The 56,867-nt window shown below is 65.6% G+C and carries 58 protein-coding genes (2 of these 58 running past the window's edge); 32 read left to right on the top strand and 26 right to left on the bottom strand.

The window, feature by feature from the left end; genetic code table 11:
* Both ACWEFV_RS07110 and ACWEFV_RS07115 read right to left on the bottom strand, forming a co-directional pair.
* Positions 1 to 272 carry the 5' end (the start) of an enoyl-CoA hydratase/isomerase family protein gene (locus tag ACWEFV_RS07110; RefSeq protein WP_450069618.1) on the bottom strand. Its footprint begins 592 nt before the window's first position, so 272 of the gene's 864 nt are visible here — the first part of the coding sequence; the start codon lies at positions 270 to 272; the stop codon falls past the left edge of the window.
* A complete protein-coding gene (locus ACWEFV_RS07115) occupies positions 269 to 1,501 on the bottom strand; it encodes an LLM class flavin-dependent oxidoreductase (protein ID WP_450069756.1) in 1,233 nt (410 codons plus the stop codon). The genes ACWEFV_RS07110 and ACWEFV_RS07115 overlap by 4 nt, the downstream gene beginning before the upstream one ends.
* 295 nt (positions 1,502 to 1,796) lie before the next feature.
* Here ACWEFV_RS07115 and ACWEFV_RS07120 point away from each other — a divergent pair, with 295 nt between their 5' ends.
* Positions 1,797 to 2,396: a TetR/AcrR family transcriptional regulator gene (locus ACWEFV_RS07120; RefSeq protein ID WP_450069619.1), complete on the top strand. Its 600-nt coding sequence runs from the start codon at positions 1,797 to 1,799 to the stop codon at positions 2,394 to 2,396.
* A gap of 91 nt (positions 2,397 to 2,487) precedes the next feature.
* Here ACWEFV_RS07120 and ACWEFV_RS07125 read toward each other — a convergent pair whose 3' ends face one another.
* Complete coding sequence (locus ACWEFV_RS07125) at positions 2,488 to 3,258, bottom strand: TSUP family transporter (RefSeq protein ID WP_450069620.1); 771 nt, start codon at positions 3,256 to 3,258, stop codon at positions 2,488 to 2,490.
* Positions 3,259 to 3,456: 198 nt separating this feature from the next.
* On the opposite strand from ACWEFV_RS07125, the gene lysE reads away from it, so the two are divergent.
* The 3 genes from lysE to ACWEFV_RS07140 all read left to right on the top strand — a co-directional run bounded on the left by lysE (position 3,457) and on the right by ACWEFV_RS07140 (position 5,484).
* Complete coding sequence (gene lysE / locus ACWEFV_RS07130; protein ID WP_450069621.1) at positions 3,457 to 4,056, top strand: L-lysine exporter; 600 nt, start codon at positions 3,457 to 3,459, stop codon at positions 4,054 to 4,056.
* A gap of 56 nt (positions 4,057 to 4,112) precedes the next feature.
* The gene (locus ACWEFV_RS07135) at positions 4,113 to 5,066 is read left to right on the top strand and encodes an alpha/beta fold hydrolase (protein WP_450069757.1); all 954 of its coding nucleotides are present in this window, start codon (positions 4,113 to 4,115) and stop codon (positions 5,064 to 5,066) included.
* 91 nt (positions 5,067 to 5,157) lie between these two features.
* Positions 5,158 to 5,484, top strand: coding sequence for an MmcQ/YjbR family DNA-binding protein (locus ACWEFV_RS07140; RefSeq protein ID WP_135451676.1), 327 nt, complete (start codon positions 5,158 to 5,160; stop codon positions 5,482 to 5,484).
* Between the two features lie 24 nt (positions 5,485 to 5,508).
* Here the strand turns inward: ACWEFV_RS07140 and ACWEFV_RS07145 are convergent, their stop codons facing one another.
* Entirely contained in the window at positions 5,509 to 6,978 is a 1,470-nt protein-coding gene (locus tag ACWEFV_RS07145) for an amidase (protein ID WP_450069622.1), read from the bottom strand.
* 140 nt (positions 6,979 to 7,118) lie between these two features.
* Between ACWEFV_RS07145 and ACWEFV_RS07150 the strand changes: the two genes are divergently transcribed.
* The 4 genes from ACWEFV_RS07150 (at position 7,119) to ACWEFV_RS07165 (ending at position 10,817) form a co-directional block, all read left to right on the top strand.
* Complete coding sequence (locus ACWEFV_RS07150; protein WP_450069623.1) at positions 7,119 to 8,009, top strand: crotonase/enoyl-CoA hydratase family protein; 891 nt, start codon at positions 7,119 to 7,121, stop codon at positions 8,007 to 8,009.
* Positions 8,010 to 8,065: 56 nt separating this feature from the next.
* The gene (locus ACWEFV_RS07155; protein ID WP_450069624.1) at positions 8,066 to 8,365 is read left to right on the top strand and encodes a type VII secretion target; all 300 of its coding nucleotides are present in this window, start codon (positions 8,066 to 8,068) and stop codon (positions 8,363 to 8,365) included.
* Positions 8,366 to 8,414: 49 nt separating this feature from the next.
* Entirely contained in the window at positions 8,415 to 10,247 is a 1,833-nt protein-coding gene (locus tag ACWEFV_RS07160) for an alpha/beta hydrolase (RefSeq protein ID WP_450069625.1), read from the top strand.
* A 114-nt stretch (positions 10,248 to 10,361) separates the two neighbouring features.
* Positions 10,362 to 10,817, top strand: a complete 456-nt coding sequence (locus ACWEFV_RS07165; protein WP_450069626.1) for a hypothetical protein — start codon at positions 10,362 to 10,364, stop codon at positions 10,815 to 10,817.
* Between the two features lie 10 nt (positions 10,818 to 10,827).
* On the opposite strand, the gene ACWEFV_RS07170 is transcribed toward ACWEFV_RS07165, so the two are convergent.
* The 8 genes from ACWEFV_RS07170 to ACWEFV_RS07205 all read right to left on the bottom strand — a co-directional run bounded on the left by ACWEFV_RS07170 (position 10,828) and on the right by ACWEFV_RS07205 (position 19,391).
* Positions 10,828 to 11,793, bottom strand: a complete 966-nt coding sequence (locus ACWEFV_RS07170; protein WP_450069627.1) for a hypothetical protein — start codon at positions 11,791 to 11,793, stop codon at positions 10,828 to 10,830.
* Complete coding sequence (locus ACWEFV_RS07175) at positions 11,790 to 13,205, bottom strand: glutamine synthetase family protein (RefSeq protein ID WP_450069628.1); 1,416 nt, start codon at positions 13,203 to 13,205, stop codon at positions 11,790 to 11,792. The genes ACWEFV_RS07170 and ACWEFV_RS07175 overlap by 4 nt, the downstream gene beginning before the upstream one ends.
* A 114-nt stretch (positions 13,206 to 13,319) precedes the next feature.
* A complete protein-coding gene (locus ACWEFV_RS07180; RefSeq protein WP_286174570.1) occupies positions 13,320 to 14,768 on the bottom strand; it encodes a flavin-containing monooxygenase in 1,449 nt (482 codons plus the stop codon).
* Positions 14,769 to 14,918: 150 nt separating this feature from the next.
* Entirely contained in the window at positions 14,919 to 15,659 is a 741-nt protein-coding gene (locus ACWEFV_RS07185; RefSeq protein ID WP_450069629.1) for an SDR family NAD(P)-dependent oxidoreductase, read from the bottom strand.
* Entirely contained in the window at positions 15,656 to 16,609 is a 954-nt protein-coding gene (locus ACWEFV_RS07190) for an alpha/beta hydrolase (protein ID WP_450069630.1), read from the bottom strand. The genes ACWEFV_RS07185 and ACWEFV_RS07190 overlap by 4 nt, the downstream gene beginning before the upstream one ends.
* A 39-nt stretch (positions 16,610 to 16,648) precedes the next feature.
* Positions 16,649 to 17,407, bottom strand: a complete 759-nt coding sequence (locus tag ACWEFV_RS07195; protein WP_450069631.1) for an SDR family NAD(P)-dependent oxidoreductase — start codon at positions 17,405 to 17,407, stop codon at positions 16,649 to 16,651.
* Complete coding sequence (locus ACWEFV_RS07200) at positions 17,404 to 18,672, bottom strand: DUF1116 domain-containing protein (RefSeq protein WP_450069632.1); 1,269 nt, start codon at positions 18,670 to 18,672, stop codon at positions 17,404 to 17,406. The genes ACWEFV_RS07195 and ACWEFV_RS07200 overlap by 4 nt, the downstream gene beginning before the upstream one ends.
* Positions 18,669 to 19,391 (bottom strand): SDR family NAD(P)-dependent oxidoreductase, encoded by a 723-nt coding sequence (locus ACWEFV_RS07205; protein ID WP_450069633.1) that lies wholly within the window; start codon positions 19,389 to 19,391, stop codon positions 18,669 to 18,671. Before ACWEFV_RS07205 ends, ACWEFV_RS07200 begins: the two co-directional genes overlap by 4 nt.
* A gap of 200 nt (positions 19,392 to 19,591) precedes the next feature.
* Between ACWEFV_RS07205 and ACWEFV_RS07210 the strand changes: the two genes are divergently transcribed.
* On the top strand, positions 19,592 to 20,335 hold the full coding sequence (locus ACWEFV_RS07210) for a FadR/GntR family transcriptional regulator (RefSeq protein ID WP_135451665.1): 744 nt from the start codon (positions 19,592 to 19,594) through the stop codon (positions 20,333 to 20,335).
* 15 nt (positions 20,336 to 20,350) lie between these two features.
* Here the strand turns inward: ACWEFV_RS07210 and ACWEFV_RS07215 are convergent, their stop codons facing one another.
* Positions 20,351 to 21,913, bottom strand: coding sequence for an APC family permease (locus tag ACWEFV_RS07215; protein WP_450069634.1), 1,563 nt, complete (start codon positions 21,911 to 21,913; stop codon positions 20,351 to 20,353).
* A gap of 226 nt (positions 21,914 to 22,139) precedes the next feature.
* Between ACWEFV_RS07215 and ACWEFV_RS07220 the strand changes: the two genes are divergently transcribed.
* From ACWEFV_RS07220 to ACWEFV_RS07235, 4 genes are all read left to right on the top strand, one after another.
* Positions 22,140 to 22,886, top strand: coding sequence for a gamma-glutamyl-gamma-aminobutyrate hydrolase family protein (locus ACWEFV_RS07220; RefSeq protein ID WP_450069635.1), 747 nt, complete (start codon positions 22,140 to 22,142; stop codon positions 22,884 to 22,886).
* Between the two features lie 26 nt (positions 22,887 to 22,912).
* Complete coding sequence (locus ACWEFV_RS07225; RefSeq protein WP_450069636.1) at positions 22,913 to 24,535, top strand: AMP-binding protein; 1,623 nt, start codon at positions 22,913 to 22,915, stop codon at positions 24,533 to 24,535.
* A 32-nt stretch (positions 24,536 to 24,567) separates the two neighbouring features.
* Positions 24,568 to 25,653, top strand: coding sequence for an NADP-dependent oxidoreductase (locus tag ACWEFV_RS07230; protein WP_450069637.1), 1,086 nt, complete (start codon positions 24,568 to 24,570; stop codon positions 25,651 to 25,653).
* A gap of 65 nt (positions 25,654 to 25,718) precedes the next feature.
* A complete protein-coding gene (locus ACWEFV_RS07235) occupies positions 25,719 to 26,057 on the top strand; it encodes a WhiB family transcriptional regulator (RefSeq protein WP_450069638.1) in 339 nt (112 codons plus the stop codon).
* 62 nt (positions 26,058 to 26,119) lie between these two features.
* On the opposite strand, the gene ACWEFV_RS07240 is transcribed toward ACWEFV_RS07235, so the two are convergent.
* The gene (locus ACWEFV_RS07240) at positions 26,120 to 26,827 is read right to left on the bottom strand and encodes a GNAT family N-acetyltransferase (protein WP_450069639.1); all 708 of its coding nucleotides are present in this window, start codon (positions 26,825 to 26,827) and stop codon (positions 26,120 to 26,122) included.
* A gap of 85 nt (positions 26,828 to 26,912) precedes the next feature.
* Positions 26,913 to 27,659 carry a helix-turn-helix domain-containing protein gene (locus ACWEFV_RS07245; RefSeq protein ID WP_450069640.1) on the bottom strand — a complete coding sequence of 249 codons (747 nt, stop codon included), beginning with the start codon at positions 27,657 to 27,659 and terminating at the stop codon, positions 26,913 to 26,915.
* A 64-nt stretch (positions 27,660 to 27,723) separates the two neighbouring features.
* On the opposite strand from ACWEFV_RS07245, the gene ACWEFV_RS07250 reads away from it, so the two are divergent.
* From ACWEFV_RS07250 to ACWEFV_RS07265, 4 genes are all read left to right on the top strand, one after another.
* Positions 27,724 to 29,619: an alpha/beta fold hydrolase gene (locus ACWEFV_RS07250; protein ID WP_450069641.1), complete on the top strand. Its 1,896-nt coding sequence runs from the start codon at positions 27,724 to 27,726 to the stop codon at positions 29,617 to 29,619.
* On the top strand, positions 29,616 to 30,302 hold the full coding sequence (locus ACWEFV_RS07255) for a DUF3159 domain-containing protein (RefSeq protein ID WP_450069642.1): 687 nt from the start codon (positions 29,616 to 29,618) through the stop codon (positions 30,300 to 30,302). The genes ACWEFV_RS07250 and ACWEFV_RS07255 overlap by 4 nt, the downstream gene beginning before the upstream one ends.
* Positions 30,303 to 30,402: 100 nt before the next feature.
* Positions 30,403 to 32,319: a flavin-containing monooxygenase gene (locus tag ACWEFV_RS07260; RefSeq protein ID WP_450069643.1), complete on the top strand. Its 1,917-nt coding sequence runs from the start codon at positions 30,403 to 30,405 to the stop codon at positions 32,317 to 32,319.
* A gap of 2 nt (positions 32,320 to 32,321) precedes the next feature.
* Complete coding sequence (locus ACWEFV_RS07265) at positions 32,322 to 33,347, top strand: alcohol dehydrogenase catalytic domain-containing protein (protein ID WP_450069758.1); 1,026 nt, start codon at positions 32,322 to 32,324, stop codon at positions 33,345 to 33,347.
* A 169-nt stretch (positions 33,348 to 33,516) separates the two neighbouring features.
* On the opposite strand, the gene ACWEFV_RS07270 is transcribed toward ACWEFV_RS07265, so the two are convergent.
* Positions 33,517 to 33,960, bottom strand: coding sequence for a MarR family winged helix-turn-helix transcriptional regulator (locus tag ACWEFV_RS07270; RefSeq protein WP_450069644.1), 444 nt, complete (start codon positions 33,958 to 33,960; stop codon positions 33,517 to 33,519).
* Between the two features lie 113 nt (positions 33,961 to 34,073).
* Here ACWEFV_RS07270 and ACWEFV_RS07275 point away from each other — a divergent pair, with 113 nt between their 5' ends.
* Positions 34,074 to 34,493: an organic hydroperoxide resistance protein gene (locus tag ACWEFV_RS07275; protein ID WP_135451656.1), complete on the top strand. Its 420-nt coding sequence runs from the start codon at positions 34,074 to 34,076 to the stop codon at positions 34,491 to 34,493.
* A gap of 89 nt (positions 34,494 to 34,582) precedes the next feature.
* On the opposite strand, the gene ACWEFV_RS07280 is transcribed toward ACWEFV_RS07275, so the two are convergent.
* The 3 genes from ACWEFV_RS07280 to ACWEFV_RS07290 are packed head-to-tail and all read right to left on the bottom strand — an operon-like array spanning position 34,583 to position 37,775.
* Positions 34,583 to 35,926, bottom strand: coding sequence for an APC family permease (locus ACWEFV_RS07280; RefSeq protein WP_450069645.1), 1,344 nt, complete (start codon positions 35,924 to 35,926; stop codon positions 34,583 to 34,585).
* 14 nt (positions 35,927 to 35,940) lie between these two features.
* Positions 35,941 to 37,566 carry an amidohydrolase gene (locus ACWEFV_RS07285; protein WP_450069646.1) on the bottom strand — a complete coding sequence of 542 codons (1,626 nt, stop codon included), beginning with the start codon at positions 37,564 to 37,566 and terminating at the stop codon, positions 35,941 to 35,943.
* A 23-nt stretch (positions 37,567 to 37,589) separates the two neighbouring features.
* The gene (locus ACWEFV_RS07290; protein ID WP_450069647.1) at positions 37,590 to 37,775 is read right to left on the bottom strand and encodes a hypothetical protein; all 186 of its coding nucleotides are present in this window, start codon (positions 37,773 to 37,775) and stop codon (positions 37,590 to 37,592) included.
* Between the two features lie 89 nt (positions 37,776 to 37,864).
* Here ACWEFV_RS07290 and ACWEFV_RS07295 point away from each other — a divergent pair, with 89 nt between their 5' ends.
* Positions 37,865 to 38,467, top strand: coding sequence for a TetR/AcrR family transcriptional regulator (locus tag ACWEFV_RS07295; RefSeq protein WP_450069648.1), 603 nt, complete (start codon positions 37,865 to 37,867; stop codon positions 38,465 to 38,467).
* A gap of 27 nt (positions 38,468 to 38,494) precedes the next feature.
* Here the strand turns inward: ACWEFV_RS07295 and ACWEFV_RS07300 are convergent, their stop codons facing one another.
* Together ACWEFV_RS07300 and ACWEFV_RS07305 are read right to left on the bottom strand one after the other, a co-directional pair.
* A complete protein-coding gene (locus ACWEFV_RS07300) occupies positions 38,495 to 38,809 on the bottom strand; it encodes a heme-binding protein (protein WP_450069649.1) in 315 nt (104 codons plus the stop codon).
* Between the two features lie 38 nt (positions 38,810 to 38,847).
* Complete coding sequence (locus ACWEFV_RS07305; protein ID WP_450069650.1) at positions 38,848 to 39,147, bottom strand: hypothetical protein; 300 nt, start codon at positions 39,145 to 39,147, stop codon at positions 38,848 to 38,850.
* Between the two features lie 257 nt (positions 39,148 to 39,404).
* Between ACWEFV_RS07305 and ACWEFV_RS07310 the strand changes: the two genes are divergently transcribed.
* From ACWEFV_RS07310 to ACWEFV_RS07355, 10 genes are all read left to right on the top strand, one after another.
* Positions 39,405 to 40,538, top strand: coding sequence for a YeiH family protein (locus ACWEFV_RS07310; protein ID WP_450069651.1), 1,134 nt, complete (start codon positions 39,405 to 39,407; stop codon positions 40,536 to 40,538).
* A gap of 16 nt (positions 40,539 to 40,554) precedes the next feature.
* Positions 40,555 to 41,505: an ABC transporter substrate-binding protein gene (locus ACWEFV_RS07315; RefSeq protein WP_450069652.1), complete on the top strand. Its 951-nt coding sequence runs from the start codon at positions 40,555 to 40,557 to the stop codon at positions 41,503 to 41,505.
* A gap of 12 nt (positions 41,506 to 41,517) precedes the next feature.
* The gene (locus tag ACWEFV_RS07320; RefSeq protein ID WP_450069653.1) at positions 41,518 to 42,222 is read left to right on the top strand and encodes a queuosine precursor transporter; all 705 of its coding nucleotides are present in this window, start codon (positions 41,518 to 41,520) and stop codon (positions 42,220 to 42,222) included.
* A 74-nt stretch (positions 42,223 to 42,296) separates the two neighbouring features.
* On the top strand, positions 42,297 to 42,965 hold the full coding sequence (locus ACWEFV_RS07325; RefSeq protein ID WP_450069654.1) for a 5-oxoprolinase subunit B family protein: 669 nt from the start codon (positions 42,297 to 42,299) through the stop codon (positions 42,963 to 42,965).
* Between the two features lie 16 nt (positions 42,966 to 42,981).
* Complete coding sequence (locus ACWEFV_RS07330; RefSeq protein WP_135451648.1) at positions 42,982 to 43,866, top strand: 5-oxoprolinase/urea amidolyase family protein; 885 nt, start codon at positions 42,982 to 42,984, stop codon at positions 43,864 to 43,866.
* Between the two features lie 159 nt (positions 43,867 to 44,025).
* Positions 44,026 to 44,616: an aminoglycoside N-acetyltransferase AAC(2')-Ib gene (gene aac(2')-Ib / locus ACWEFV_RS07335; RefSeq protein WP_135451647.1), complete on the top strand. Its 591-nt coding sequence runs from the start codon at positions 44,026 to 44,028 to the stop codon at positions 44,614 to 44,616.
* Between the two features lie 110 nt (positions 44,617 to 44,726).
* Complete coding sequence (locus ACWEFV_RS07340) at positions 44,727 to 46,154, top strand: nitrate/nitrite transporter (RefSeq protein WP_450069655.1); 1,428 nt, start codon at positions 44,727 to 44,729, stop codon at positions 46,152 to 46,154.
* A 34-nt stretch (positions 46,155 to 46,188) separates the two neighbouring features.
* Complete coding sequence (locus tag ACWEFV_RS07345) at positions 46,189 to 47,340, top strand: uroporphyrinogen-III synthase (protein WP_450069656.1); 1,152 nt, start codon at positions 46,189 to 46,191, stop codon at positions 47,338 to 47,340.
* Positions 47,337 to 48,032 (top strand): sirohydrochlorin chelatase, encoded by a 696-nt coding sequence (locus ACWEFV_RS07350; RefSeq protein ID WP_450069657.1) that lies wholly within the window; start codon positions 47,337 to 47,339, stop codon positions 48,030 to 48,032. The genes ACWEFV_RS07345 and ACWEFV_RS07350 overlap by 4 nt, the downstream gene beginning before the upstream one ends.
* A 672-nt stretch (positions 48,033 to 48,704) precedes the next feature.
* The gene (locus tag ACWEFV_RS07355; RefSeq protein WP_090433722.1) at positions 48,705 to 48,956 is read left to right on the top strand and encodes a transcriptional repressor; all 252 of its coding nucleotides are present in this window, start codon (positions 48,705 to 48,707) and stop codon (positions 48,954 to 48,956) included.
* Here the strand turns inward: ACWEFV_RS07355 and nirD are convergent.
* The 3 genes from nirD to ACWEFV_RS07370 all read right to left on the bottom strand — a co-directional run bounded on the left by nirD (position 48,941) and on the right by ACWEFV_RS07370 (position 53,410).
* Positions 48,941 to 49,312, bottom strand: coding sequence for a nitrite reductase small subunit NirD (gene nirD, locus ACWEFV_RS07360; RefSeq protein WP_135451643.1), 372 nt, complete (start codon positions 49,310 to 49,312; stop codon positions 48,941 to 48,943). The two genes, ACWEFV_RS07355 and nirD, sit on opposite strands and share 16 nt — an antisense overlap.
* Positions 49,309 to 51,882, bottom strand: a complete 2,574-nt coding sequence (nirB, locus tag ACWEFV_RS07365) for a nitrite reductase large subunit NirB (protein WP_450069658.1) — start codon at positions 51,880 to 51,882, stop codon at positions 49,309 to 49,311. Before nirB ends, nirD begins: the two co-directional genes overlap by 4 nt.
* A 115-nt stretch (positions 51,883 to 51,997) precedes the next feature.
* Complete coding sequence (locus ACWEFV_RS07370) at positions 51,998 to 53,410, bottom strand: aminotransferase-like domain-containing protein (protein WP_450069659.1); 1,413 nt, start codon at positions 53,408 to 53,410, stop codon at positions 51,998 to 52,000.
* Here ACWEFV_RS07370 and ACWEFV_RS07375 point away from each other — a divergent pair.
* On the top strand, positions 53,409 to 54,317 hold the full coding sequence (locus ACWEFV_RS07375) for a DMT family transporter (RefSeq protein ID WP_450069660.1): 909 nt from the start codon (positions 53,409 to 53,411) through the stop codon (positions 54,315 to 54,317). The two genes, ACWEFV_RS07370 and ACWEFV_RS07375, sit on opposite strands and share 2 nt — an antisense overlap.
* A 56-nt stretch (positions 54,318 to 54,373) precedes the next feature.
* Here ACWEFV_RS07375 and ACWEFV_RS07380 read toward each other — a convergent pair whose 3' ends face one another.
* Positions 54,374 to 54,862, bottom strand: a complete 489-nt coding sequence (locus tag ACWEFV_RS07380; protein WP_450069661.1) for a hypothetical protein — start codon at positions 54,860 to 54,862, stop codon at positions 54,374 to 54,376.
* A 92-nt stretch (positions 54,863 to 54,954) separates the two neighbouring features.
* On the bottom strand, positions 54,955 to 55,713 hold the full coding sequence (locus tag ACWEFV_RS07385) for an isocitrate lyase/PEP mutase family protein (protein WP_450069662.1): 759 nt from the start codon (positions 55,711 to 55,713) through the stop codon (positions 54,955 to 54,957).
* A 211-nt stretch (positions 55,714 to 55,924) separates the two neighbouring features.
* Between ACWEFV_RS07385 and ACWEFV_RS07390 the strand changes: the two genes are divergently transcribed.
* Both ACWEFV_RS07390 and ACWEFV_RS07395 read left to right on the top strand, forming a co-directional pair.
* Entirely contained in the window at positions 55,925 to 56,221 is a 297-nt protein-coding gene (locus ACWEFV_RS07390) for a hypothetical protein (RefSeq protein ID WP_135451638.1), read from the top strand.
* A gap of 52 nt (positions 56,222 to 56,273) precedes the next feature.
* Positions 56,274 to 56,867, top strand: partial view of a hypothetical protein gene (locus ACWEFV_RS07395; protein ID WP_135451637.1) — the 5' portion only. Its footprint extends 228 nt past the window's final position; only the first 594 of its 822 coding nucleotides appear in the window; it begins with the start codon at positions 56,274 to 56,276; its stop codon lies beyond the right edge, outside the window.

A 56,867-nucleotide genomic window follows, 5' to 3' on the forward strand; every position in this document is an offset into this window, starting at 1 on the left:
GCCACCGCTTCATCCAGCGTGGGCTCTGGCTGGCGTACGTCCATGCCCGTGCAGAAGCCACGGCCCGCGCCGGTGACGACGGCAACCCGCGTTTCCGGGTCTCGGTCGACCTCCACCCAGATGTCCGAAAGATGATCGAACATCGGCATCGTCAACGCATTGAGCCGGTCGGGTCTGTTGATCGTGATGAGCAGAACACCATTGGGCCTGCGTTCGATCAGGATCTCCTCGGGGTAGCGGCTGAAGATGTCATCAGCGGCCAATTTGCTCATCGTGTCTCTCCTACCTTGACAACATTCTTATGGGAATTCGACTGGGATTTGGACTCTTCGAACGCTTCGAGCTCCGCATAATGAGCGGGCCGGGCCGTGCGGATGTCGGCCAGAACCGCGTCAGCGGGGCGCACCACGGCCCGTGGGTTCTTGAACCTGGGGATGACGTACTTGCCGAAGAGCTCGATCGACTTCATCAGCTCTCTGTGTGGGAGTCCATCGATTCTCATGACGATGGCGTCTGCGCCAAGGTCGGCGAATCGCTGCACTTGTGCCGCACAGTCATCCGGATCGCCCACGATGAATCCGGACGATTCCTCGAACATGTATCGCTCGTCGTTGAAGTCGACGTTCCGTACCGCGCCCATGTACTGATAGTCGGCCGACAACTTGGACAGGCGCTCATACGCGTCGGTCGAAAGCGCCACAGTCTCTTTCAGATTCCGCGCCCACTTGAGGGCTTCCTCACGGGTCTCGGCACAGTGCATTCCGCCTCCGACCGCGACGAGCTTCTGCGCTTGGAGCGGATAGGCATGCGTAGCTCCGTCGAGGGCATCGTCGTAGATGCGCAACATGCTCTCGACAAACTCGAAGCCGAGGTAAAAACCACCGACGATAGCCCCGATGCCGAGCTCGGCGGCCTTGCGAACCGACTCGGGACTGCCGGCCGCCATCGAGATGGGGGGATATGGCTGTTGAATTGCCTTGGGCACCAAGCTTCGCGGCGGAATCTTGTAGTGCTCGCCAACATAGGAGAACACGTCATTGTGCAGAGCCCGGCGGATGACCTCCAGCCCTTCTATCAGCTGAGCCTTGTTCTCGCTTGGTTCAACTTCGAAGGCGCGCAGCGCAAGTGTCGTGTTTCCCCGCCCCACTCCGAGTTCCACTCGGCCGCTGGACAGGATGTCCTCGGTTGCCAACCGTTCGGCAACGCGAAGGGCATGGTTGATGCGCGTAGGCAAGAGGGTGACCAAGTGCATGAATCGGATGCGCTTGGTCAGCGCCATCAGGTAGGGATAGATGACCTCAGGTGCGGAGGTTGTCGCCGTGCCGATCGCGACGTGCTGCTCAGACGTTCCGAACGCGTCGAACCCCACCTCCTCCGCAAGTAGGACCTCGTCCACGAGCTCGCGGTAGCGGTGCTCATGGGTATGCCCCGGGACCGTCTCGCCTTCGCTCATGAAAATGAACCGCATATTCACACCACTTTCCACTAGGTGAACGATCATTAACGTAAGACGCGGCGCCGCGGTTGTCAACGCGGAACTTCGATCGAGTTTCAAGTCCGCCCTAGGCGGCCATTGGAACCCTGTTTAACTGGCAATATAAGGGAACCTGGCGGTGCGGCCACGGTTCCGTCGGCCCATGACGCCTGGCCGACGCTGGTTACGAGATATTAACGATCATTAATGTCGCCTTGCCCAGCCGTCCGGCGAGCGGAGGTGCAACGTGGCCTCCTCGTGCGCGCCTCTCGATCGCTCCCGGACTCGGCGGCGCCTGGCACCGTGGCTATCGTTGTTTGCCATGACCACTGACGCTGCCGCGCACGAGCCGTCCGCCGGCACTTCACGCCGGGATGTCTTGCTCAAGGTGGCCGCCGACCTGTTCTTGCGAAACTCCTACGACGGAGTGACTGTGGACATGATCTGCACAGCGGCCGGAATTTCCGGGCCGGGCCTCTACAACCACTTCGAGAATAAGCAGGCCCTCTTGATCGCCGTCGTGGAGAGTCCCTTGGCGGCTCTGCACCGGTTCGCCAGGGAAACGGCGGAAGCGGAGCCCGATCCGCGGGCGGCACTGGAGATCTTGGTCGACTTCCACATCAGGAGCGTGGTGACCTCAGCTCCGACGACGCTTGTCTTCATGAAGAACGAACACGCCTTACCGGAGAAGGACCGGCGGCGAATCCGACGCGAGATGAATCTCTATGCCGAGGAATGGATTTCCATCGTCGCAGCATTGCGGCCTGACCTGTCCGAGCCAGAGGTTCGGCTACTCACCCATGCAGTGTTCTCAATGCTCAATTCCGTAGCGACTCTCAACAAGGGCCTCGACCACGAGTCGATCGTCAAGACGATGTCGACCGCAGCGATCACGGCACTCACCTCGCCTGGCGACGAATGACGTGGCGGCCGCGCCCGGCCAGATACTCGCGTAGGGATTCCACTTCGGCACCGTCAGGGATGGCTCACCGAACCGTTCGACTCTTGGTGCGTTAGTACAGCGCAGCCAGTGTCATCGCTACGCATACTGTGCCGATCAGCCCAACATAGGCACGGGCGTGGACGATGTCGGGGATCGTGATCCCATAGCGCCGCAGCACAACCACCACGGGTGTCGCACCCAGCAGCAGCGCGGCCGCAGAGGTGACATCCACCGATGCGATCAGCGGCACAACGGCGGGTGCCGTGATGGCCAGCGTCATCGGATTCGCAAGAGCTGTCGCCGATTCCATGGAATGGCCGGCTCGACGCAGCAACGGGACGGTAAGCACGCTGCCACCCACTCCGAGGAACGCGGCAACAGCGCCAACCGGGAGCCCGTATCCGGCTCGAATAGTGCGGCGTTGAGTGGCCACCCCGACGGGGCGGACGAAACCCGGCCGGACGACGGCATCCATGAGTGTTATACCCAGGTACGCCACGAACGCCCACTGCCCGAGTTCGGCGGGCGCGAATCGCGCGGCCAGGCCGCCCACTATCCCGCCCATCGCCAGCAGTGCCAGCAGGGCACGCTTCCCGCGCAGGCTCGCAAGGATCTCGCACTTCGGCGTCGGTCTTTGTGAGAAACGCCAAGAACTCCTGGTTGCGGCGACGGGGCGCAGCGAGCCGATGCCCTTTCCAGTCGCCAGGTCTAACGCGGCATTCAGGCTGCGGTGGACCGGCGGGTGAGAACAAACGACGCGCCTGCCCCATTCGAGCGAACGTTGGATGCTGGCGTACCGATCACAGACAGCCGCCGTGGCATCGCAGCAAAGGTGGACCAATCAGGGTTCTTGGCCCACGCGCCAAGTTGCGCCATCTCAAATGGCAATGCGCCATCGAGAACGGCGACCGACAGCACGGGATTGGAACCATCATTCAGACGGCGTGACGTCTGTGGCCCGAACAGAGATAAATTCTCCTAATCTTGACTAAGAATCATTAGCTGTACTTGATCACCGCACGTCCATAGCCTCAAACGCATGGCTTCACCCGTCCTCGTCGGATTCCTCACCACCATGGCGTTGATCGCCGCGATCGGCGCGCAGAACGCCTTCGTGTTGCGTCAAGGCATCCGTGGCGAGCACATCGTCGCCGTGATCGCGGTGTGCACCGTCTCCGACCTGATCCTGATCGCCGCGGGCATCGCCGGCGTCGGTGCTCTGATCACCGCGCATCCCGACGCCATGACGGTGGCGAAGTTCGGGGGCGCGGCCTTCCTGATCGGCTACGGCGTCCTCGCCGCACGCCGCGCCTTCCGGCCCTCGACCCTCACCCCGGCCGAGCGCACCCCGGCCCGACTGGCCGAGGTGCTGGTCACCTGCCTGGCGCTGACCTGGCTGAACCCCCACGTGTACCTGGACACCGTGGTGCTGCTCGGCTCACTGGCCAACGAACACCGGGAGCAGCGGTGGCTCTTCGGCGCCGGCGCGGTGGCCGCGAGCGCGGTGTGGTTCACCGGCCTCGGCCTGGGTGCGCGACGGCTGGCCGGACTGTTCGCCACCCCGATGACCTGGCGCATCCTCGATGGCGTCATCGCCGTGATGATGATCGCGCTCGGCGTCAGCCTCGCGGTGTCCTGAGCACCGGTCGCCGTCACCTCGGCGCGGTCAGAATTCGTCGGGCAAGTGTCGATCGGATTCTGGGCATGCGACAGAATTACGAGGTGAGTCCCATGTTCCGCCGTGAACCGCCCCCGGCGCCGCATCCCATGGCGGACGCTCCAGCCTGGTTCACCTCCGCGCTGGGACAGGCACCAGAGCACTCCACGATCGACGTCGACGGGTGCCCGATTCATGTGCGCACCTGGGGTAACCCGGACAAGCCCCCGCTCGCGTTCGTCCATGGCGGTGGAGCCCACTCCGGCTGGTGGGATCACATCGCTCCGTTCTTCGCCCGCACCCATCGGGTCATCGCGCCTGATCTGAGCGGGCATGGCGACAGCGGAACGCGCACCGAATACGCACTGTCGATCTGGGCCCGGGAAGTTCTCGCGGCGGCGGAAGCCTCGGGATCCTCGGCGCGGCCCACCATCGTCGGTCACAGCATGGGCGGCTGGGTGGGCGCCTCGGCCGCCACCCGCTACGGCTCGCAGATCGACAGCATCCTGGTCATCGATTCGCCGCTGCGCGACCGCGCACCGGAGGAAGTGCCACTACGCAACCGTCGCCGGGACACGGCCGGATACCCATCCGAGGAAGACATCCTGGCACGATTCAGGGCCGTGCCGAAGCAGGACGTGACGCTGCCCTACATCGGTCACCACATCGCCGTGGAATCGATACGCAACACCGACGACGGGTGGGTGTGGAAGTTCGACCCCGATATCTTCGGCGGCCACCTGCTCGACGAAACGTCCGCCGATGAGGAGATCCTGGAGAAAGCCTTTGCCCGAATCCCTTGCCGGGTTGGGTATTTGCGTTGCGAACGCGGAGTGGTCCCGCCACCGATGGCCGACCAGATTCGCTCGATGCTGCAACTGCGCGGCCCATTCGTAGAACTCGCCGAGGCCGGTCACCACCCCATGCTGGATCAGCCCCTGCCGCTGGTGGCGACGATCCGGACCCTGCTGGAGTTCTGGTCGATCACCTGAGCGGGTTGCCCCGCCGAGGTGTCTGTCACGTCATGGCCCCCCGGTAGGCTGCCGGAGCGGATACCCATGCGCGATCGGAGGTCCGATACCCGTGCTCGACGCTGACGATGTGCGCAGCATCGCACTCTCTTTCCCCGAGACCACCGAGAAGGAGCGCTGGGGCCATCCGACATTCGACGTGGCGGGCAAGATGTTCGTCACCGTCCCCGACGACGAGACCTCATTTGCGGTGCGCTGCCCCCGGTTTGACCGTGAGGAACTGATCGCCGCCGAACCGCACAAATTCTGGGTCCCCCAACACGAGGCCGCCTCGTCCTGGGTGCGGGTCCGGTTGGCTGAGCTGGAGGATCGGCGAGAGCTCCGCGATATTCTGCTCGACTCCTGGCGGCAAGCCGCGCCCAGCCAGCTGACCGAGTAGCTACGTGCTGCCGGGCGCACCGGCTCAGACTGGGGCGAACCGACCGGCCCAGGGCATCGCCTGCTCGAGCTGGGCCCCCAGCTTGAGCAGCAGCGCTTCACCGGCAAGCGGCGCGACGAACTGCACGCCGAGCGGCAGACCTTCTGCCGTCCAGTGCACGGGTAGCGAGATCGCCGGGCGGCCAGTGATGTTCGCCAGTTGCGTGTAGGGCACCCAGCCCAGGTTCTTGTCCACCATGTCGTCGACGATCTTGGTGTAGCGCAACATGCTTGCGGTACGGGTCTTGATCAGCGCATCGGCGGCACGCTGCAGCACCACCGGCAGATCGAACTCGCCGATCCGCGGAGGCAGGGTGGCCAAGCTGGGCGTCAACAGCAGGTCGTAGGACTCGAAGAAGGTGCTCAGCCGCCGCGTGTGTTCGTGGCGCCGCTGCACCGCATCCAGATAGTCGACACTGCTCGCGGAGCGACCGAGCGCCGCCATGATGAGCGTGTCACGTTCGAATGAGGCGTCACCCGCGCCGGTCAGCCGTTTGGCCTCGGCGACCTCCCATGCGCTGTAGACGAACCAGGTCAGCAGGAAGTCGCGAGCAAGCGCGGCGTCGTCGAAGGGCGCTTGAGGCAGTTCCTCGACATGGTGGCCGAGTTCGGTCAGCACGGCAGCCGTTGCCTCGACGGCTGCGAACGCCTCGGGGTGGGGCGCCGGGTTGATCGCCGTCGGCACCCGCAGCCCGATCCGCAGTTTTCCGGGATCCGCCCCCACACACGACGCGAACGGCTCAGCGGGCAGGCCCGGCACGTACGGCCCCCATGGTTCGCCGCCGCTGAGGACGTCGAGCATCGCCGCGGTGTCGCGAACCGTCCGGGAGACGACGCCTTGAACGGCCGCGCCGTGCATGGATTCCCCGGTCGCCGGACCCGACGGCGTCAGCCCACGGCCCGGCTTCAGCCCGACAAGTCCGCAACTGGCCGCCGGAATGCGTATCGATCCGCCGCCGTCATTGGCGCCGGCGCAGGGCACGATGCCCGCTGCAACGGCGGCCGCAGATCCTCCCGAACTGCCGCCCGGCGACCTTGCCAGATCCCACGGGTTCCGGGCCGGCCCCCAGACCTCAGGCTCGGTGATTCCCTTCGCCCCGAACTCGGGGGTGTTGGTTTTCCCGAAGATGACCAGGCCGGCGTCGATCCAGCGCTGTACGACCGTGGCGTGCTCGGTGGCGTTCAGCGACATGAGCGCACGTGAACCAGCCGAGGTGGGCAAACCGGCGTAGTCCTGCGCCAGATCCTTGATCAGGAACGGGACCCCGGCGAACGGACCGGTCAGATCGTCCGACGGCGAAGCCGGAACGTCGCGCACGATGGCGTTGATCTTCGGGTTTACCGCCGCTGCCCGTCCCCGGGCCGCGGCGAGCAGCTCCGCCGCCGAAACCCGCTTGTCAGCAACCAGTTTCGCCAAGGATGTGGCGTCGTGCGCACGGTACTCGTCGAAGTCCATCCCACGAACGTAGACCCCGTTGACGTTGCGCGGTGCTCTACCGCCGGCGAGGAACATCGGACCCGCCGTGAGGGGTCGACGCTGCCGAAGAATCCGACTTGGGCAAGCTGGGTACCAAACCGACCCGAGGAGGAGCATCCGTGGACTTCACGACGATCCGGCACGAGCTCGACGACGGGATCCTCACCGTCGTCCTCGATCGCCCGGAGAACCTCAATGCCTTCACCGTCGAGATGGCCGACGAGTTGGAGCGCACCTTCGTGTCGGTCAACGACGACGACGCGGTACGTGCCGTCATCGTGACCGGCGAGGGCCGGGCGTTCTGCGCCGGCATGGACCTGTCGAGCGAGGGCAATGTGTTCGGCCTCGACGAGACGAAGTCACCCAGCCTGGCCGACATGGCCGACCTCGACGACCCCGAGCTTCGGCGGGTCAGGGATACCGGCGGCCGGGTGACCCTGGCGATCTACGCCTGCCGCAAGCCGGTGATCGCCGCCATCAACGGGGCCGCCGTCGGGATCGGCGCGACGATGACGCTGGCCATGGACGCCCGGCTCATGTCCACGAAGGCCCGCTTCGGGCTGGTCTTCGGGAAGCTCGGCATCACCCCGGAAGCGTGTTCGACCTGGTTCCTGCCCCGGATCGTCGGCATGCCAACAGCTTTGGACCTGGTGTACCGCTCCGACATTCTCACCGCAGACGCGGCCCGCGAGATCGGGCTGGCGCAGGCCGTCCACGAACCGGACGCGTTGATCGCCGAGGCCCGAGCGCTGGCCGACGCCTGGACGCGCGACCGCTCATCGATCTCGGTCGCCCTCATGCGGCAGATGCTCTACCGGAATTCCGCCGAGCCGCACCCGGTCGACGCACACCGGGTGGATTCATTGGCGATGTTCTACACCAGCATCGGTGACGGCCACGACGGCGTGCGTGCCTTCCTCGACAAGCGGCCACCGCAGTTCTCCGGGCGGGCTTCCGATATGCCGCCGTTCTATGAGGAGTGGACCGCCGGCGGGGAAGCCCGCGACTGATCCCCCTCCTAAAGAGGTGCGATTGAAGCGTTGCTGGCGGATTTAGACTCTTGTCCATGGGTGGGGCGTTGCGTGTCAATCCAGACTCGCTGCGCAATGTCGCGCGCGCTCAGGCTGACGTGGGTGAGTTTGTCTCAGGTCTGGCCGCAGGCCAGTCGCTGCATAGTGCCAGCTCCGGGGTGTCTGGTCTGCTCAGTGAAGGCGCGTGTCAGTTCGCCAGCTCCCTGGTGGATACCGCGCTGAACGCGGTCCACGAAGACCTGACCAAGCACTCCGACAACCTGTCGACAGCGGCCGATCGCTACCACCGCATGGACGAGGAGTTCGGGCGTCGCTTACGCAGGTTCGCCCAATGAACCCCCGCTCAGCGCCACGACCAGCCGCATCCGCCCTGAGACTCACGTCGTGACGGTGACAATTCCGCAGGTTCAGGGATCGCACCCCGAGACGCTGACCGCATCCGCTACCGAACTTGGCCAGAAGGCAACGGGTTTGGCCGCCCAGATCGATAGTCACCGCGCCAACATCGACGGTTTACGGTCAGGTTGGCAGGGCACTGCCTCTGATGCGGCGATCGCGAAAGCGCAACCAACTTTGGCGCGCATGCAACAGATTCACGACGCTCTGAACCGGGCTCAATCCGTCATGCAAGAGGGCGGCACCGCCCTGACTCAGACCCGCACGAGTCTGCTCGGGACGGTCGACCAGTTGAAGGCTCAGGGCTGGCAGGTCGCACCCGACGGCACGGTGTCGGTACGTCCCGGAAGCATGCTGGATGCGCACGCGAAGATGAGTCCGGCCATCGCCACGAAGCTTGAGCAGCTGGCCGCCACGCACTCGGTGGGCCTCAAGACACAGTTGGCCAACTTCGACGCCGCCGACCGACAGCTCAACCAGAGCCTTCGCACCGCTGTCGGTGGGCTGAATTCCGCACCGCAGAACTTCGGGCCCGGCGGTCTCCCACAAGCGCCGCCATATGACACCGGCGCCGAGATCCCGGTCGGCAAGAGTGCCGAGGAGGTCAACAAATGGTGGGACTCGCTGCCGCCCGAGAAGCGGCGGCAACTGCTCGATGATTGGCCGGAGAAGTTGGGCAACCTCAACGGCGTTCCGATCCAAGACCGTAGCCAGGCCAACCTGTCGATCCTGATGCAGGATCTCAATCGTCCCGACGAGGTGGCCAAAGCTCGCGGTGTAACGAAAGACGAAGTCCTGGCCCACCCCGAAAAATACGGCATGGCCGGGCAGATGATGACCCGCTACAACAATGCCGTCAAGGTTGCCGAGGCCTTGAAGGCCGACGCAGACAATGCCAAAGACGCCAACCGCAATACGCCCGAAATCCTGCTGATGAAGTACGACCCCGAGGCATTCGACGGTGAAGGCGCGGCGGCGATCGCGATCGGTAACCCCGACACCGCGGCCAATACCACCGTGATGGTGTCCGGCCTGACCACCTCGGTGGCCGGCGGAACGTTGTCCGACGAGACCGGGGTCAACGTCTACAACGAGGCGAACAAAGCGGATCCGAACAACTCGACAGCCGTCGTCCAATGGATGGGCTACAACGCCCCGGACCTGGACGTAGACCTGGACACCAACGCCATCGGGGTCGCCGAGCCATTCATGGCCCGTGACGGCGCGCAGCTGCTGGCCCCCGACGTCAACGCACTCGCCGTGACACACGAAGGAAACCCCGCGCACACCACCGTCATCGGTCACTCATACGGGTCGACGACAGTCGCCGACGCCGCGGCCGGCTACGGGATGCGCGCAGACGACATCGTCCTCGTCGGTTGCCCCGGAACAGATCTGGCCCAGTCGGCAGCCGATTTCCACCTACCGCCCGACGGCCACCTGTTTGTAGGCGCGGCATCGACCGACTTCGTGACAGGGCTGGGTCGCGAACACCTCAACATCCCTGGAGTCGGCCTCGGCAACGACCCCGCCATGGACGGGTACGGGTCTACCCGATTCCACGCCGAGGTAGCCGGTATCAACCTCGACCCGCGTGACGTGCTCGATGAGCACACCTCGTACTTCAAGAAGGGATCGGAGTCGCTGTTCAGCATCGCCGACATCGTGTCCGGACACGGGAACGACCTCCAACAGCACGGGATGACAGCTCCTCACCGCGTGCAGACTCCCGGGTTGCCGTTCCCGATCCCGGGCGTACCACCAAAGGTGGGGTTCGATCCGGAACTGGTGCACAAATCCAACAACGACCACTATCACTGAGGTGGTCAGCCATGACGACCGAGAGAAACAGGGCAACGACCATTGAGACTTGCATGGGTACGAATCGCCGGAACGCTAGCGGGACTGCTCTGCCTGGTGGGGTGCTCGGGCACCGTGCGTAATCCAATTTCCCCCGAAGAGGCGCGCCGCCAGGTCATCGATGTGTCCCGTCAGGTCATTGCCGATCTCGGCGCCGAGGTGGCTGACGCGAAGTTCGGTTACGACTCCTGCAACGACTACGGCAAACCACCGTTCCAGGGCCACAGCAGTATGGGGCTGTGGATGCCCGGCGCCGACCGGACCCGCGAGGTCACTGCTGACTCCGTACTGGACCGGTTGCGCGAGCACGGCTGGCAAGTCGATCCCGACTTTCATTCCCACGCCACCACATTCAAGCGCGACGGGGTCGATGTGAGTGTGTGGGTGATACCACCACCCAAGCCCGGCAAGCCACCCGTTGCCCACGTGAGCGTCGACGTCTTGGGCGAGTGCCGCGACAACTTCGACCACCGAACCAACCAGACGAACTCATTGTCCGAAGACATCAAGGGAGAACTCGCCTCGGGATGATGTGCCGGGTTCAATCCTCAGGCGGCGCGAATCCCACTGTCGTGTAGGCCTCGTCCGGGATGGCAGCACGGTCTTTGTATATCGACCAGGTGCAGACGGGACTCCCCTGCCCCTGGATCGGCGGGCTGATCACCCGCAGCGGAAAGCCCAGTCGCTCGATGGGGGCACGTTGCTGCAGCTGGCAGCAGTGTGCGCAGTACAGACACACGCCGACGGTGTTCCACGCCCAATCGTGCCGTCGGGTGGTCACCGCGAACCGCGCTGCACCGGAATCGGTTTCGTAGGTGCGCCCGCCCGATCCGCATGGGGCGAAGGTGATGACCCAGCGGTCGTGCTCCTCGATGATCGAGAACGAGCCGTCGCGGTCTGGACCGGTGAGATGGCCGCGGGTCGCCTCGAAGATGTCGAGTAGCAGACGCTCTGTTGACTGCTCCCACACCATGGCATCCGGATGGTAGATCCGCGCGGACCGCTCGTACATCTCCGACAGCAAGCTGTTCCAGAGGTCGCCGATAAACGCTTCACCGAGTGCGTTTGACGCGAGATCGAACAGTCCGCAGATGGCATCGCAGGCCGCATCGTGATGTTCCTGCCAGACACCGCGAGCGCGGGCCAGCAGGTCCCGCGCCGCGTCGGAATCGCACCGCTGACATGCTTGGGCGAACGCGTCGATCAGGCTGACGTAGCTGCGCCAGCCGTCGTCGAGTTCCCCCCGGCCGGACGCGGGGTGAACTGCCGCGGGCGCAACACCATGAGAGACCAAGACACGCGGGATCTCGGTCAGCCATACACCGAACAGGTCGTAGGCCTCCTGCGCCTCCTGGATGGTGATGCGCCCGTACTCCTCGGCCGCGGTGAAATCGGCCGAGGACAGCGCCTCCTGTGCCCGTGCGTAGCTGGACCGTCCTTGTTCCAGTCGACCGTCGGCTCTGACCAGGTGGCCTAGCAGTTCGCTGTGGACGACTGCGCGGCTCATGTGCGCTCGAAGTAGCGATGCCGTTCCCAGTCGGTCACTGTCTGGGTGAGGAAGGCGTTCATTTCGCCGCGACCGACAGTCAACAGGTGACCGTGTACCTCGGCCCCGAGCGAAGACTTGGCGGTGTCACTGCTCGCGAACAGATCTATCGCCTCGGGTAGCGATGTCGGTAGCTGAGGCAGGTCGGTACGTGCGTAGCCGTCGCCGTCGATGAGTTCGGGCAAAGGCAGCCGACGCTCGATTCCGTCGACGCCAACAGCGACGGCGGCAGCGATAGCCACGTAAGGGTTGACGTCCGCCCCCGGAATTCGGTTCTCCACGCGGCGATGCGGACCCTGGCCAACCAATCGGAATGACAGCGTACGGTTGTCGTTGCCACAGGCGACGGTGGTCGGAGCGAACGAATTGGGTTGGAAGCGCCTGTATGAGTTCAGATTTGGCGCGTAAAGCAGACACATCTCTCGCGCAGCCCCAACCAAACCGGCAAGGAAGCCTTCGAATAGCTCGCTGTCCCCCAGAGGGGTTGAGCCGTCAGCGGACCACAGACTGGTGTGGATATGGCATGAACTCCCCATTCCCGCGGCGTCCCATTTGGCCATAAACGTGGCGGACTTGCCCATCCGCGTCGCGATCGCCTTGACACCGAACTTGTAGATGAAGTGGCGGTCGGCCATCTCCAGCGCGTCAGTGTGGGTCAGGTTGATCTCCTGCTGCCCCAGCCCGTATTCGCAGGACAATGCCTCGATGGGAACGCCGGCCTGCTCCATCTGTTCAACCACGGCGTCGATGAACACTTCGTTGGAGATCGCTACCAGGGGATCGTATGCACCCTGGTATCGAGATGCCGGGGACAGCTCCTGGTAGCGGGACCGCCATCCGTCCTCGTAGCTCTGCTCGAAGAGGTGGAACTCGAGTTCGGAGGCACACTGGACCGTGGCTCCATGCTCAGCCAATCGGGCCAGCTGACGCTTGAGGACCTGCCGGGGCGCAATCTCGAGCAGCGTGCCATCGGCGAGCACAGGATCGCAGATCACGAACGCGGTGTCGGTCATCCACGGCAAGACCCGCAGCGTGCTCAGGTCGGGTTTCAGATAGCAGTCCGGGCCGCCGTTGCTGAGTCCACCAACATGTTCCAGGTCGGGGTTGAGGTCTTGCTCGATGTCAAGCTGCCAGACCATCAACGGGATGCGAAATGCCGTGTAGTCGTCAATATGCTCGAGGAAACGGCGCGCGGGAAGGTGTTCACCCAGCGGCCGCCCGATATTGTCAGCGGCCGCCAGGAAGACCTTGGTAATTCGGCCCGCGTCGACGGCCTCTCGCAGTGCTTGCAACGACCAGATGCCGTGAAGTTTCGGAACACCGTTGACACTGAGGCCCTCGGCGGCGAGCGAATGGTTGGTGTGAACTGCCATGTTGATCTCCAAACTAAACAGCTATTGGTCCATTTTATATTGCTTTTACTGGGTCGAGTCAAGGTTGCCTTTTCGAGCACAGGAACGCAGCAGCATGATGCATCCTGGTTTTCATCACGACCTCGAAAGCGCAATCCTGCGTAGCAGTTTGGCCGCCAGGATGTACGTACTCGGGCTCGCCGGCCACTGCGAAATCACCTTGCCCGTGCGGTTGGCGCCGGCCCGGAAGTAGCTCTCGGTGACGGCCCAGACCGTCTTCGCCAGGCGGTTCTGCGCCCAGTCGTTGTAGATGTAGAAGGCCGACCGGCGGACCTCGATGCGCCGCTTACCTTCGCGGGCCGCTTCGGCGATCGCGGCTGCAGCGAAGTTGGCCTGTGCCTCGTAGAACGCCACGAGCGGAACGACGTTGGTGTTGGGTCCGAACATGATGAAGAAGTTCGGGAAACCGGGCACCATCATGCCGAGGAAGGCCTCGGCGCCGTCGGTCCAGGTGTCATGCAGGTCGGCGCCGTTCTCGCCGGAGACCTGATAGGTGCTCAGGTACTTGTGCGCCTGGAACCCGGTGGCGAGCACGATCATGTCGAGTTGGTGCTCCTCGCCATTGGCGTCGACGGCACCGCCGGCCGACAGTCCCTTCACCGCATGGGGCACCAGCCTGACCGTCGGGCTCTTGAGAGCCTGGTAGTAGGTGTCGCTGATCACCGTTCGGCGGCCCTCCATGGGGAAGTCCGGTGTCAGCACGTCCAGCAGATCCGGGCGATCGGCCATCTCGTGGTGCAGGTAGGCCAGGGCAGCCGTGCGGCGCTTTCTGTTGAGATGGCGGTCTTCCCGGGCGTGGCGGGCAAGGTGCTGACGCAGGTCGTAGCGCAGCCACAGCCGCAGCCGCCGATACGCGTAGACCGGTGCGAGTTTGTTGAGTCGACGCTCGAACGGAGTGAAATCCCGGGCTTCTTTCGGCAGCATCCAGTTCGGCTCGATTTGGAACACCGTCACCGCCGAGGCCACCTTCTCGGCCTCGGTGACAACCTGAACCGCTGACGAGCCGGTGCCGAGGATCCCGACCGACTTGCCGGCCATGTCCAAACCGTCCCGCCACTCCGAGGTGTGGCAGATCGGACCGCCGAAGTCGTGCTCCTCCCGGACGAATGGCGGCTTCGCCGGGGTATTGAGGAACCCCACCGCGCTGATGACATGGTCGAACCGCCCGTGATCAACCTGCGACGCCGTCGACACGGTGTAGTCCTGCCGTTCGTCCGACCACCGTACGTGCTGGACCTCCTCGCTGAACCGCATGTGCGGGACGAGATTCCACTTGTTGGCCACATAGTGCAGGTAGCCGAGCAACTCGCTCCAACCGGCGTGGGTACGGGTCCAGTCGTAGCGTTCGAACGAGAACGAGTAAATGTGGGATTCGAGGTCCACCTCGGCCCCGGGATAGGTGTTGTGTCGCCAAGTCCCGCCGAGGCCGGGGGACCGTTCGAAGATCACGAAGTCGTCGATGCCACGCTTCTTGAGCGCGACTGCCGCCGCGATCCCGCTGAAACCGGCACCGATGACTGCCACTCGGGGACGGAAAGTTCGGTCCGCATTCATGCAGATCACCTGCCTTCGATTGTTGTTGTCGGCTACCGGATTCCGGATCGCCTGGTTATTGGGGGCTTGTTCTCGGTCCTTCAACGGCGCTGCCCAGGATGGGTTGAGGCCCTGTCCGGGCTATCTGAGCTGGGCCGACCATCCGCCATCGACGACGAGTTCGGTTGCGGTGACGAATGCCGCTTCATCCGACAACAGGAATGCCGTGGCATTCGCCACGTCGTCCGGCATTCCCAAACGGCCCAAGGGTGTTCGTCGTTCCATGTCTGTGCGGCGTTCCGGTGAGCGTTCGTAGATCGGGGAGATCATCGGTGTGAGAATCGCCCCGGGGCATACGGCATTGCACCGAATTCCCTCGGGTGCGAGCCGGACCGCCATCGCGCGCGACAGCGACACCACGGCGGCCTTGCTCGCCTGATAGGCGTCCAGCGGCGAGTCCATGGTGCGCAGACCGGCCAGGCTGGCGATGTTGACGATGCTCTTGCCTCGTCCCTTGCGCAGGTGCGGCAACGCGGCGACAGTGAGACGGCGCAACGCGTGCAGGTTGACTCCCATGGTCAACTGCCAGGCCTCATCGTCGTTGATGTCGAATATCGATCCGTCGCGGTCGAAGAATGCCAAGCCCGCGGCATTCACCAGATAGTCCAGGCCGGTTTCGCCGATGGTGGTGAACAGCGGATCGTACGCCGAGCCGGTGGCGAGCAAATCCATGGAAACGTAGGTGACCTCGGAGTCAAGCTCGGGAGCCGCCAGCGGGGCGACATCGGTCGCCACGACTCGGACGCCGTCGGCCCGCAGCCTGGCCACGATCGCGCTGCCGATGCCGCCGTTCGCTCCGGTGACGAGCGCTGTGCGCCTCATGCCGGCGCACCGATGCTCGGTCGCAGAGCTCGGGCCAGGCGCTCACCAGCGAGCTGCATGGCGTCGGTCGCGAGCGGGAAAATCTCGTCGAGCCCGAAGAATCCGTGGATCATGCCGGCGTACTCACGGTTGACCGTCGGCACGCCTGCGGTAGCCAAGGCCTCCGCCAGCAGTAATCCTTGCGGCTTGATCGGATCGCACTCGGCGAGGATGACGGTGGCCTCGGGCAGGCCCGACAGATCGGCATTGAGCAGCGTCATCCGTGGGTCCGAGTGGTCCTCAGGAGATGTTAGGTAATTGCTTTGGTGCCATAGACATTCGTCGCGTTCGAGCATCACGCCTTGGTATTGATCGTCGAACCCGATCGTGAGATCTGTCGTCGATGCCGGGTACACCAGCAGCTGATGGCGCAGGGCGGGGATCAGCTCGGTGTCCCTGGCGTGGATCGCGACCGCGCAGGCCAGGTTTCCGCCGGCGCTGTCCCCGGCGACCGCGAGCCGCCGAGTGTCGACCCCCAGGTCCGCGACGGTAGGTGCGCCAACGGCCCACAGCAGTGCGTCAACCGCGTCATCGACGGCGACCGGGAATCGGTGTTCGGGCCCGCGCCGATACTCCACCGACAGCACAGCCGAGCCGGCAGCGTTGGCCAGCAGTCTGGTCGTGACGTCGTGGGAGTCGATGCTGCCCATCAGCCAGCCGCCGCCGTGGTAGTACACGGTCAGCGGGAGATCGCCCCCGGAATCGGGGAGATACATCCGGCCACGGATCTGGTCACCGTCGCGCGTCGGGATCGTCACATCGACGACACGCGCGATGGCGGGCTTGCTCAGCCCGGCGAATGCCGCTTCGAAGTTCTCGCGGGCGATGGCAACAGGCAACAGGTGTGCATTGGGACGGCCCGAGGCGCGGGCGTCATCGAGCATTTTCTGTGCTACCGGATCGATGGGCATGGGATTGGTGCTTCCTTTCTGTTCTGGTGTCGGCACGGCTCAAGTCAGTGCCAGTCCCCCATCGACACACAGCTCGGTGCCGGTGATGTAGGAGGCCTGGTCGCTGAGGAGAAAGCCGACGGCGGAGGCGATTTCAGCGGACTGAGCCCACCTTCCGGCCACCGTTCGTGCCGACAACTGGGGTGGGAGCGTCGAGGTGTCCCCGTGCTCTGCGGCCATCGGGGTGGCCACGAATCCCGGGGCGATGCTGTTGACCCGGATATGTGGGCCCAGCGCTCTGGCTGCGGTGCGGGTCAACATCGCAAGCGCGGCCTTCGACGCGGCGTAATGCGGATTGGGGTCTGGATTGGTCAGCGCGATGACCCGGCTGGCCTCCATCGAGGTGATATTGACGATGGCGGCCGGGTCACCGGTTTCCAGCAGCTGCGTGCTCGCATCGATCACGTTGTAGGCACCGACCAGGTTGACGTCCAGAACCGACCGCCACTGATCGGCGTCGACGCCACGAAACCCGGTGTGTGCCGGGATACCGGCGCAGTTGACCAGATAGTTCAGCCGCCCCTCCGGAAAGGCTCGCCACAGCGCCGCTCGCACCGCTGCGGCGTCGCGCACGTCGACCGCTTCCCTCACCACAAGCGTGTCTGCGGACGCCGGCTGCGGCTCCCGCAGATCCATTGCCAGCGTTCGGATTCCGGCGCGCGCGAGCAGGTCGACCGTGGCGGCGCCGATGCCCGATGCGGCACCGGTGACCACGGCGTGCTCGCCGCTGTAGGTCAACGTCGTCGATCGCACGTTCATGAGGCACCGAACCTGCGTGTGTGCTCGGCCATGGCGTCGGCGAAGCATTCCCGTGGCGCGCGGATCACCCCGGCGCCGATCTGGCCGCCGTCGCGCCCGGCCAGCCCGACGTCCATCACCGGCAGCACCCCGGTCGAAAGCACCTTGCGCGCGTCGATCCCGGTCGGGGTGCCCCGGAACGAGAACACCGGGATCCGGTAGCTGCTGTTGTCCCCGTGGGTGATGGCATACATCTCACGGTTGCGCTCGATCATCACCTCGGGCGAACCGCCCTGGTACTCCTGCAGCGACAGTGCGCAGGCCTGAGCGAAACCACCCAGCCCGATGGTCTCGGTGATCGGCGATTCCCCACCCATCCACGTGATCTCGTCTTCGGTGTGGCCGTCGAACAGCTTGCCCTGATGAATCGGCGGCGGGCCCTCGAACCAGGTGTCGCCCAATCCGGCCAGCTTGATCGCGAAACCGCGGCAGGAAAACGCCATCGCCGAGACCAGGGTGGAACCGGGCACCGCCATGGCGTCCGCGGAGGCCTTGGCCGCTGCCATCGACAACCGCAGGAAGAAGTAGTCGTTCTCGGCCAGGTGCAGCATGGTCTCGCGCACCCCGGCGACCTTCTGGTCGACCATGTCCAGCACGGCGGGCAGGATCTCCCGGTTGAACAGGATCGAGGCGGCCGCGTTGCGGCTGTGCACCTCATCGCCCATCCGCAGCGCCCGGGCGATCAGCGGTTTGAGCGCTATACCGCCCCGGCGGCGGATCGCGTCGCCGACCACCGGGGCCAGCACCTCGTTGACGTGACGAAGCCGGTCGCGCACCCCGTCGTCGTAGCAACCGTAATTGAGCCGCCGGGGTTCCTTGCCCTCGTAGAAGTTGCAGAAACCCAGATTGCCGTGGGTCCGGTTCACCACCACGAACACCGGCATGGACGCGGTGTAGATGCCGGCCAGCGAACCGACCGCGGCGTAGTCGTGACACGCCCCCACTTCGATCACCCCGGTGTCGAACTTGGCGATGGCGTCCTCGCGATCGGTGGCCAGCCCCTCGAACAGGGCGCCACCGATCAGGGCCTCGCGCTGCCCGCCGGTATAGGCCGACCACGGCATCGGTGCACCCGAGGTCAGCACCAGGTTGTCGCGAAAGCCGGGCAGTACCTCCCGGGCCGGCGCCACGTCGATCACCCAGGGATCGGCGGCATCCAGGCGGGCGAACGCCTCGGCGTTGGCGGCGTCCACGTCCACGGTGGTGGTGTCGAGTTCGGTGCTCACCAGGCCACCACGCCGCCGTCGACCAGCAGGGTCTGGGCGGTGATGAAGGAGGCCCGCGGGGACAGCATGAACTCGACCGCCTCGGCCACCTCCTCGGGTTCCCCGATGCGCTTGAGCATCGCGTAACCCGCGCTGACCTCCTCACCGCCAGACACCCGCGCCATCGACGGGCTCATCGGGGCGCGGATCACCCCCGGGGCGATGTTGTTGACCCGGATTCCCCGCGGAGCCAGCTCCTCGGCCAGGTAACGCGTGTAGGCGGCGATGCCGGCTTTGGTGGCGCCGTACACCGAGGCCCCGCGGAACCGGCCGAAGTGGCCCGTCAGGCTGCCGATGTTGACGATCGCGCTGCCCCGGGTCAGCAGCGGGGCCACCACATCGGTCACCCGGGCCATCCCGGCGATGTTCACCTGGAACATCAACTCCAGCTTCGCCTCATCAAGCTCACCGAGAAACGAATCACGCAGGATGCCAGCGCAATTCACCAAACCGGCCACCGTCTCACCATCGGCGATCACCGAACCCACCGCCTCAGCCACACTGCCACGGTCGGAAACATCCATCGCCACCGTGCCAATCTGTTCAGAGCCTAACTCTGTGCCCTGCAATGCATTAGGAACGTCCGCCGCGATCGGCTGGTAGCCACTCTCGACCAGTCGCCGACAGATTGCGCGGCCGATGACACCGGCTCCGCCGGTGACGATGACCTTGTCTCCCATCTCATCTCCTCTCTAGATGCGCTCGGGGTTGGGGATCAGTCTGCGCTTTAAACAGCTAAAGGTCAACTCTTTAGCCCTTATCGCTCGGACCTACCGAAGAGAGCAGCCCGCAACGATGTGGTCCATTGAGTAGTTCAAATGCGGTTTTGCCGCATGCCGTCGGATAAAGTCGAGGTAGAAGACAGAAAGGAGGCCCGGAGATGACAAGCCCGGTAGGCATAGAACTGACCCGCGTACGGCAGATCCCCGCCCACGAACTGGTCGTTGAGCAGATCCGCCGAGCCTTGGAACTCGGCCGGTTCAAGCCGGGCGACAAGCTTCCGGCCGAACGTGAACTGACAGAGATGCTCGACGTCTCCCGCACCGTGCTACGTGCGGCAATGACCATTCTCGACCGGGAAGGCCTGGTCTCTGTGCGCCGCGGACGCAATGGCGGTGTTACCGCCCTGGCGCCGCGCCGGGACGACGCTGCCGCCCGGCGGGCGTTGCGCGAGAATCGCGCCTCACTGGGCAATGCTTTCGACTACCGCGTTGTGGTCGAATCTGGCGCGGCCCGACTGGCCGCCCAACGGCGCCGAGCCGCCGATGTCACCCAGCTGCGCAAGATGCTGGCCGCTATGGACGCACATATCGCCCGGGCACAGGGGGACGACGATTCACCGCATCTGGTCACCGAGTGGCAATCACTGGACTCGGCCTTTCACCTCAAAATTGCCGAATCCTGCCGCAACGAGTACTTCTTCGATGCAGTCGTCCAAGCCCGTCGGGCGATGTGGCTGCCGGTCGGTGCGATCTTCCACCACATCGAACCGAACGCCAACGACTACCACGATGTGATTGTCGACGCGATCGAGGATCGCGATGAGGACCGCGCCGCCGCCATGATGACCGAGCACATCAACTCGACGCGCCACACCCTCGAATCGTGGTTGCGCCGGCGCTAGTCAGCGCTATCCGTCTCACTCGGTCGCGAGCACGATCGGCCGGTCCCTGACCCCGCCGTCCCGGTCGCCGGCGGCATCGTCGTCGTCGAACACTGTCCTGCCGATGCGCTCGTACACCAGCGGCTTTGCATTACGCAGGTACCAGGCGACTCCCATGGAGCCGAGCAGGAGTGCCACCACGATCCATGGAATCGCCTTGAACAGTGGCGATTCGGCGGCGGCTCCCGCCGCGGTGGCCATATTGGTGGCCATCAGGTAGATCACGAACATCATGCCGAGCCCACCGATGATCGGGGATAGTAGGGTCCGCCACCAGCTGGCCGTCTCGGGATGCTGTTTCTTGACGTGGAAGTAGACCACGGTCGAGATCGAGCACATGGTCTGCACGACCAGCAGACACAGTGTGGCCAGGATCGCCACCAGAGTGAACAAGATCAGGTAAGGATCTGACTTCGTCGCGATGGCGATGACCAGCAACAACGCCGTGAACGTCGACTGTACAAGCGAGGCGATCCACGGTGAGCCGTGCCGCGGATGCGCAGCCCCGAGTTTGCGCCACAGCAGACGATCACGGCCGAAGGCGAACAAGTATCGACTGGCCGCATTGTGGATGGCCAGCGCGCACGCGAAGGTGCCGCCGAGCACCAGCAGCTCGAAAACCGTCACCGCCCAACTGCCGACATACTCGCGCGCCGGCGTGTACAACAGCTCGAATGGGCTATCCCCCGAGGCGAGTTCGATCGATCGCGCCGGGCCGCTGGCGCTGATCACTGCCCACGCGATGAACGTGTAGAACACGCCGATCCCGATGACAGCGATCAGCGTGGCCCTCGGCACGACGCGCTTGGGATCGGTGGATTCCTCGCCGTAGATCGCGGCAGCCTCGAAGCCCACCCAAGACCAAAACGCCATCAGCAACCCCAGTCCGACGGCACCGTCGATTACCCCGTTGGCATGCAGCGCCGCAGTAGGCACAAGCGACCCCCATTCGGGTCCGCTACCCCGCACCAGGCCGCATACAGCGGTGACGGTCAGGATGGCAACCTCGGCGATCAATGCGACCCCAAGAACTTTGGCAGCCAACGACACGTCTTTATGGGATAGCAACGCGATGGCCACTACCGCGATGAAGCCGAACCACCACCACGGGATGTCCACGGACAGAAACCGGGAGGCTGCCTGATGCGCGAATGCGGAGAATACGCCGATGACACCCGCCTCCATGATCATGTAGACGAACATCGACATCACACCGGCAGCCAGACCAGGGATGCGCGACCACCCCCGCGAGACGAACGTGTAGAACGCGCCGGCAGCCGTGATGTGCCGAGCCAGCGCCACGAAGCCGACGCTGAAGATGGTCAGCACCACGGTGGCGATGATGAAGCCGGCCGGCGCCCCCGCCCCGTTGCCGAAGCCCACCGCAACCGGAAGGTTGGCTGTCATCGCGGAGATGGGTGCAGAGAAGGCCACCACCATGAACACCACCCCGACCACGCCGATGGCGCCGCGTTTCAGTGTGTGGGGACTTTCGTCCTGCGAACCCGTTGTCTCCGAGCGGTTCTTGCCTCTGTTCACATCGACCCCTTCTCCGCGTCGCTGATGCATTTGGGTTAAAGAGATGCTCATTAGACCATAAAGGTGACGGATTGCACATGGCCGCGGCGAAGCGACCTGCGGCACATCTCCCACCTGCGTCACTTAAAGAGCTATTGACTAGTCCTTTAGCTGTTATCTATCGTCACACCGTGATCGCGCTCTACATCCGCGACGAACACCCGGCCGTTGCCAGGAAGGAACCGCAGTGATCGATCTTCGCCAGCCCGCTGTAGCCGTAACGATGGATTTTCAGGTGCTCCAGCACTATCACCATTGGCGGGCAATGCTGGGCGGCATCGTGGCCGCCGGCGCCGCGCCGCTGACCATCGACTGCCGGCACCCGCGGACCGATCTTGAACATCTCATCGGAATGGTCGACGGGTTGGTCTTACTCGGCGGTCCCGATGTCAATCCTGAACTGTACGGCGGCACCAGCACCGACCCGCTGATCAAGCCCGGGCCACGCGCTTTGGACGACAACGAGGTCACCGCACTCGAAATCGCACTGCGCCGGGGTATTCCAGTACTGGCGGTGTGCCGCGGCGCGCAACTGACCAACGTCGCTCTCGGCGGCACACTGTTCGCTGACCTGGCCCGCGACCGGCCAGGTTCAATGGTGCACCGCACCACTGCCGCCCACCTCGACGGCGCCGCGCACACCGTGGACATCCAGCCCGATACGTTGTTGGCCTCTTGGCTCGGCACAGCGGGTAGCGTCCCGGTCAACAGCTACCACCATCAGGGTTTCGACGCCCTCGCCCCGAGTGTTCGCCCGTCCGCCACGGCCGAGGACGGACTTGTCGAGGCGTTCGAGATCGCGGTCGCCAGGTTGGTCGCGGTCCAGTGGCATCCGGAAATCCTCTGGCCCACCGACGAACCCTCCGCGAGGCTGATCCGCGGTTTCGTCGGCAGCTGCACAGACCGATCCCCCGCAGCGGGCGCACGGTGTTGAGCCCGAGCAGAAAGGAACAGAACAAGATGACCGGCCTCGACAGCGCGCTGAGCCCGTTGCGGTTCCTCGATCGCTCCGCCGCAGTGTTCCCAGACAAAGTGGCCGTGATCGATGGCGATCGACGCCTCACCTATTCCGACCTCGCCGCGCACGTGACTCGACTGGCGCACGCGGTGCGGGCTTCCGGTATACAGCCGGGCGAACGGATCGCGTACCTGGCTACCAACTCCGCCGAGATGCTTGCCGCCCACTTCGCAATTCCACTGGCCGGCAATGTTCTCGTCGCGGTCAACACGCGGCTGGCACCACCGGAGATCCAGTACATCTGCGACCATTCGGAGGTCGCGATGCTGATCGCCGACGGCGCTCAGCTACAACGAATCCAGCTGCGTCCGGACGACTTCCGCACCGTGAACGAGATTGTCGAGTTGCCCGACGCCGATGGCGCCGACCCCCACAGCTGGGCGGCCACTCCTTACTCGACGTTGCTGGACCGAGGTAGTGACGAGCCGCTTCGGTGGCAGGTGCCCGATGAAACCGCCACCATCACTATCAACTACACCTCCGGCACCACCGGCCGCCCCAAAGGGGTCATGTACACCCACCGCGGCGCCTACCTCAACGCACTGAACCAGGTCGTGCACAACGGCTTCAATGCCGACACCCGGTACCTGTGGACACTGCCGATGTTCCATTGCAACGGTTGGTGTCACCCCTGGGCGGTCACCGCGTCCGGCGGAACGCACGTGAGCCTGCGGGCGGTGCGTGCCGACGCGATGTGGCAAGCGATCGACGGGCACGGCGTCACCCACCTCAGTGGTGCGCCGATCGTCCTCAGCACCTTGACCAACGCATCCGAAGCCCACCAGCTGCGCCACGGCCTCACCATCACTACGGCCGGGGCGCCGCCGAGCCCGGACACCATCGAAGCGGTGCGCTCCCTGGGTGCGACGGTCAAACACGTCTACGGACTCACCGAAACCTACGGCCCCTACTCGATCTGCGAAATGCAATCCGACTGGCACACATTGGGTTCCGAGGAGTTGTCGGCCCGGCTGGCCCGCCAGGGCGTCGGCATGCTCTGTTCGGAGGACATGCGGGTGGTACGCGCGACGTCGGCTCCCGGAGAGCCGCTCGTCGATGTGCGCCCTGACGGAAGCGAGATGGGCGAGATCGTCATGCGCGGCAATATCGTCATGAAGGGCTACCACCAGGAACCCGAACTCACCGAGAAAGCCTTCGCCGGTGGCTGGTTTCATTCCGGTGACCTCGGCGTCCGCCATCCCGACGGGTACGTCCAGCTGTTCGATCGGGCCAAAGACGTCATCATCTCCGGCGGCGAGAACATCTCCTCGGTCGAGGTCGAGCAGGCATTGATGTCGCATCCCGCAGTGCTCGACGTCGCCGTCGTCGGCGTACCGGACGCGACCTGGGGCGAACGGCCCAAGGCATTCGTCGTCACCGTCCCGCACGCTCAGGTCAAGCCCACCGAACTGATCGAACACATCAAGACCCGATTGGCCGCCTACAAAGCACCCCGCGACATCCAGATCGTCCCCGAGATACCGAAGACCTCAACGGGCAAGACACTCAAGACCACACTGCGCGCCAACGAATGGGGCGACGCCGCTGCCAAGATCCGCGGCTAGCCCAAACGCCACTCCAAACAAAGGACTCCTTCATGACTTTCCTGCAGAACCGCCGCATGTTGCTGACCACCCGCCCGGTGTGGACCCTGAAGCAATCCGATTTCACTGTCGACACCACACCGGTGCCCTCGCCCAGCCCCGGCCAACTCGTCGTCAAGGTGCTCTGGTTGGCATTCGATCCCGCCCAGCGCGGATGGATGAACGACGGGCCGTCCTATGCTCCCCCGGTCGCACTCGGCGACGTCATGCGCGGACATGCGGTCGGCGAAGTCGTCGACAGCGCCGACGCCGGGTTCCCCGTTGGCACCCTGGTGCACGGCAACTTCGGCTGGCAGGACTACGCGGTGTGCATCCCCGCGGCCGGCACCATCGGGACCCTCGAGCACGTGGGCGGCAACACGGGCGCACTGCCCAAAGCACATAAGGTCCCAGAGGGCATCTCCCCCACGGCGGCGCTCGGCGTGCTGGGCACAACCGGCCTCACCGCCTACTTCGGCACGATCGAGATCGGCCAAATCCGGCCCGGAGATGTCGTGCTCGTGTCCGGCGCCGCCGGTGCGACCGGATCGGTTGCCGGTCAGATCGCGCGACTGGCCGGTGCCCGCACGATCGGACTCGCGGGCGGGCCGGACAAGGCCCGATGGCTCACCGAAACGGCCAGGTTCGACGCCGCGATCGATTACAAGAGCGAGGATGTCGCCGGCCGTGTCGCCGAGCTGGCACCTCGCGGAGTAAACCTGTTCTACGACAACGTTGCCGGCAAGATCCTGGAGGCCGGGATCCGCAACATCGCCCAGCGGGGCCGGGTTGTGCTGTGCGGAGGCATATCCAGCGGCTACTCCGACGAAGCTACCGCGTACGGCCCGACCAACCTGTCAACCATCACAGTGCGCAGCGCCAGCATGGCGGGGTTCATCGTCACCGACTTCCTGGACCGGTTCGACGAAGCTGCCGATCGACTCACCGCATGGATCCGCGCCGGGGACATCGTCTGGGCAGAGGACGTCCAGAAGGGCACTGTCGACGACGCCGTCGGCGCCCTCAATCGCCTGTTCGACGGCAAGAACTTCGGCAAGCAGATCCTGCAGATCGCCGAGCCCACCGGAGGGAACTTCTAACAGTGGTGCTCGCCGGCATTCCCGGCCCGGACTGTCGGCGGCACGCACGCTCCTGAGGAGTTCTTGTGAACGGATACAGAGCAATCGACCTCACGAACACGCCCGCTCGCTCGCAGCGTGTCATCACTGAGCATTGGCAAGAATCTGCGAACTGCCGGAGCGCCGACCCCGATACGTTCTTCCATCCGGACGGCGAACGGGGCGATGCCCGGCGGCATCGGAATCTACTGGCCAAGCAGATCTGCACGAGTTGCTCGGTGAAACGCGACTGTCTCGATTTTGCGCTGGCATCTCGCGAAGGTTTCGGTATCTGGGGCGGAATGTCAGAGGACGAACGTACGGACGTTCTATTGGGTGCCAACATGCGCCCTCGCGGCCGAGGGCTGCACGTCGACCGCAGCTGATCGCCCGCACGGCGATCGCACTCAGCGATCGCGGCGACGCCGACTCGCGGTGTCTTTCACGGTCAACCGAGGTCGGGTGTCAGGCTCCAGAGTTCGCCGATGCGTGGTAGTCCCAGACGTTCGGCAACCCGCTGTGAGGACAGGTTGTCCATAGAAGTGCTGTAGTAGAGGCGTGGAACTCGTTGCGCGCATTGAGTCGCCCATGCGGCAACCACTGACGCTGCCAGACCACGCCCCCGCATGCCGGGCATCGTCCACACGCCCGCCTCAGCACCTTTCATAGACCATCGTGCCGTCTCACAGACAGCCAACACCTGATCGCCATCGGTTGCCGCTGCCCAAGGAAACCCGTTATCCAGCAACCGTTCCCAGTCAGCCTTCGCGCCCCAGTCCGCCGCAATCCGCAACCGGTACGCATCGGTGCCACGGGTGCTGATCAAACGGACCCCGGCCGGCGCCGCGATGCCAACCGGCCGGGAACAGTCGTAGCACACGCTGACTTCCCAGCTGTGCGGGCCGCCCACGGGCACCAACGCAGAATGCAATCTGTCCAACAGCGATGAGAAGGGGCCGTCGCCCAGATCCGCCGCCGCTGCCCGCACTGCTTGTTCAGCGCCTGGCGGAAGGGTGGGAGAGACTTGAATGCGCCAGTCTCTACCGGCGCGGGCGATCACCGCAGAAGGCATCGGCTCGGCGCCCACACTACGGGAGCCCCAAATCACCTCGATCTCGGCAACCAGAGCATTCAACTCAGCACTCTCGTCTGACACCGCCAAAAACTATCCACGAATTAGGCGGCCTGTCCAAGGAATAACGCCGGTCAGAGCCAAGGAAGGTGTCTTGCGCGAGCCGACTTCAGCTCTCCTCCAACTGTATTCGGCTGGTACGGAGGATATCTGCGGCCCGTTGTAGGACGTCCAGTTGCGCCGGGTTGTATAGCTCCGCCATTGCGGCATCGATCGCCCGGTCGGCGAACCGTGCTCCGCGCGGGGCGTCAGACCGGGAGTCGAGCAGTCCAGGGTGAGCCTGCGTTATCGCCCAGATGTAGGGGGCGAGGCGTGCGGCGAGATCCAGGCGCGTCGTGTCATCGGCGTCGGCGGGGAGGTCGTCGAATTCGGAGGCCACGGGATCGTTGGTTGTGTCTTTGATCAGGTCCGCATGGACCCGCAAACCCTGTGGGCCCAGAACCCGGCTCAGCACGACGACCATTGAGCGGTCGGCGTCGGTCATCTCGGCGACCGCGGCAGCAGGAACGAAATCGGCCGGAAGATCGGTCGGCGCCGACTGTTCCAGCAGCCGGCCGACTTCGTCACGGGCACGCTGCAGCCGCTCCATGGTGGCGGCGAGTTCGGCGTCGAGGTTGCGTAGGGCCTGCTCGGGGTGATCGTCGGAATCGCCCATCGCGGCGATCTGAGGAAGTGAGAACCCGAGATCGGTGAGCCGTTTTATGCGCACCAGCCGGACGAGATGCGCAACACCGTACTGCTTGTAGCCGTTGGCCCGGCGCTCGGGCTCGGGAAGCAGACCGACGTCGTGGTAGTGCCGCACCGCCCGCAGGCTGGTGCCCGCGAGGTCGGCGATTTCACGTGTACTCCAGGCCATAGCCCCATTCTTCGTGATGTCGTCAGCTTGACTATGCCGTTACGTCCGGGTGTGCGATGCAGTCATGCCATCACCTGAGCTCATATCTGTCGACGACTTTTTCAAGCCGCCTGCCCGAGCGCAGGCCGCGATCTCACCGGACGGCACCCGTGTCGCGTACCTGGCGCCGTGGAAAGACCGCCTCAATGTCTGGATCGCCGCCGTGGACTCCCACGCGGAGTTCGGCACCGACGCGGTGCGGGTGAGCGCCGACGAGACTCGCAGCATCCTGAATTTCGAGTGGACCGAGGACTCGCGCTGGCTGCTCTACCTCCAGGACACCGGCGGCGACGAAAACTGGCACATCTTCCGGGCCGACCCGCAGAACCCCAGCGAGCCCGCCGTCGACCTCACCCCATTCCCCGGGGCGATGTCAGTATTCGAACTCCTCGCCGACCCCGGCAAGGCGATGGTGTACTCCAACAAGCGCACGCCCACACTGGTGGACGTCTACGAGATGGACATCGCCACCGGTGAACTCACCCTCGTAGCCGAGAACCCGGGCACGGTGTCCGGCTGGCCCACCAGCCACAGCGGCAAATTATTCGCCACCGCACTGACTTCCGAAGGTGACGTCGAACTGCTGCAATGGGAGACGAGCACGCGGACATTGCGGTCCATCGTCACGTTCGACGGTGCGGACTACACCATGGGCCTGTTCCCCATCACCGTCACTGCCGACGGCACCGGGATCTGGATCGGCTCCAACGACGGCACCGACCGCACCCGGATCGTGCGGGTGGACGTGATCACCGGCGAGCAGACACATGTGGACAGCCATCCCGCCTACGACGTCGACCCTCGGGCCTGCGTCTACCGGGAGATGCCACAGCCCTTGATCCTCGACCGGCACAGCCGCGATCTGATCGGCGTCCGGTATCTCGGTGAGCGGCAGGTGATTCAGGCGCTCGACCCCCAGTTCGCCGCCGTCCTGGAGAACCTCGAGAAGCTGTCCGACGGTGACCTGAACGCGGTCAGCTCCGATCTCAGCGGCCAGCGCTGGGTGGTCAACTTCACCCACGACCGCGAACCGGGCCTCACCTACTTCTACGACCACGGCACCGGCGAAAGTCGGCTGCTGTTCGGATCGCATCCGCATCTCAGGGCCGAGGACATGGCACCGATGAAGCCGGTGACCATCCGCTCCCGTGACGGGCTGACGCTGCACGGGTACCTCACACTGCCCGTCGGCGTGGAGCCGAAGAACCTACCGACGGTGCTGCTGGTGCACGGCGGACCGTGGGTACGCGACAGCTGGATGTTCATCCCGGCCGTCCAATTGCTCGCCAACCGCGGATACGCGGTGCTGCAGGTCAACTTTCGCGGCTCGGCGGGCTACGGCAAGTCCTTCACCAAGGCCGCCGTCGGCGAGTTCGCCGGCAAGATGCACGACGACCTGATCGACGGGGTGGACTGGGCTGTAGATCAGGGCTACGCCGACCCCGAACGGGTAGCTATTTTCGGCGGCTCCTACGGCGGCTACGCCACCCTGGTCGGCGTCACGTTCACCCCGCACGTCTTCGCCGCGGCCATCGACTACGTCGGCATCTCCGATCTGTCCAACTTCATGCGGACCCTGCCCGTGATCGCGCGACCGCACCTGGCCAACAATTGGCACCTGTTCGTCGGCAATCCGGACGATCCCGAGCAGGAGGCCGACATGCTGGCCCGCTCCCCGATCACGAAGGTCGATCAGATCCGCACCCCACTGCTCGTCATCCAGGGCGCCAACGACGTGCGCGTAGTGCAGGCCGAATCGGACAACCTCGTCGAGGCTCTTCGGGCGCGAGGTGCCGACGTGGAGTACATGGTCAAAGACGACGAAGGGCACGGATTCGTCAATCCGGGCAATGTGATCGACATGTTCAAGACCGTCGACCGCTTCCTGGGCGCGCACCTCGGTGATGGAAGGCGAGCGTGACTGACGAACTGGTGGAAGGACATTCACCGACGTTGCTCGAACGCATGGGCGGGGTGTCCGGGCTGGTGTACGCCAGCCTGCCCACGTTTGCCTACGTCATCGTGAACGCGATCGCAGGCCTGGACGCGGCGGTCGTGATATCCGTCGGCGCGAGCGCCGGTCTGATCGTGCTCCGCCTGTTGCGTAAGCAGCCCATCCAGCCGGCGGTATCGGGGCTGCTCGGGGTCGTGGTAGCCGCGCTGATCGCCTACTACACCGGGTCCGCCGAAGACTACTTCCTGCCCGGAATCTGGCTCAGCCTGGTGATGGCGGCCGTGTTCTCCGTATCCCTGTTGGTGCGGCGCCCCTTGGTCGGAGTGATGTGGAACCTGCTGCGTAGCGCCGGGCCCGATCCGTCATGGCGTTCCGATACCGTCGCGCTGCGCGCGTTCGACGTCGCCACGCTGGCATTCGTGACGTTGTTCTCCGCGCGATTCGTTGTGCAGCAATGGCTTTACGACGGTGGTTTCACCGGCTGGCTGGCGATTGCCCGGATCGCCATGGGATATCCACTGCTCGGCGCGGTATCTGTGGTGGTTTATTGGGCGGTCCGCCGCGCGAACCGGCGGATCGACCCAGATATCGACCGGCACAGCACCGGGACCGATGCGAGCGGCTCGCCCGAGCCCGCCGCTCGCCCCTGAGGCGTCAAGTTGAGAATTCCGACACGGAAATTGAGGACCTAACAAACCACCGAGAACCACCCCTTGTCACATAACGCTACGGCGCGTAGCGTAACGGCGCGTGACCCGGAGTTTCCACGTCGGCCAGCCGTTCACCACGCCCGATGCCGACATCGCGGTGGCGTTAGAGCAGGTCAGCATCCCGACGCTGCTGCTCTCGCTCGTGCACATCACCGGCGACCCGCGCTACATCCGCGAGTTCAAACAGGCCGGACTGTTCCTCAACGAGGTCCAGGGCTTCATGAGCGAGGAGGACAAGGCGCGGGTCCGTGAGATCGCATTGCCGGTGGTCGCCGACTACCGCGACCGCGGCTGCCCGGTCCCCGCCCCGCTGTCCGCCGAGCTGGTCAGGGAGATGCTGGACTGGGCCGCCTGCGAGCCGGTCGACGACGACAACCTGCCGCTGATGCTGGAGGAACTCGACCTCGAGGGTGTCGATCCGCGTCGGCCGGCCACGCTGGAGAACACCGACGGTTTCCGCGTCGTCGTGATCGGCTGCGGAGAGTCCGGCGTGCTGGCCGGGGTCCGCCTCAAGCAGGCCGACATCGACTTCACGATCGTGGAGAAGAACGCCGGCCCGGGCGGAACCTGGTGGGAGAACAGCTATCCCGGCGCCCGCGTCGACGTGGCCAACCACTTCTACTGTTACAGCTTCGAACCCAGCAACCACTGGGATCACTTCTTCGCCGAGCAGCCCGAACTGCGCCAGTACTTCCGCGACGTGGTGGACCGCCACCACCTGGAGCCCCACATCCGGTGGAACACCGAGGTGGTCTCGGCCGTGTGGGACGGCAAGATGTGGAACGTCACGGTGCGCTCGGCGGCCGGCACCGAGACGCTGCGGGCCAACGCCGTCATCACCGCCGTCGGCCAGCTCAACCGGCCCCAGATCCCCGACTTCCCCGGCGCGGAAACCTTTGCGGGACCGGCCTTTCACTCCGCGGCGTGGGACCACGACGTCGACGTCACCGGCAAGCGGGTCGCCCTGATCGGGGCCGGCGCCAGCGGCTTCCAGATCGCCCCGGCCATCGCCGACAAGGTCGAGCACCTCACGGTCTTCCAGCGCACCGCGCAGTGGATGTTCCCCAACCCGATGTACCACGAGCCCGTCGCGGACGGGGTGCGCTGGGCAATGGAGCACCTGCCGTATTACGGCCGGTGGTACCGCTTCCTGCTGCTGTGGCCCGGGGCCGACAAGGGCCTGGACGCCGCACGGGTGGACCCGGACTACGACGACCAGGGCAACGCGGTCAGCGAGATCAACGCCATCGCCCGCATCATGTTCACCGACTGGATCACCACCCAGGTCGGCGACGACCCCGAACTGCTGGCCAAGGCGCTGCCCGACTACCCGGCCACCGGCAAGCGCACGCTGCAGGACAACGGCAGCTGGTTAGGCACCCTCAAACGCGACAACGTGGACCTGATCCGCACCCCGATCGAACGCATCACCCCGACCGGGATCGTCATGGCCGACGGCCAGACCCACGACGTCGATATCATCGTGTACGCCACCGGTTTTCGTGCCACCGACGTGCTGTTCCCGATGGCCATCACCGGCCGCGACGGGGTCGACCTGCACGACGTGTGGGGTCAGCGTCCGTACGCCTACCGCGGCATCACGGTGCCCGGCTTCCCCAACTTCTTCATGACCTACGGCCCGGGTACACACCTCGCGCACGGTGGCAGCCTGATCCTCAACTCCGAACTGCAGATGCGGTACATCAACAAGTGCCTGGAGCACCTCATCACCGAGGGCCTGCAGACCATGGAACCGCTGCCCGAACCGACGAAGGAATGGCACCGCCGCTCCCAGGAGGCGATCCGCCAAACCGTGTGGGCGCAGCCCTCGGTCAAACACTCGTACTTCAAGAATGCCGACGGGGAGATCCACACCGTCAGCCCGTGGCGGCTGAGCGAATACCGCTCTGCCGTCAACGAACCCATCTGGTCAGACTTCACAGTGCAGGAGGCATGAGTATGCGTGCGGTCGTCGTCGACAGCGCCGGGAAGATCCACGTCGAGACCCGGCCGGACCCGGTCCTGCCCGGTCCCGACGGGGCCATCGTCAAGGTCGAGTCCGCCTCGATCTGCGGATCGGACCTGCACTTCCTGGAAGGCCATTACCCCATCGCCGACCCGGTGTCCGTCGGACATGAGGCGGTCGGCACGATCGTCGAAATCGGGCCGGACGTCACCGGATTCGCGGTGGGTGACCGGGTGCTGGTGTCCTCGGTGGCCGGATGCGGGCACTGCAGCGGCTGCGCGACCCACGACCCGATCCGCTGCGTGCAGGGCCCGCAGATCTTCGGCACCGGGTTCCTCGGCGGCGCCCAGGCCGAACTTCTCGCAGTGCCGGCCGCGAACTTCCAGCTACTGAAGATGCCGGAGGGCATCACCACCGAACAGGCCCTGTTGCTGACCGACAACCTGGCCACCGGCTGGGCGGCGGCCAAACGCGCCGACATCCCCATGGGTGGATCGGTCGCGGTGATCGGTCTGGGCGCGGTCGGCATGTGCGCCCTGCGCAGCGCCATCACCCTCGGTGCGGCAAAGGTCTTCGCCGTCGACCCGGTGGAGGCCAGGCGCGACCGTGCGGCGGCTTCGGGTGCGATCACGTTCGCCCCGCCCTCGGCGCAGGCGATCCGGGAGGCCACCGGTGGGCTCGGCGTGGACTCCGTCATCGACGCGGTGGGCATGGACGCCTCGATCAACGACGCCATCGACGCGGTCCGTGCCGGCGGCACGGTGTCCATCGTCGGCGTGCACGATCTGCAGCCGTACCCGATGCCCGCGCTGGGCTGCCTCCTGCGCAGCCTGACCATCCGGCTGACCACCGCACCGGTGCAGCAGACCTGGCCGGAGCTGATCCCGCTGCTGCAGGCAGGCCGGCTCAACGTCGACGGGATCTTCACCACCACGATGTCGCTGGACGACGCCGCCGAGGGCTATGCCAAGGCGTTCTCCCGCTCGGGTGAAGATCTGAAGGTGCAGCTCAAGCCGTAGCGGCAGCGGTTGGTCAGCCATCACCGGCCGCGAGCGTGGCACGTATGCACGAAAACCGTGGCAAACGCGTGCAGGAACGCCACAGTCGGCCTCTCGGCCCCAGCGTGGCCGCCGCCGTCGTCGCGCATTCCACGACTCCGGTGTTGGTCGTGCCCGAGGAGCACAGCTGTCAGACGCTGTCCTGAAGGTACTTACGGAGGTTGTCCCGGAGCGTGGACACGGCACGCTGCATGGTCTTGAGTTCGTCCAATGACAGACCGGTCGCCGCCACGAGATCCATCTCGAAAGCCTGCGCGCGGAGTTCGCGACCGGCATCGGTGAGGCTGACGATCACCTGACGCTCGTCGCTGGGATCACGTTGCCGTGTCACGTATCCCAGCGCCTCGAGCTTCTTCAGGATGGGCGTCAACGTGTTGGACTCCAGGAACAGCTTCTCGCCCAGGCTGCCCACGGTCTGGTGGTCCTGCTCCGAGAGCGCGACGATCGCGATGTACTGCGTGTAGGTGATGCCCCTGGCATCCAGGATCGGCTTGTAGGCCTTGCCGTACGCGAGGTTGGCCGAGTAGACGGCAAAGCACAGGAAATCGGAGAGCTGCGGAGTCTCGGGTGCCATGCCCAAAATTATATCGGATCCGATTCAATCGGATGGGATGGAATGTGGAGCATCCGGCGTTCATCTCTAACGCATCCGATTGCATCGGCCCATCCACACGAAGGAGAACCGCAGTGACCACTGAGACCGACAACGTCCTCTACACCGCACAGACCCACACCACCGGCGGGCGGCAGGGCGAGTCCTACAGCTCCGACGGCAACCTCGACATCCAGCTCACCCCGCCGGGCGGCACCGGCACCGGCACCAACCCCGAGCAGTTGTTCGCGGCCGGCTGGTCGGCGTGCTTCCTGAGCGCCATGGGCTTGACCGCGGGCAAGCACAACGTGAAGCTGCCCGCCGAGACCGCGGTGGACGCCGAGGTAGACCTGCTCAACACCGACGGGGCATTCTCACTGCGGGCCCGGCTCAACGTCACCATCCCGGGCGTCGATCGAGAGGTCGCCCAGGCCATCGCCGATGACGCGCACCAGGTCTGCCCCTACTCGAAGGCGACCCGCGGCAACATCGACGTCACCATCAGCGTGGCCTGACCCCAGTAGCTCAACGACTGGCCACTTGTGACACGCCTTTTGCGGCATGGCGTGCCACAAGTGGCCACTCGGCGAACCAAACCGAACAGCTACTCCTTCATGTCCAGCACCGGCGTCGGCCGCCGGAAACCACGGGTAACCCCGGCCAGCCACACGAATCCCACTGCCAACCAGCACAACCCGACGATCAGCGTCATCCCGGACAAACTCGTCCACAGCCACACGGTCAGCAGGAAACCGATCAGTGGCAGGACGAGCTTGCTGATCACCTGGAGGCCATCGCGTTCCTGCCGGTCGACGAAGTAATGCTTGATGACCGACAGGTTGACCACCGAGAATGCCACCAGCGCACCAAAACTGATCAGCGAGGCCAGCGTGGCCAGGGAGATGACGGTCGCCAGTAGCGATACGACCGACACCGCCAGGATCGCGTACACCGGGGTGGCGAACCGCGGCGAGACGAAACCGAAGACCGGGCGCGGCAGGATGCCGTCGCGTCCCATCGCATACAGGATTCGGGCCACCGAGGCCTGCGACGTGATGGCGGATCCGAGCGCACCGGCGACATAGGCCGCGGTGAAGAAGGTCTGCAGGAACTGCCCGCCCGCGGTCAGCATCAAGTCCAGGGATCCGGACTCGACATCGGCGAACTGGTTGGAGGGGAACACCAGCTGCCCGAGATAAGACAGCACGACGAAGATCACGCCCGACACCAGCGTTGCGATCATGATCGCCTGCGGCACAGATCGTCTGGGTTCCTTTGCCTCCTCTGACAGCGTCGAAACCGCGTCGAAGCCCAGGAACGACAGGCACAGGATCGCCGCGCCGGCCAGCACCGGGCTGAATCCGGTCGTGCTCCCGTCACCGTGGATCGGTGCCATCAGATCGAGCGCGCCCAGGCTCAACACCTTGGAGGTGGCCAGCACCAGGAACGTCACGATGAAGATCGCCTGCACCGCGATGATGACGAAGTTCGCCCGGGCCACCGACACGATGCCGACGACATTCAGCACCGTCACGACCGCGATGGACAGCACGACGAACACCCAGGACGGGATCGCGGGCAGTGCGGCGTGCAGATAGATCCCGATCACCAGGTAGTTGATCATCGGCAGGAACAGGTAATCCAGCAGAAGCGACCACCCGGCGAGAAAACCGACCGGGGCGCCGAATGACTTCTGCGAGTAGGTGTATGCCGATCCAGCGACCGGGTAGGCGACCGCCATCATCGCGTACGACCGGGCGGTGAACACCATGGCCGCCAGCGTCACCAGATAGGCGACCGACAACCTGCCGCCGGTGGTCTGGGTGACGATGCCGTAGGTGGTGAACACCGTGAGCGGCACCATGTACACCAGACCGAACAGCACCAACGACGGCAGCCCCAGAGCACGGCGCAGCCGCCCCTCGGTCGCTTCAGCCACATCGGACATGCCAGTTCCTCTCATTACTCGGCCGAATAGACCTGCGTGCCCTGCAGATACGTGGCGCGCACCTTCAGCGCCGGAAGCTCGGATGGTGGGAGGTACCTCGGATCGCGGTCCAGCCACACCAGATCAGCACTCGAGCCGGGAACGATGCGGCCCCAATTCTCTTCCGCGAAAGCCTGATACGCCACGGCAGTGGTGTACGACGACAGCGCGTGCTCGATCGGAAGGACCTCTTCCGGGGTCCAACCGCCCGCCGGTTCCCCCTCGGACGTGCACCGCGAGACCGCGACGGCAACACCGTCCAGCGGCGCACCCGAGGACACCGGCCAGTCCGATCCGAACGCCAGCGCCGCACCCGAACTCTCCAGTGTGCGCATCCGGTACTGCCGATCTGCCCGCTGCGATCCCAGCCGGGGAATCGTGAGCACCGTCATCAGGGCATCCATCTGCGCCCACAGCGGCTGCATGTTGGGGATGACGCCCAGCTCGGCGAAGCGGCCCAGGTCGGCGTCGTCCACCAGCTGAGCATGGGCGATCACCGGCCGCCGGTCCCGCGGACCATTGTGCCGCGCAACGTATTCGATGGCATCCAGCGCCTGTCGGACCGCGGCATCGCCGATGGCGTGGATGTGGATCTGCAGACCCAGGTCATCGACCCTCTTGGCCGCCTCCGCCAGCGCGTTGCCCTCCCACAACTGCATGCCGTGGGAGTGCAGTCCCGAGCAGTACGGTTCCAGCAGCGCACCGGTCTCGTTCTCCACCACGCCGTCGGCGAAGAACTTCACGGTCTGCGCGGTCAGCAGCGGTGAGCCCGCCGCCTGGACCCGGTCCCTGGCCGCGGCGTATTGCGTTACCTGAGTATCGAAGTGGCGCGGGTCGGCGTAGAACGCCAGGTTGAATCGCATCCGCAGGGCGCCCTGCCGGACGGCTGCGAGGTAGGTGTCCAGCTCTGCCGGCTCTACCCAGGCGTCCTGAACCCACGTCACGCCGCGCGCCAGGTAGTAGTCGGCGGCCGTGCCCAATGCCGCGACCCCGACGGCCTCGTCACGGGCCGGCATGACCGCGGTGATCAGGTCGGTGGCGCCCCATTCGCGCAACGTGCCCAGCGGCGAGCCGTCCTCACGGCGCGGAATCTCACCGAGTATCGGTTCTGGAGAGTCCGCAGTGATGCCGGCGCGTTGCAACGCAACCGAATTGACCCAGAAGGTGTGGTAGTCCCAGGCGCGCAACACCACGGGCCGGTCCGGGACGGCGGCGTCGAGCCATCGCGCGTCGAACAAGCCGTCGGGGGCAAGGCTACCGTCGTACGAAGCGCCGACAATCCACTCCTGATCGGGATTCGCGTCTGCGAATTCTTTTACCGCCGATACAATTTCGTCGACCGACCGGCAGGGCCGGACCGCGGGGCCCGCGGACTCCAAACCGCCGAACAGCGGATGTGCATGGCCGTCACCGAACGACGGCATCAGGAAGCCGCCCTCCAGGTCGATCTTCCGATCGGCCGCCGACGCCAACGCGTCGTCACCCACTGCCTGCACCACTCCATCGGCGACCAGCAGCGCATCGGTGGTCGCCGTGGGTGTCCAGATCGCACCGCCGTGGAAGAGCGTCGCAGCCTTGTCGGGCACGGAGAATGAAGTCACAAACTGGTCCTATTTCCTCGGTCCTATTTTTCGGGCAGAAGCACCGCGGTCGCACCGCCATCGACGGCACGGTCGTCGCGGAGCTCTTTGGCGAGTCCATCGAGGTCAGAGCGCCAGTGGCGCCACACCAACCCCACCCACGCGGGCGGCGGCCGTACGGCCACACGGCACGACAAAGGTGCGCGGGCGGTCGCACTGAGCGTGGTCATGTCACTCCTAAAGCGAATGGAATTCGTTTATTCTGTGACCCAGACCACCCTTTGTAAAGCGGTGAGATGAAATTGAGGGGGAACAGGCCATGGGACGTCCATCGATACCGATCCTGTCATTGGACCGGATCGCCAGTGCGGCAATGGATCTCGTCAACACGACGGGGGGATTTACCATCCCCGAACTGGCCCGCAGACTCAAGGTCAGCCCGTCATCGCTGTACAACCACGTGTCCGGGCGCGAGCAGATCGTCGAACTGCTCCGCGAACGGGCGATGTCGGAAGTGGAGTTGCCAGACCTCGACGCCGATCGGCCGTGGGCCGAGATCCTGGCCGACATCATGCGCTCGTACCGCAGCAGCTTCGCCCGCTACCCGCGACTGATTCCCCTGCTCACGGCCCATGCCGTCAACAGCAGCCAGGCGCTCACGATGTACAACGCACTGGCCGTCACCCTGACCCGCGCCGGCTACAGCCCCACCGACACGCTGCGGACCATCACCCTGGTCGACAACTACGTGCTGGGCTCTGCCCTCGACCTGACCGCCCCCGACAGACCGTGGGAGTCCGGGGCCCAAGTCGGTCCGGAGCTGACCGCCGCGCTGGCCACCGGCGCATCCCGGCCCGCGCGGGCCGACGACGCATTCGAGTACGGACTGGCGGTGCTTCTGCGCGGGTTGGTTCTGCCCTGATCAGTCCCGGCCGCCTAGGGTTGCGGGCTACCCGCAGCGGTTGTGGAAATCAGTCGCCGGTTGCCGGATGCCCTGCAGTTCGGCCCGGATCTGCGGCTTGTCCTCGAGGTAAGCCTGCACCGAATCAGCCATCTGGTCGTTCGACTGCCCCTTGAGGCTGGTGAAGAAGTCGTTGACGTCGGGATGGGTGAACAGGTAGGCCGCGCTGGCCGCGCGGACGCCGGCCATCACGCCGGCCAGGTCGGCAGCGGTGCAGTTCGGCTCATCTGCGGCAGCGATAGGCGCGCCAACGGCCAAGAGCGACAGGCCGATTGCGCCGGTGGCGATCACACGGGTGAACATGGTGGCTCCTAAGTCGACTCGGATAACTGAGCTGAGGCTCATGGACGCCCCGGCCGCCAGCCGCCGCCACCACCGCCGTTGTCGGGTGGGCGGGGGTCGATGTTGATTTCTAAGCCCCCGCCGGCGCAGTACCAGTCGTTGGCGCAGTAATACGGGTAGTAGGGGCCCGCCTTCGGCGGCGTGGGTCCCCCACCCCGGACACTGCCCTGCGCACACACCGTGGAACCGCCGGCATCGATACATTCCGCGGCGGCGGGAGGGGCCGTGTTGATGGAGATGGTGATGGGTACGGTCAAACCGGCCAGTCCGAGTAACACTGGACGCCACATGCTCCGCATGACCACTCCTCAGTAGGTCCCCGTGAGCCGAGAATAAATCCCGGGGACGCCCAAATACGCGCTATCGACAATATCCGGTCCCATGCCGGGGCGCACCTCGTTCGTAACCGGTTGTGCTCGCACAGATTGCAAGGCTCCCCGCCAGATTCGAGCCCACCTAACCTCACGCGCGTGAACGAAGACTGGCTGGCCGTGATCGTCGGCCTCACCCTACTGACCCTCGTGCTCGTCGGCGCCATCCCCGGCAGCGTGATCCCATGACCAGCACCAAAGAACGCTCGCAGCAGCGCACATCGAAGATCGGCTACGCCGTCGCCGGTGTGCTCGTGGTCATCGCACTGGGCGCGGCGACCCGATTCCTGGAGACCCAGGTACCCCACTGGGCGTCTGGAACAGGGTTGGCCAAGATCGCGAAATCAGTCGAATTTCCGTTCTACGCAATCGCTCTCGGCCTGATCGGCAACGCAATCCTGGCCAAGTTCGCGCTGCGCGACGCTCTGTCGCAAGGCTTTCGCACCGAGTTCTTCATCAAGGCCGGCCTGGTCCTGCTGGGCGCGTCGATCAACCTCAAGGTGCTCGCCACCGCCGCGGGACCGGCGATCATCCAAGCCCTGCTGCTGATTTCGATCGTCTTCGGGTTCACCTGGTGGCTGGGCGGGCGACTCGGCCTCGACGACAAACTACGGGCGTTGCTGGCCTCAGCGGTCTCCATCTGCGGGGTGAGCGCGGCCATCGCGGCGGCCGGGGCGGTGCAGGCCCGGAAGGAGCAACTGGCCTACGCCGCGTCGCTCGTCATCGTGTTCGCCCTCCCCTCGATCTTCCTGCTGCCTTGGCTCGCCGATGTGTTCGGCCTGTCCGACGCGGTCGCGGGAGCCTGGATCGGCGGCAACATCGACACCACCGCCGCCGTGGCCGCCGCGGGCACGATCGCCGGTGAGCACGCGTTGCAGATCGCCACGATCGTCAAGACCACCCAGAACGCGTTGATCGGCATCGTCGCCATCGCGCTCACCGCGTACTTCGCCCTGAAGGTCGAGCGGCAATCGGGCGACCCGGACGCAACTGTGGCACGTCCGTCGCTGCGCGAATTCTGGGATCGCTTCCCCAAATTCGTGCTCGGCTTCATCGCCGCCTCGGTTATCGGCACGCTGTATCTGCAGTTCGTGGCCGACGGTAAGGCCGCGATCGCAACAGTGAACGACCTGCGGACCTGGTTCCTGATCTTCGCTTTCGTGGCGATCGGGCTGGAGTTCTCACTGCGCGGCCTCAAGGAGGCCGGATGGCGGCCCGTCGTGCTGTTCGCGGCGGCCACCGTGGTCAACATCATGGTGGCGCTCGGGTTGGCCTCCCTCCTGTTCGGCGGCTTGTTCGGCAGCTTCGGCACGGGGTAGCCGTTACCCTGGCTAAGTGCCGACAACCTGGTCGCGGCGAGGGTTTCTCACGGTCAGCGCTGCGATGACCCTGGTCGCCGCATGTAGCACGCAGAAGCCTGGCGAAATCGCGAAAGACGGTTCGGTGACCGTCCGCCACCTGTTCGGCGACACCAACGTCCCAGGACCACCACAACGGGTGGTCAGCGCGGGATTCACCGAACAGGACGACCTGCTGGCGCTCGGCGTCGTCCCGGTCGCGACGACCGAATGGTTCGGAGGCGAGCCATTCGCGGTGTGGCCCTGGGCGCAACCGAAACTCGGGGGCGCCCAGCCCACCGTCCTCGGCCTGAACGACGGCATCCAGGTCGACGAGATCGCAGCCCTCAAACCGGACCTGATCGTGGCCACCAACGCCGGGCTCGACGCCGACACCTACGCCAAGCTCTCCGAGATCGCCCCGACGATCGCTCAGTCCGGACCCGACGCGTTCTTCGAACCATGGCGCGACCAGGCCACCCTCATCGGGCAGGCGCTCTTCCAGAACGACGCGATGACCGGCCTGATCGCCGGAGCGGACGACAAGTTCAAGGCGGTGGCCACCAACAACCCGCGATTTGCCGGCAAGAAGGCCATGCTGCTGGCCGGCACCTTGTTCCGCGACGGTGTGCAAACCCAGACGGGATGGCGAACTGAATTTCTCACCCAGATGGGCTTCGCCGTGCCCCCGACACCGGAGCTGATCCCGCGCTCGGACATCGCCTCGGTGCTCGACGCCGCCGACGTACTGATCTGGACCACCGAGAGTGATCAGGAGCGCGACGCCCTACTGGCCGACCCGACCATCGCCGGCCTGCGGGCCACCACCCGCAAACGGCACGTTTTCACCCCAAAAGACCTGGCCGGCGCGATCGCGTTCGCCTCGCCGCTGTCCTACCCGGTGGTGGCCGATCAGCTGCCGCTCCTGCTCAACCGGGCGCTGACCTGACAAGATGACCGGGTGACAAGCACCCAGGAACACTCCGCGCACCGTGGTACCGCCATCGTCGGCTCGGCCTACTATCCGGTGCTCGTCGCAGTCTTCACGGCCCTGGTGATCGTCTCGAACGTCACCGCCACCAAAGGCGTCGCTTTCGGGCCGATCATCGGCAACTGGTCGATCATCACCGACGGCGGTTTCATCGTCTTCCCGCTCACCTACGTGATCGGCGACGTGCTCTCCGAGGTGTACGGATTCAAGGCCGCCCGCCGCGCCATATTCCTCGGATTCTCGATGAATATCCTTGCTGCACTGGCATTCTGGATCACCATCTACCTGCCCGCGGCGGACTTCTACACGAATCAGGAACACTTCGAGAACATCGTCCACGCCTACACCCAGTTGATCATCGCGGGCCTGGCCGGGTTCATCGTCGGGCAGACCATCAATGCCTGGGTCGTGGTCGCCATCAAGCAACGCACCAAGGAGAAGCACCTGTGGGCCCGCCTGGTCGGATCCACCTTCGCCGGCCAGCTCGGCGACACCCTGGTCTTCTGCGGCATCGCGGCCAGCGCGATCGGCATCAGCACCTTCGGCGACTTCGTCACCTACACGGCGCTGGGCTGGATCTACAAGACCGCGGTCGAGGTGGTCATGCTGCCGATCACCTACCGCGTGATCGCCGCCATCAAGCACCGCGAGCCCACATATCAGGCCGCCGTGTGAGGCTTCGATAAGGCACCTCTGGCAAGGTTCATAGAGCCGGAGCTTTCTTAGCTACCGACGGGTAGCTTCAGGTCATGAGTGTGACATCAGAGGTGATGGACGCGGGACCGAGCCTGAACCCAGGCACCGCCCGCGACTATGGCGATCAGGCTCTGCTGCTCGAGTTCGACAGCACGGCGGATGTTTTGGCGTGGACCGCCACGCTCACGGCGGCCCAACTGCTCGGTGTGCTCGATATCGTGCCGGCGTCACGCACGATCTTGATCAAGCTCGCCGATCCTCGCTACCAGGCGCCCACCCGGCAACGGCTGGGCAAGCTGCGGCTGCAACCCGGCGCGGCACCCATCCGCCCTGCCGGGCAGGCGGACGTGACCATCGACGTGGTCTACGACGGCGCCGACCTGCACGAGGTCGCGACACTGACCGGGCTGACCCCGGCGCAGGTGATCGCGGCACACACCGGCGCCCCGTGGCAGGTCGGATTCATGGGCTTCGCTCCCGGATTCGCCTACCTCGTCGGGGGCGACGAGCGACTACATGTGCCACGCCGGGCCGAGCCCCGCACCAGTGTCCCGGCCGGGGCGGTGGGACTGGCCGGCGAGTTCAGCGGCATCTACCCACGGCAGTCGCCCGGCGGCTGGCAGTTGATCGGACGCACCGATGCGGTGATGTTCGACGTACATCGGGACCAACCCGCACTGCTCACCCCCGGTACGTGGGTGCAGTTCCGGGCCATCGGCTAGCCGCGAGGAGCAGACCATGACCACAACGTTGGAAGTACTGCGCACCGGACCGCTGGCACTAGTCGAGGACCTCGGCCGCCCTGGAATGGCCCACCTCGGCGTCACCCGCTCCGGTGCCGCCGACCGCCGGTCCCACACGCTGGCCAACCGCCTGGTGGCCAATCCGGGTGAACACGCCACCATCGAGGTGATGTTCGGCGGATTCTCCGCCCGGGTTGTCGGCGGCGATGTCTCCATCGCGGTCACCGGCGCCGACACGGACCCGGCGGTCAATGGAATCCCGTTCGGCACCAACAGCATTCACCGCGTGCGCGACGGCGAGGTGATCTCACTGGGCGCCCCACACTCGGGGCTACGCAGCTACCTGGCGGTACGCGGCGGCATTGCCGTGGAACCGGTCCTTGGTTCGCGGAGCTACGACGTGATGTCGGCGATCGGCCCGGCACCGCTGCGGCCCGGCGACGTCCTGCCGGTCGGTGCGCACACCGCCGACCTGCCCGAGACGGACCAGGCCCCGGTCGCCTCGATCTCCGGCGACGTGCTGGAACTCAATGTGGTGCCCGGCCCGCGCGACGATTGGTTCGTCGACCCCGACGTGCTGATCCGGACCAACTGGCTGGTGACCACCCATAGCGACCGGGTAGGGATGCGGCTGGTCGGCATGCCGCTGGATTACCGCTGGCCGGAACGGCAACTGCCCAGCGAGGGCGCAACCCGCGGAGCAATCCAGATACCGCCCAACGGTTTTCCGGTGATCCTCGGGCCCGACCACCCGGTCACGGGCGGCTACCCGGTGATCGGTGTGGTGACCGACGAAGACATCGACAAGCTGGGCCAGGTCCGGCCGGGCCAGACCGTACGGCTGCACTGGGTGCACCCCCGCCGGCCGTTCGAGGGATAGTCGTCTGGACCATGCCCGTCGTCATTTTCTACGTCAGGGTTGCGATCCGCCGGCGATCAACGACCCAGGTGTGGAAAACGGCGCCCGGGGAGCGCGGCCTATGCGCTGGACGGCCGGCAACGTAGAGACACCGGCGCGCAGCGCTGGTAGAACATGGGTGTGGCCTTCCAGGATGTCAGCGCGCCGTCCGTCCGAGGCGGAATCCTGCACACCGCGCGTCTGGTCCATACCTCCGATCTCGACCACGAGACCCGCGAGGGCGCCCGGCGCATGGTCATCGAGGCGTTCGAGGGCGACTTCACCGACGCCGACTGGGAGCACTCGCTCGGCGGCATGCACGCGTTCATCTGCCATCACGGTGCGCTGATCGCGCACGCCGCCGTGGTGCAGCGGCGCCTGATCTACCGGGACATCCCGTTGCGCTGCGGCTACGTGGAAGCCGTGGCGGTACGCGAGGATTGGCGAGGCCAGGGCCTGGCCACCGCCGTCATGGACGCCGTCGAACAGGTGCTGCGCGGCGCCTACCAACTCGGCGCACTCAGCTCGTCGGCGACCGCCACGGACATCTACATCGCCCGCGGCTGGGTGCCCTGGCAGGGCCCGACCTCGGTGCTGAAGCCTGCCGGTGTGACGCGCACACCCGAGGACGACCGGTCGCTGTTCGTGCTGCCGATCGACCTGCCCGCCGGCATGGAGCTCGACACCACCGCGGAGATCACCTGCGACTGGCGCGACGGGGACGTCTGGTAACCACCAGAAAGCACAGGCTCACATCCATGTAGGTGAGCGGGTGAGCGGAATTTCACGACCGGGTCACCGCGGGGAGCGCCTCCGCAATAAACGCTTCCTACTTTTGCGCCATGCCCATTCTGCTGAAGTCGAACCGCATCACCAATTGGGATCCCGAGGACACGCTGGCCTGGGAAGCCGGAAACAAATACATCGCGCGACGAAATCTGATCTGGTCGGTGTTCGCCGAACACGTCGGCTTCTCCATCTGGTCCATCTGGTCGGTCATGGTCCTGTTCATGCCCGAGGCTGTGTACGGCTTCTCGGCCGGTGACAAGTTCCTGCTGGGCGCCACCGCCACCCTGGTCGGCGGCTGCCTGCGCATCCCCTACACGCTGGCCACCGCCACCTTCGGCGGCCGCAACTGGACGGTGTTCTCAGCCTTCGTCCTGCTGATCCCCACCGTCGGAACGATGGTGTTGCTGGCGAATCCGGGACTGCCACTGTGGCCCTACCTGCTGTGCGCGGCCCTCGCCGGTTTCGGCGGCGGCAATTTCGCCTCCTCCATGACCAACATCAATGCCTTCTTCCCGCAGCGGCTCAAAGGCTGGGCACTGGGGCTCAATGCCGGCGGCGGCAACATCGGTGTACCGATGATCCAGTTGGTCGGCCTGCTGGTGATCGCCACCGCGGGCAACCGCGCCCCGTACTGGGTGTGCGCCGTCTACCTGGTAGCGCTGGCCGCGGCCGGCATCGGCGCGGCCCTCTACATGGACAACCTCGAGCAGCACAAGATCGATCTGGGGGCGATGAAAGCCATTCTGGCAGAACGTGATACCTGGATGATCTCGCTGCTCTACATCGGCACCTTCGGATCCTTCATCGGCTTCGCGTTCGCCTTCGGCCAGGTGCTGCAGATCAACTTCGCCGCAGGCGGCCAGACCGCTGCCCAGGCCTCGCTGCACGCCGCGCAGATCGCCTTCATCGGCCCGCTGCTCGGTTCGCTGTCCCGGGTGTACGGCGGCAAGCTGGCGGACCGGATCGGTGGCGGCCGGGTCACCCTGGCGGTGTTCGGCGGCATGATCCTGGCGGCCGGAATGCTGGTCGCGATCAGCATGTTCAGCCCCGACAACGGAGGTCACACGCCGCACGCTCCCAACAGCCTGATGATGACCGGCTACGTCATCGGCTTCATCGCCCTGTTCCTGCTCAGCGGCCTGGGCAACGGCTCGGTCTACAAGATGATCCCGTCGATCTTCGAGGCCCGCAGCCACTCCCTGCAGGTCAGCGAAGACGAGCGGCAGCGGTGGTCGCTGTCCATGTCGGGCGCACTGATCGGATTCGCCGGTGCCATCGGTGCCCTCGGCGGTGTGGGTATCAACCTGGCCCTTCGCCAGTCCTACCTGTCCAGTGGGTCAGCCACCGCGGCGTTCTGCATCTTCCTGGCGTTCTACGTGCTGACCTCGGCATGCACCTGGTTCCGCTACGTCCGGCGGCCCGCTGCTACGGCCGTCCCAACGGCCCCGGCAGACCGACACGCCTCGGCAATGGCCGGGTAATCACTTGGAAACACAAGCTGCCTTCACTGGATCCATGAACGAGCCCGACTGGGCACCGCTCACAGGGTTTCGTGTGGCGGTGACCTCCGCCCGACGTGCCGACGAGCTGAGCGCGCTGCTGACCAGGCGCGGCGCGACGGTGACCAGCGCGGCCGCCATCACGATGGTTCCGCTGCCCGACGACGATGAGCTGCGCGCCCACACCGCGTCGCTGATCGACGTGCCGCCGGACATCGTGGTGGCGACCACCGGGATCGGCTTCCGCGGCTGGTTCGCCGCCGCCGACGGCTGGGGCCTGGCCACCGAGCTCACCGACGCCCTGAGCAACGCCCGCATCGTCTCCCGTGGCCCGAAAGCCACGGGGGCGTTGCGTGCAGCGGGCCTGCCCGAGGAATGGTCGCCGGAATCGGAATCCTCCCGGGAGGTGTTGCGCTACCTCATCGAACAGGGCGTCGACAGGCAACGCATCGCGGTGCAGCTACACGGGGCCACCGACGAATGGGACCCGTTCCCCGAGTTTCTCGATGAGTTGCGGGCCGGCGGCGCCGAGGTGGTGCCGATCCGGGTCTACCGCTGGCACCCCGCGCCACGGGACGGCGAGTTCGACCAGATGGTCGCCGGAATCGCCGAACGACGGTTCGATGCAGTCAGTTTCACCTCGGCGATGGCGGTGGCCTCGGTGCTCATGCGCGCCACCGAGATGGACATCGCCGACCGGGTACTGGCCGCGCTGCGCACCGACGTCCACGCCATGTGCGTCGGCCCGGTCACCGCGCGACCACTGGTCCGGCTCGGGGTTCCGACCTCGGCACCGGAACGGATGCGGTTGGGCGCCTTGGCCCGTCACATCACCGACGAGCTGCCGCTGCTGCAGGCGCGGACCGTCCGGGTCGCCGGGCACACGCTCGAGATCCGGGGCACCTGTGTTCTGGTCGACGGCACGGTCAAGTCGCTGTCCCCGGCCGGGATGGCGACCATCCGCGCACTGGCGCACCACCCGGGCGCGGTGGTGTCGCGGTTCGATCTGCTCAGCGCACTGCCGGGCACCGGCACCGACACCCACGCCGTCGAGACCGCGGTGCTGAGGCTTCGTACTGCCTTGGGAGACAAGAACATCGTATCGACGGTCGTCAAACGGGGTTACCGGCTGGCCGTCGACGAAACCGAGATGGCCCGGGCGCGATGAGCCTGGTCCTGGTCGCCCACGGAACCCGCAAGCCGGGCGGTGTCGCGATGATCGGCGATCTCGCCGCGCGGGTGTCCGACATGCTCGGCCGCCCCGTGCACGTCTCATTCGTCGACGTGGTGGGCCCGACGCCAAGCGAAGTTCTCGCATCGCTACCCATGGACTGCCCGGCAGTGGTGGTGCCCGCATTCCTGGCTGCCGGATACCACGTCCGGGTCGACGTGCCCGACCACGTGGCGGCCAGTGAGCACCCGGCCGTGACAGTCACCCAGCCGCTGGGACCCTGCCAGGGAACCGTGCGGGTTCTCGCCGATCGGCTCATCGAATCAGGATGGCGGCCAGGCGATTCGGTGATCCTCGCGGCCGCCGGAACTTCGGACCGAAGCGCCCAGTCCGACCTTCGGCGCACCGCCGCACTGCTGTCAGCCGTGACCGGCGACCGCGTAGAACTGGCCTTCGCCGCCACCGGGGCGCCGAGCGTTGCCGAAGCCGTCGCCGCGCAGCGCAGCCGCGGCCATCGCCGCATAGCTGTGGCGTCCTACCTGCTCGCCGACGGGCTGTTCCAGGACCGGCTGCGTGAATCCGGCGCCGACCTCGTGGGCGAACCGCTCGGCACCCACCCCGGCATGGTTCGGCTGATTGCCAACCGGTTCCGCCGTGCCGGGGTACTGAGCCTGCCGGCCGCCGCGTGAGCGGAGCGACCGGGCGATCAGTGGCCCGACACATCCCACGAGCAGGAGTGCGCCACCGGCGCCCGCCACCGAGAAGAACGCCGATCGCCGCGTACTGACCATCGCCGAACATTGCTCGACGTAATCACTGGCCATGAATCCCGGTCCGGCGAGCGTGTACTGGTCCAGGTTGAGCCGGTCCTGTTGGGCGGCGACGCTGTAATCCGGCTGCGCTCCGTTACCGCACGGGATGGGTTGACCGGCACGATCCACGGCATTCAAGGCCAGGGGCATGAACGTTGCCCCGAGTGCGCCCAGCATCGCGGCCGCCCCCACCAAATTCATTACCGAACGCGCAAACATCCCTTGTCAGCCCCTCTGACGACGCTTCCTTGAGAGGGAGTTTAAACACACCCAGCGAACTATTCTAGTTAGCCAGAGAGATGCGCACCACAGCTTTGGAGACATTCCGGACCGTGCAAATCTGGCAAATTTCCCTGCGAAACCACCTCTGTCCAGGTGTTTGCCTGAGTAACGAGCCTCTGACCGTTTGCCAGCGGATCGCCGCGTCAGATCCGGGTCGAAAACTCAGCTATCGTTATCGCGATTCATCGGGCGATTCGGCAGGAGTACAGGCAAAGGTGCAGGTGACAACACCGGCGGGCGCAGCCCGTCGAGACGACGCGCACGGCAGTGCGACCCGGTGACCGGGTCCCGGCCGAACGTCTGCGTCAGCACCTGCTCAACGCTCTGGAACGCACGTCACGGCCGATGACCACTGCCCAGCTACGTGACGACATGCACCAGCACTTCCGCGCACCGGTCGTAATCGAGTCTGTGTACCGCAATCTGACGGTGCTGGAGCGCCGCGGCGCAGTGGAGCGCCGCAAGCTCCAGGGGCGCGACGCGCACTGGAGCCGGGCGACCGATCAGGCGGAGATCTGAACGAACCCGCCCGGAGTGATCCGGGTCCGGTAGACCGGGATCGACACCGTGTCGTCGTCGAGACAACTACCGTCATCGAGCGCGAAGGCCTGCTTCTTGATCGGCGACTGCACGGCCGCCCGGCCGGCGCGATCACCTACGATCCCGCGCGAGAGCACGGCGGCACCGGAGAACGGATCGATGTTGCCCACCGCGTGCAATGACTCGTCGTCGAGGCGGAACAGTGCCGCCTGCGAGCCGTCGGGCAGCAGTACCGCGACGCCGCGGCACGGCATCAGGAAGTCATACCGGCAGGCCGTCGTCCATTCCCCAGGCGTCGCGGCGTGAACCTCTTTGTGGTCGTCGAGCAGTGTCATTTCGCCTCCTGAAATCCGCGGACCTTCGGCATCCCGATGTCGGTTGCCCCCGGCACCTTGCGACCGCCGCGCTCGGTGAACGTGATGGTGGGGTCGTCCACGTCGGGTGCGTTGACGAACGACACGAAACGCGACAGCTTCTCCGGGTCCTCCAGCACGCCCTTCCACTCACACGCGTAGCCGGCGACATGGCGCTCCATGGCCGCCTCGAATTCGGCTGCCAGACCGAGGGAGTCGTTGCACACGACATCGCGCAAGTGGTCGAGTCCGCCATCCATCGCCTCCAGCCACGGCGCGGTGCGCTGCAGCCGGTCGGCGGTGCGGATGTAGAACATCAGGAAGCGGTCGATGTAGCGGACGAGGGTCTCGTCATCGAGATCGCCTGCCAGCAACTGGGCGTGCCGCGGAGACATGCCGCCGTTACCGCATACGTAGAGGTTCCAGCCCTGTTCGGTGGCGATGACGCCGACATCCTTGCTCTGCGCCTCGGCGCATTCACGCGCACAACCCGAGACGGCCATCTTGATCTTGTGCGGTGAACGCAGGCCCCGGTACCGCTTCTCGATCTCGACGGCCATGTTCACCGAATCCTGTTGGCCGTAACGGCACCACGTGCTGCCGACGCAGCTCTTCACGGTGCGCAGCGACTTGCCGTAGGCGTGCCCGGACTCCATGCCACCCTCGACCAGGCGCGCCCAGATCTGCGGTAGCTGTTCCACCCGGGCGCCGAACATGTCGATCCGCTGGCCACCGGTGATCTTGGTGTACAGGTCGAAATCCCTCGCGATCTCGCCGATCAGGATCAACTGCTCAGGGGTGATCTCACCACCGGGCGACCGCGGCACCACCGAGTAGCTGCCGTTCTTCTGGATGTTGGCCAGGAAGTGGTCGTTGGAGTCCTGGAGCGAGGCCTGCTCACCGTCGAGCACATGATCGGAGCTGGTGGAGGCCAGGATCGACGCGACCGTGGGTTTGCAGATGTCGCAACCCTTTCCGGTCCCGAACTTCTCGATCAGGCCGGAGAAGGTACGGATCTCGGTGGCGCCGATGATCTCGAAGAGTTCGGCCCGCGACTGGCTGAAGTGCTCGCACAACGCCTTGGACTGCTCGACACCCTCGACCTCCAGCAGCTGTTTGAGCAGCGGCACACACGACCCGCACGACGTGCCCGCCAGCGTGCACTTCTTCAGGCTGGGCACGTCGTCGCAACCGCCGCAGATGGCTTCCTTCAGATCGCCCTTGGTGACGTTGTTGCACGAACAGATCTGCGCGATGTCGGGCAGTGCGGCCACGCCCAGCGCGGGTCCGTCAGTGTCTCCGACCGGAGCGATCAACGCCAGCGGGTCTCCGGGAAGTTCGCTGGCGACCATGGGCCGCAACACACCGTAGGCCGATGCGTCTCCGACCAGGATGCCGCCGAGCAGCGTCTTGGCGTCATCGGAAAGCACCAGCTTGGCGTATGTCTGCTTGACCGGGTCGTTGACCACGACCTCCAGGCAGTTCGGCGTATTCCCTTTCGCATCACCGAAACTGGCGACGTCGACGCCGAGCAGCTTGAGTTTGGTCGACATGTCGGCGCCGGGGAACTCGGCCTCACCGCCGAGCAGTCGGTCGGCCACCACCTCAGCCGTGGTGTAACCGGGCGCGACCAGGCCGTAGCAGCGACCCTCGATGGCCGCCACCTCGCCGATCGCATAGATGCTGGGATCGCTTGTGACACAGGAGAGGTCGGTGAGGACACCACCGCGCTGCGCCATGTCCAGGCCGGCGACGCGGGCCAACTCGTCGCGCGGCCGCACACCGGCGGCGAAGACGACCAGTCCGGCGTCGATCGCGCTGCCGTCGTTGAGCGATATCCGCATCGAGTCGTCGACGTCGGACTTGCGCAGCGGCTTGTGCCGCTGCACCGGCTGAATGCTCTCGGTGCCGACCGCGGTGTGCACCTCGATACCCAGGCCCCGCATCATCCGGTTCAGCAGCGTGCCGCCGGCCTCGTCGAGCTGGGCCGACATCAGGTGCGGCGACATCTCCAGGACATGCGTCCGTAAGCCGAACTGCCGCAGCGCATTGGCCGCTTCCAAGCCCAGCAGACCGCCGCCGATCACCACACCGACCGGGGACTTCGAGTCCAGCGCGTTCTGCGCACTGGCGCGGATCGCGTCGAGGTCATCCAGCGTGCGGTAGACGTGTACACCCGGCAGGTCACGTCCCGGCACCGGCGGCACGAAGGCGTACGACCCGGTGGCCAACACCAGCGCGTCGTAGTCGAAAGTTTCGCCGGTGGCGGTGCGCACCGTGCGGGCTTCCCGGTCGATCTCGGCGACCGCACATCCCAGACGCAGATCGACCCGGTCGTCACCGGTGTAGTCATTACCCGGCAGCGCCAGCTTGGCCCGGTCCCAGTGCTCGGTGTACCCGGTCAGGCCGACCCGGTCATAGGCGGCGTCAGCTTCCTCCGACAGGACGGTGACCCGCCAGGTGCCCGCGGCGTCACGCGACCGCAGCGCCTCGACGAAGCGGTGGCCCACCATGCCGTGTCCGACGACCACGACGTTCTGTGTTGACGACATATGGCGAGGTTAGGAACCCGAAGTTGCCGAATTGTCGCCCTGTGTGACGCGCCCGTCACGGTGTGCTCACGGTCCGCGCGACGCACATGTGAGGACGCGCGGCCGTGAGGTCCAGCTAACCCAGCTGGCGGGCCAGCGCCCGGCCGATGACCCGGGCGGCCTCGGCAAAACGTTGCGGATCGGGCCCGGAATAGTTGAGTCGCAGGTACGGCCCGGACGGCTCGGCGGGAAACCACTCGTTGCCCGCCGCGACCAACACGGACTCAGCCTCGCAGTCGCGGACCAGCCGCTGCAGGTTGATCGCGTCGGGGAGTCGCAGCCACAGATGCAGCCCGCCACGTGGCACGTGTTCCAACTGCGCGCCCGGGGCATGCTCGGCCAAGGAGGCGATCAAGAGGTCACGCCGGGCCTGCAACTGCTGACGCAGGTCGCGCAGATGGGTACGCCAGGCCGGCTGGGTGACCACGTCGAGTGCCGCGGCCTGCAACAACCCGCTGACGTACATCGATTCCGCACCACGGTCGGCCAGAATCCGGTCCCGCGCAGGACCTCTGGCCACCATCGCCCCCACCCGGATCGACGGTGACACGCTCTTGGTCAGCGACCGCAGATAGATGACGTGTCCAGCGTCGTCGGAAGCCGCCACCGGCCTGGAGGTGCTCTCGATGCCGAAATCGTGGGCCCAATCGTCCTCGACCAGGAATGCACCGTGGCTGCGAACCACCTCCAGAATCTGGCTCGCGAGTTCTGGATCCCATTGGGCACCGGTCGGATTGGCGTAGTTGGGCTGCGCGTAGAACACCCGGGCGCCGGTCTCGTCGAAGGCCCGCGACAGCTCTTCGGGCTCAGGCCCCCGCGGCCCGCTGGGCACGGGCACCAGCCGCACGCCGCACTGGGCCGCGGCCAGGATGGCCCCCCAGTAGCTGGGCGACTCGATCAACATCGGCTGACCGAACCCGACCAGTGCGCGGAAGATCGAGCTCAGACCGCTCTGACTCCCAGGCAGCACGATCACCTCACGAGCCGTCGGCGCGGTGACGCCGGCGCCGTACGCCTCGGCCAGTTCCTGGGCGAACCAGGCCTGCAGGTCGGGCCGGCCGGGTGCCGTCGCCACGCTGAGCGCGGTGTCCCCGCGGGCGGCTCGCGCGAGTGCGGTACGGACCAGCCGTTGAGGAAGCAGTTCGCGGACGGGATAACCGGCGTGCAGCGCGATCACGTCAGGCGCGACGCCGCGCAGCGGCGTCGACAGTGCGGGGATCCGCGCCTGTGGCGACCGCAGCGCCGCGGTCTGCCAGCCATAGTCGGGCAGACGCGCACTGGGTACCGCCCGCACAAACGTTCCGACCCCCGGCCGGCTCTCCACCAACCCCAGGCTGCGCAGCGTGCGCATGGCCTTGGCGACCGTCACCGGGCTGGCCGCATAGTCAGCCACCAGGGCCCGGTTGGACGGTAGCTGCGCGCCGGGCGGCGCGGTGGCGATCCACTTTCGCAGGCCGGACACGATCCGCTCAGTGCTATCGTTATCCATGTTGATACAGAGTAGCGCTACTCGGAATAACTCGACGGCGCTATCCCACCCGGGGTTGTGGTGGGGCCTGTTGGGCGTCACGGCGTTCTCGTTCACCATCGTGTTCACCAAGGTGGCTATCGGCGGACTGTCCCCGCTGTTCATCGGCGCCGGGCGCGCCGTCGTCGCCGCCGCCATCGCGGTGGCCGCACTCGCCCTGACCCGGCAGGCACTGCCCTCGGCCCGGCAATGGGCCCGGCTGGCCGTCGTGGCAGCCGGTGTCGTGGCGGGCTTCCCGCTACTGACCTCCTACGCGCTCACGGTGGTTCCCGCCAGCCACGGCGCCATCGTGGTGGCATTGCTACCGGCCGCCACCGCGGTGTGCGCGGTGTTGCGCGGCCACGAACGTCCGCCGGCCGCGTTCTGGGCGTTGGCCGCAGCCGGAGCGCTGGCCGCGGTGGTGTTCGCCATGGTCCACGGCGCCGGATTCGGTCATCTGGGCTGGCCGGACCTACTGCTGTTCGGCGCGGTTCTCGCGGCTGCGATCGGGTACGCCGAGGGCGGATTGCTGGCCAGGGAACTAGGTGCCTGGCAGACGGTGTCCTGGGCGCTGGTGGTCGCAGCACCGGTGATGCTGACCCTGACGGTGCTGGCCGTCGTACAGCAGCCGCCGAATGCGACGCCGGTGCAGTGGGCCGCGTTCGGCTACCTGGCGGCGGTCAGCATGTACCTGGGCTTCTTCGCCTGGTACCGCGGCCTGGCCATCGGACCGATGACCCAGGTGAGCCAGGTGCAGTTGATCCAGCCGGTGATGACCATCGGCTGGGCGGCACTGCTACTGCACGAGCGGCTGACGTGGTCGACGGTGCTCGGCGGTGCCGCGGTCATCGGGTGCGCCGCCCTGGCCGTGCGCATCCGCCTCCGGTGAGTCGACGACGCCGAAAGCCGGTGGAACCCGTTGGATTCCACCAGCTTTCGGGCAACTCAGAACTTCGCCAGGAAGTCCGAGGTGTAGACGTCACCACGGCTGCGTCCCGGCGCAGGCGGTCCCTCGACGACCACCCAGGCCGCGTTCGCCTTGTCCATGGACGGCCCTGACACGTTGATGGTCGCGGTACCGCCGGCATCGGTGTGCAGCACACCCCCGGACACCCCCGGATCGCCCGGATTGCACGTGGCGACCGACGCGCGGGGCAGCTGGATGAGCCTGACCTGGTAGTCGGTGTCGGGCCGGGCCGACTGCATGTGCACCTGCGCACTCACATTCGAGCCGTCGCTGCTGACATCGGCCCATCCCGAGCCGGAACCCGACCCCATTCCGTCGAGGAACAGTGCCGCGACGAAATCACAGTTCCGGATCTGATTCGAGAACGGAGAGAACGACGAAGCACTGGCCGGCGGGGCGCCGATCCCGCTGAGCACCACCCCGCCCGCCGCCGCCAACGTCACCACGCGCCTTGTGCGCCAATCCATCGCAATGCATCCTGCCTGCTCGACGTATCAGTGCGTCATTATTGGCACAGATCGCACGCCGAGAAGCGGCAGTTTGCACAAATCGCTGACGGCTACCGCCAGCGGCCGAGCACCTCTTTGGCCCGCGCACTCAGTACGGCCTGCAGGAACGGACCGAAGGTGACGCGCCCGACGCCGGCGGCCGTCAGTTCGGCGAGCTCGGCGGCATCGGGCGGAACGGTCACACTGACCGGCAGCGGTACCTCAGACACCAAGCGCGCCAACGCTTCCGGATCACGCAGTCCCGGCGGGAACAGCGAGTCGGCACCGGCAGCGGCGGCCTCGGACAGCCGGGCGATCGCGCGATCAACCCGGTCGGCGTCATCTCCGTCGTTGCGCAGGAACAGGTCGGTGCGCGCGTTGATCACCACATGCACTCCCGCGGCGTCCGCAGCCGCGCGTAGCTGACCCACCAGCTCGGCGTGCTCGGCCGAACTGCGCAGTCGCTTGCCCTCCTTGTGCACGGTGTCCTCGATGTTGAGCCCGACCGCCCCGACGTCGAGCAGACCCTCGATCAGCCGCTCCGGACGCTCGCCGTAACCGGACTCGATGTCCACCGAGACAGGCACGTCGACCGCGTCGGTGATTTGCCGCACCCGGGTCAGCAGGTCGTCGAACGACATCACCTCGCCGTCGGCCTTACCGATGGAATCGGCCAGCGGATGGCTACCCACGGTGAGCGCAGAGAAGCCCTCGCCCACCGCCAGTCGCGCCGACCAGGCATCCCACACAGTGGGCAACACAACGGGGTTGCCGGGTTGGTGCAGCGCCAGTAATGTCGCCGCCCGCTCCCGCAACGTGGTCTCACTCATTGATCCTCCAGGTGCTCAGATGTCCTGCTCAGATGTCCTTCGGCCAGGCGCGAAGCCGGTGCAACCAACACTACGACCCGGGTTCGGGCGGCTCATTGCGAGCGGTCCGCAACACCCCCTCTGACGTGATGCGCATCACGTCTCGATCGTGATGTGGCTAGCATTGGTTGTCGTACTGTGAGCCCTGACACCTTCAGCCCGAGGAGGTCACTTGTCCACCACCACCGAGTTCTCTGAACTGCACAACCTGATCGGCGACATGCGTCGCTGTGTCACCACGTTGGCGTCGAAGTACGGGGATTCCCCTGCCATGCGCCGCGTGATGAACGACGCCGAGCGGATCCTCAACGATATCGAGCGGTTGGACATCGACGCCGAAGAGTTGGAGATGCGTCACGGCGTGACACGCCAACAACAGGCCCGCGAGAAAATCGGCATCCCCGACACCCAATACGGAAGCGAGTTCTGGCAAGACGTCGCTGACGAGGGTCTCGGCGGATACCGCTGAGCTCACGGGCGTTTGACGCCCGACGAAACAACTGAACCTCAGAAAGGGAACCGTGAGCGCACCCACCGCTGACCGTCGCGCGACCGGGGTCTTCTCGCCTACACGAGCGCAGATCCCCCAACGCACCCTACGGACCGACCGGTGGTGGCAGGCACCACTATTGACCAATCTGGGGCTCGCGACGTTCGTCATCTATGCGACGGTCCGGGCGTTCTGGGGAAGCGCGTACTGGGTAGCGGACTACCACTACCTGACGCCCTTCTATTCGCCGTGCGTCAGCACGGCCTGCGCGCCCGGATCGAGCCACTTCGGTCAATGGGTCGGCGAGCTGCCGTGGTTCATTCCGATGGCGTTCATCTCACTGCCGTTCCTGTTGGCCTTCCGGCTGACCTGTTACTACTACCGCAAGGCGTACTACCGGTCGGTGTGGCAGTCGCCGACCGCCTGCGCGGTGGCCGAACCGCACGCGAAATACACTGGAGAAACCCGCCTTCCGCTGATCATGCAGAACCTGCACCGGTACTTCTTCTACGCCGCGGTGCTCATCTCCCTGGTCAACACCTACGACGCGATCACCGCGTTCCATTCGCCGTCCGGTTTCGGGTTCGGCCTGGGCAACATCATCTTGACGGGCAACGTCATCCTG

The sequence above is a fragment of the Mycobacterium sp. NPDC004974 genome, assembly GCF_053600815.1.

Coding starts and splice junctions, on each gene's coding strand:
- ACWEFV_RS07270 (WP_450069644.1), bottom strand. CDS start 33,960: ATGGCACCCGAGACTCCGCAGCTCTCCGATTTCCTGTGCTTTGCCGTC.
- ACWEFV_RS07245 (WP_450069640.1), bottom strand. CDS start 27,659: ATGGCCTGGAGTACACGTGAAATCGCCGACCTCGCGGGCACCAGCCTG.
- ACWEFV_RS07185 (WP_450069629.1), bottom strand. CDS start 15,659: ATGAGGCGCACAGCGCTCGTCACCGGAGCGAACGGCGGCATCGGCAGC.
- ACWEFV_RS07230 (WP_450069637.1), top strand. CDS start 24,568: ATGACTTTCCTGCAGAACCGCCGCATGTTGCTGACCACCCGCCCGGTG.
- ACWEFV_RS07300 (WP_450069649.1), bottom strand. CDS start 38,809: ATGTTCACCCGTGTGATCGCCACCGGCGCAATCGGCCTGTCGCTCTTG.
- ACWEFV_RS07310 (WP_450069651.1), top strand. CDS start 39,405: ATGACCAGCACCAAAGAACGCTCGCAGCAGCGCACATCGAAGATCGGC.
- ACWEFV_RS07305 (WP_450069650.1), bottom strand. CDS start 39,147: ATGCGGAGCATGTGGCGTCCAGTGTTACTCGGACTGGCCGGTTTGACC.
- ACWEFV_RS07115 (WP_450069756.1), bottom strand. CDS start 1,501: ATGATCGTTCACCTAGTGGAAAGTGGTGTGAATATGCGGTTCATTTTC.
- ACWEFV_RS07210 (WP_135451665.1), top strand. CDS start 19,592: ATGACAAGCCCGGTAGGCATAGAACTGACCCGCGTACGGCAGATCCCC.
- ACWEFV_RS07280 (WP_450069645.1), bottom strand. CDS start 35,926: ATGTCCGATGTGGCTGAAGCGACCGAGGGGCGGCTGCGCCGTGCTCTG.
- ACWEFV_RS07295 (WP_450069648.1), top strand. CDS start 37,865: ATGGGACGTCCATCGATACCGATCCTGTCATTGGACCGGATCGCCAGT.
- ACWEFV_RS07340 (WP_450069655.1), top strand. CDS start 44,727: ATGCCCATTCTGCTGAAGTCGAACCGCATCACCAATTGGGATCCCGAG.
- nirD (WP_135451643.1), bottom strand. CDS start 49,312: ATGACACTGCTCGACGACCACAAAGAGGTTCACGCCGCGACGCCTGGG.
- ACWEFV_RS07375 (WP_450069660.1), top strand. CDS start 53,409: ATGTTGATACAGAGTAGCGCTACTCGGAATAACTCGACGGCGCTATCC.
- ACWEFV_RS07290 (WP_450069647.1), bottom strand. CDS start 37,775: ATGACCACGCTCAGTGCGACCGCCCGCGCACCTTTGTCGTGCCGTGTG.
- ACWEFV_RS07350 (WP_450069657.1), top strand. CDS start 47,337: ATGAGCCTGGTCCTGGTCGCCCACGGAACCCGCAAGCCGGGCGGTGTC.
- ACWEFV_RS07330 (WP_135451648.1), top strand. CDS start 42,982: ATGACCACAACGTTGGAAGTACTGCGCACCGGACCGCTGGCACTAGTC.
- ACWEFV_RS07190 (WP_450069630.1), bottom strand. CDS start 16,609: ATGCCCATCGATCCGGTAGCACAGAAAATGCTCGATGACGCCCGCGCC.
- ACWEFV_RS07380 (WP_450069661.1), bottom strand. CDS start 54,862: ATGGATTGGCGCACAAGGCGCGTGGTGACGTTGGCGGCGGCGGGCGGG.
- ACWEFV_RS07325 (WP_450069654.1), top strand. CDS start 42,297: ATGAGTGTGACATCAGAGGTGATGGACGCGGGACCGAGCCTGAACCCA.
- nirB (WP_450069658.1), bottom strand. CDS start 51,882: ATGTCGTCAACACAGAACGTCGTGGTCGTCGGACACGGCATGGTGGGC.
- ACWEFV_RS07370 (WP_450069659.1), bottom strand. CDS start 53,410: ATGGATAACGATAGCACTGAGCGGATCGTGTCCGGCCTGCGAAAGTGG.
- ACWEFV_RS07145 (WP_450069622.1), bottom strand. CDS start 6,978: ATGGACTTCGACGAGTACCGTGCGCACGACGCCACATCCTTGGCGAAA.
- ACWEFV_RS07155 (WP_450069624.1), top strand. CDS start 8,066: ATGGGTGGGGCGTTGCGTGTCAATCCAGACTCGCTGCGCAATGTCGCG.
- ACWEFV_RS07120 (WP_450069619.1), top strand. CDS start 1,797: ATGACCACTGACGCTGCCGCGCACGAGCCGTCCGCCGGCACTTCACGC.
- ACWEFV_RS07345 (WP_450069656.1), top strand. CDS start 46,189: ATGAACGAGCCCGACTGGGCACCGCTCACAGGGTTTCGTGTGGCGGTG.
- ACWEFV_RS07195 (WP_450069631.1), bottom strand. CDS start 17,407: ATGAACGTGCGATCGACGACGTTGACCTACAGCGGCGAGCACGCCGTG.
- ACWEFV_RS07265 (WP_450069758.1), top strand. CDS start 32,322: ATGCGTGCGGTCGTCGTCGACAGCGCCGGGAAGATCCACGTCGAGACC.
- ACWEFV_RS07385 (WP_450069662.1), bottom strand. CDS start 55,713: ATGAGTGAGACCACGTTGCGGGAGCGGGCGGCGACATTACTGGCGCTG.
- ACWEFV_RS07250 (WP_450069641.1), top strand. CDS start 27,724: ATGCCATCACCTGAGCTCATATCTGTCGACGACTTTTTCAAGCCGCCT.
- ACWEFV_RS07205 (WP_450069633.1), bottom strand. CDS start 19,391: ATGGGAGACAAGGTCATCGTCACCGGCGGAGCCGGTGTCATCGGCCGC.
- lysE (WP_450069621.1), top strand. CDS start 3,457: ATGGCTTCACCCGTCCTCGTCGGATTCCTCACCACCATGGCGTTGATC.
- ACWEFV_RS07170 (WP_450069627.1), bottom strand. CDS start 11,793: ATGAGCCGCGCAGTCGTCCACAGCGAACTGCTAGGCCACCTGGTCAGA.
- ACWEFV_RS07175 (WP_450069628.1), bottom strand. CDS start 13,205: ATGGCAGTTCACACCAACCATTCGCTCGCCGCCGAGGGCCTCAGTGTC.
- ACWEFV_RS07225 (WP_450069636.1), top strand. CDS start 22,913: ATGACCGGCCTCGACAGCGCGCTGAGCCCGTTGCGGTTCCTCGATCGC.